This window comes from Rhodococcus sp. SB1D (assembly GCF_048573875.1).
Taxonomy (GTDB): domain Bacteria; phylum Actinomycetota; class Actinomycetes; order Mycobacteriales; family Mycobacteriaceae; genus Rhodococcus_F; species Rhodococcus_F qingshengii.
Window position 1 is genome coordinate 227,810 of the sequence record NZ_JBMAIQ010000007.1, and the last position, 56,298, is coordinate 284,107.

At 62.4% G+C, this 56,298-nt stretch carries 56 protein-coding genes and 1 pseudogene (1 of these 57 running past the window's edge); 32 read left to right on the plus strand and 25 right to left on the minus strand.

The window, feature by feature from the left end:
- Positions 1–14 precede the first annotated feature (14 nt).
- From ACN50D_RS17720 to ACN50D_RS17735, 4 genes are read right to left on the minus strand one after another with little or no spacing between them, the layout of a single operon-like run.
- On the minus strand, positions 15–1,658 hold the full coding sequence (locus ACN50D_RS17720) for a long-chain-fatty-acid--CoA ligase (protein ID WP_158170066.1): 1,644 nt from the start codon (positions 1,656–1,658) through the stop codon (positions 15–17).
- Positions 1,655–2,710: a dihydrodipicolinate reductase gene (locus tag ACN50D_RS17725; RefSeq protein WP_158170065.1), complete on the minus strand. Its 1,056-nt coding sequence runs from the start codon at positions 2,708–2,710 to the stop codon at positions 1,655–1,657. Before ACN50D_RS17725 ends, ACN50D_RS17720 begins: the two co-directional genes overlap by 4 nt.
- The gene (locus tag ACN50D_RS17730) at positions 2,707–3,477 is read right to left on the minus strand and encodes an SDR family oxidoreductase (protein ID WP_021345218.1); all 771 of its coding nucleotides are present in this window, start codon (positions 3,475–3,477) and stop codon (positions 2,707–2,709) included. The genes ACN50D_RS17725 and ACN50D_RS17730 overlap by 4 nt, the downstream gene beginning before the upstream one ends.
- Positions 3,474–4,061, minus strand: a complete 588-nt coding sequence (locus ACN50D_RS17735; RefSeq protein WP_042921371.1) for a nuclear transport factor 2 family protein — start codon at positions 4,059–4,061, stop codon at positions 3,474–3,476. Before ACN50D_RS17735 ends, ACN50D_RS17730 begins: the two co-directional genes overlap by 4 nt.
- Before the next feature lie 114 nt (positions 4,062–4,175).
- Here ACN50D_RS17735 and ACN50D_RS17740 point away from each other — a divergent pair, with 114 nt between their 5' ends.
- The 9 genes from ACN50D_RS17740 to ACN50D_RS17780 all read left to right on the plus strand — a co-directional run bounded on the left by ACN50D_RS17740 (position 4,176) and on the right by ACN50D_RS17780 (position 13,000).
- Positions 4,176–4,979 (plus strand): ABC transporter ATP-binding protein, encoded by an 804-nt coding sequence (locus tag ACN50D_RS17740; protein WP_021345217.1) that lies wholly within the window; start codon positions 4,176–4,178, stop codon positions 4,977–4,979.
- Positions 4,976–5,689: an ABC transporter ATP-binding protein gene (locus tag ACN50D_RS17745; RefSeq protein WP_003939931.1), complete on the plus strand. Its 714-nt coding sequence runs from the start codon at positions 4,976–4,978 to the stop codon at positions 5,687–5,689. Before ACN50D_RS17740 ends, ACN50D_RS17745 begins: the two co-directional genes overlap by 4 nt.
- Positions 5,690–5,692: 3 nt before the next feature.
- Positions 5,693–6,589, plus strand: a complete 897-nt coding sequence (locus tag ACN50D_RS17750) for a branched-chain amino acid ABC transporter permease (protein ID WP_003940241.1) — start codon at positions 5,693–5,695, stop codon at positions 6,587–6,589.
- Positions 6,586–7,674 (plus strand): branched-chain amino acid ABC transporter permease, encoded by a 1,089-nt coding sequence (locus ACN50D_RS17755; RefSeq protein ID WP_030534909.1) that lies wholly within the window; start codon positions 6,586–6,588, stop codon positions 7,672–7,674. Before ACN50D_RS17750 ends, ACN50D_RS17755 begins: the two co-directional genes overlap by 4 nt.
- Before the next feature lie 58 nt (positions 7,675–7,732).
- Positions 7,733–9,016, plus strand: a complete 1,284-nt coding sequence (locus tag ACN50D_RS17760) for an ABC transporter substrate-binding protein (RefSeq protein WP_003939841.1) — start codon at positions 7,733–7,735, stop codon at positions 9,014–9,016.
- Positions 9,017–9,029: 13 nt separating this feature from the next.
- On the plus strand, positions 9,030–10,751 hold the full coding sequence (locus tag ACN50D_RS17765) for a class I adenylate-forming enzyme family protein (protein ID WP_030534908.1): 1,722 nt from the start codon (positions 9,030–9,032) through the stop codon (positions 10,749–10,751).
- Positions 10,748–11,149 (plus strand): nuclear transport factor 2 family protein, encoded by a 402-nt coding sequence (locus ACN50D_RS17770; RefSeq protein WP_021345212.1) that lies wholly within the window; start codon positions 10,748–10,750, stop codon positions 11,147–11,149. Before ACN50D_RS17765 ends, ACN50D_RS17770 begins: the two co-directional genes overlap by 4 nt.
- Complete coding sequence (locus ACN50D_RS17775) at positions 11,130–12,134, plus strand: LLM class F420-dependent oxidoreductase (protein ID WP_249342789.1); 1,005 nt, start codon at positions 11,130–11,132, stop codon at positions 12,132–12,134. The genes ACN50D_RS17770 and ACN50D_RS17775 overlap by 20 nt, the downstream gene beginning before the upstream one ends.
- A gap of 65 nt (positions 12,135–12,199) precedes the next feature.
- Entirely contained in the window at positions 12,200–13,000 is an 801-nt protein-coding gene (locus tag ACN50D_RS17780; RefSeq protein WP_042451070.1) for a crotonase/enoyl-CoA hydratase family protein, read from the plus strand.
- 46 nt (positions 13,001–13,046) lie between these two features.
- Here ACN50D_RS17780 and ACN50D_RS17785 read toward each other — a convergent pair whose 3' ends face one another.
- Both ACN50D_RS17785 and ACN50D_RS17790 read right to left on the minus strand, forming a co-directional pair.
- Positions 13,047–14,348 (minus strand): MFS transporter, encoded by a 1,302-nt coding sequence (locus ACN50D_RS17785; protein WP_042451068.1) that lies wholly within the window; start codon positions 14,346–14,348, stop codon positions 13,047–13,049.
- A gap of 267 nt (positions 14,349–14,615) precedes the next feature.
- Complete coding sequence (locus ACN50D_RS17790; RefSeq protein ID WP_003946405.1) at positions 14,616–15,803, minus strand: ROK family transcriptional regulator; 1,188 nt, start codon at positions 15,801–15,803, stop codon at positions 14,616–14,618.
- A 194-nt stretch (positions 15,804–15,997) separates the two neighbouring features.
- Between ACN50D_RS17790 and ACN50D_RS17795 the strand changes: the two genes are divergently transcribed.
- The 3 genes from ACN50D_RS17795 (at position 15,998) to xylB (ending at position 18,037) form a co-directional block, all read left to right on the plus strand.
- A complete protein-coding gene (locus tag ACN50D_RS17795) occupies positions 15,998–16,228 on the plus strand; it encodes a DUF3263 domain-containing protein (RefSeq protein ID WP_030534904.1) in 231 nt (76 codons plus the stop codon).
- Positions 16,229–16,297: 69 nt separating this feature from the next.
- Entirely contained in the window at positions 16,298–16,615 is a 318-nt protein-coding gene (locus ACN50D_RS17800) for a WhiB family transcriptional regulator (protein WP_003946343.1), read from the plus strand.
- Positions 16,616–16,639: 24 nt separating this feature from the next.
- Positions 16,640–18,037 (plus strand): xylulokinase, encoded by a 1,398-nt coding sequence (gene xylB / locus ACN50D_RS17805; protein ID WP_064443887.1) that lies wholly within the window; start codon positions 16,640–16,642, stop codon positions 18,035–18,037.
- A 7-nt stretch (positions 18,038–18,044) separates the two neighbouring features.
- On the opposite strand, the gene ACN50D_RS17810 is transcribed toward xylB, so the two are convergent.
- Positions 18,045–18,761 carry an HAD family hydrolase gene (locus ACN50D_RS17810; protein ID WP_007727677.1) on the minus strand — a complete coding sequence of 239 codons (717 nt, stop codon included), beginning with the start codon at positions 18,759–18,761 and terminating at the stop codon, positions 18,045–18,047.
- Between the two features lie 142 nt (positions 18,762–18,903).
- Between ACN50D_RS17810 and cycA the strand changes: the two genes are divergently transcribed.
- The 7 genes from cycA to ACN50D_RS17845 all read left to right on the plus strand — a co-directional run bounded on the left by cycA (position 18,904) and on the right by ACN50D_RS17845 (position 27,110).
- The gene (cycA, locus tag ACN50D_RS17815) at positions 18,904–20,367 is read left to right on the plus strand and encodes a D-serine/D-alanine/glycine transporter (protein ID WP_211920723.1); all 1,464 of its coding nucleotides are present in this window, start codon (positions 18,904–18,906) and stop codon (positions 20,365–20,367) included.
- 122 nt (positions 20,368–20,489) lie between these two features.
- The gene (locus tag ACN50D_RS17820) at positions 20,490–21,260 is read left to right on the plus strand and encodes a M23 family metallopeptidase (RefSeq protein WP_003946431.1); all 771 of its coding nucleotides are present in this window, start codon (positions 20,490–20,492) and stop codon (positions 21,258–21,260) included.
- A gap of 125 nt (positions 21,261–21,385) precedes the next feature.
- Positions 21,386–22,891, plus strand: coding sequence for a glutamate-cysteine ligase family protein (locus tag ACN50D_RS17825; RefSeq protein ID WP_165639117.1), 1,506 nt, complete (start codon positions 21,386–21,388; stop codon positions 22,889–22,891).
- 141 nt (positions 22,892–23,032) lie between these two features.
- On the plus strand, positions 23,033–23,926 hold the full coding sequence (locus ACN50D_RS17830) for a universal stress protein (RefSeq protein WP_007727672.1): 894 nt from the start codon (positions 23,033–23,035) through the stop codon (positions 23,924–23,926).
- A 176-nt stretch (positions 23,927–24,102) separates the two neighbouring features.
- Positions 24,103–25,143 carry an LLM class F420-dependent oxidoreductase gene (locus ACN50D_RS17835; RefSeq protein WP_007727670.1) on the plus strand — a complete coding sequence of 347 codons (1,041 nt, stop codon included), beginning with the start codon at positions 24,103–24,105 and terminating at the stop codon, positions 25,141–25,143.
- Between the two features lie 358 nt (positions 25,144–25,501).
- A complete protein-coding gene (locus ACN50D_RS17840; RefSeq protein WP_003946389.1) occupies positions 25,502–26,395 on the plus strand; it encodes a universal stress protein in 894 nt (297 codons plus the stop codon).
- 76 nt (positions 26,396–26,471) lie between these two features.
- Positions 26,472–27,110 (plus strand): response regulator, encoded by a 639-nt coding sequence (locus ACN50D_RS17845; RefSeq protein WP_003946380.1) that lies wholly within the window; start codon positions 26,472–26,474, stop codon positions 27,108–27,110.
- A 3-nt stretch (positions 27,111–27,113) separates the two neighbouring features.
- Here ACN50D_RS17845 and ACN50D_RS17850 read toward each other — a convergent pair.
- The 5 genes and pseudogenes from ACN50D_RS17850 to ACN50D_RS17870 all read right to left on the minus strand — a co-directional run bounded on the left by ACN50D_RS17850 (position 27,114) and on the right by ACN50D_RS17870 (position 31,260).
- Positions 27,114–28,806: pseudogene (locus ACN50D_RS17850) on the minus strand (GAF domain-containing protein).
- A gap of 27 nt (positions 28,807–28,833) precedes the next feature.
- Positions 28,834–29,529 carry a hypothetical protein gene (locus ACN50D_RS17855; protein ID WP_047272584.1) on the minus strand — a complete coding sequence of 232 codons (696 nt, stop codon included), beginning with the start codon at positions 29,527–29,529 and terminating at the stop codon, positions 28,834–28,836.
- A gap of 19 nt (positions 29,530–29,548) precedes the next feature.
- A complete protein-coding gene (locus ACN50D_RS17860) occupies positions 29,549–29,881 on the minus strand; it encodes a cupin domain-containing protein (RefSeq protein WP_003946336.1) in 333 nt (110 codons plus the stop codon).
- An 84-nt stretch (positions 29,882–29,965) separates the two neighbouring features.
- Positions 29,966–30,457, minus strand: coding sequence for a dihydrofolate reductase (locus ACN50D_RS17865; protein WP_047272583.1), 492 nt, complete (start codon positions 30,455–30,457; stop codon positions 29,966–29,968).
- A 2-nt stretch (positions 30,458–30,459) separates the two neighbouring features.
- Positions 30,460–31,260, minus strand: coding sequence for a thymidylate synthase (locus ACN50D_RS17870; protein WP_003946427.1), 801 nt, complete (start codon positions 31,258–31,260; stop codon positions 30,460–30,462).
- A gap of 86 nt (positions 31,261–31,346) precedes the next feature.
- On the opposite strand from ACN50D_RS17870, the gene cobF reads away from it, so the two are divergent.
- The 4 genes from cobF to ACN50D_RS17890 all read left to right on the plus strand — a co-directional run bounded on the left by cobF (position 31,347) and on the right by ACN50D_RS17890 (position 35,456).
- Entirely contained in the window at positions 31,347–32,087 is a 741-nt protein-coding gene (gene cobF / locus ACN50D_RS17875; RefSeq protein WP_047272582.1) for a precorrin-6A synthase (deacetylating), read from the plus strand.
- A gap of 76 nt (positions 32,088–32,163) precedes the next feature.
- Positions 32,164–33,330: a GGDEF domain-containing protein gene (locus ACN50D_RS17880; protein ID WP_223304416.1), complete on the plus strand. Its 1,167-nt coding sequence runs from the start codon at positions 32,164–32,166 to the stop codon at positions 33,328–33,330.
- A gap of 43 nt (positions 33,331–33,373) precedes the next feature.
- Positions 33,374–34,549 carry a sensor domain-containing diguanylate cyclase gene (locus ACN50D_RS17885; RefSeq protein ID WP_054827286.1) on the plus strand — a complete coding sequence of 392 codons (1,176 nt, stop codon included), beginning with the start codon at positions 33,374–33,376 and terminating at the stop codon, positions 34,547–34,549.
- Between the two features lie 40 nt (positions 34,550–34,589).
- A complete protein-coding gene (locus ACN50D_RS17890; protein ID WP_007727653.1) occupies positions 34,590–35,456 on the plus strand; it encodes an Fpg/Nei family DNA glycosylase in 867 nt (288 codons plus the stop codon).
- Here the strand turns inward: ACN50D_RS17890 and ACN50D_RS17895 are convergent.
- Positions 35,449–36,324 carry a LysR family transcriptional regulator gene (locus ACN50D_RS17895; RefSeq protein WP_007727651.1) on the minus strand — a complete coding sequence of 292 codons (876 nt, stop codon included), beginning with the start codon at positions 36,322–36,324 and terminating at the stop codon, positions 35,449–35,451. The genes ACN50D_RS17890 and ACN50D_RS17895 overlap by 8 nt on opposite strands.
- Positions 36,325–36,396: 72 nt before the next feature.
- Here ACN50D_RS17895 and ACN50D_RS17900 point away from each other — a divergent pair, with 72 nt between their 5' ends.
- Complete coding sequence (locus ACN50D_RS17900) at positions 36,397–37,629, plus strand: MFS transporter (RefSeq protein ID WP_042921334.1); 1,233 nt, start codon at positions 36,397–36,399, stop codon at positions 37,627–37,629.
- A gap of 30 nt (positions 37,630–37,659) precedes the next feature.
- Here the strand turns inward: ACN50D_RS17900 and ACN50D_RS17905 are convergent, their stop codons facing one another.
- The 6 genes from ACN50D_RS17905 to ACN50D_RS17930 form a co-directional block, all read right to left on the minus strand.
- Positions 37,660–38,439: a DUF427 domain-containing protein gene (locus tag ACN50D_RS17905; RefSeq protein ID WP_050655572.1), complete on the minus strand. Its 780-nt coding sequence runs from the start codon at positions 38,437–38,439 to the stop codon at positions 37,660–37,662.
- A 57-nt stretch (positions 38,440–38,496) separates the two neighbouring features.
- A complete protein-coding gene (locus tag ACN50D_RS17910; RefSeq protein ID WP_003946395.1) occupies positions 38,497–38,973 on the minus strand; it encodes a nitroreductase/quinone reductase family protein in 477 nt (158 codons plus the stop codon).
- A gap of 199 nt (positions 38,974–39,172) precedes the next feature.
- On the minus strand, positions 39,173–40,966 hold the full coding sequence (locus ACN50D_RS17915; protein ID WP_050655573.1) for a DEAD/DEAH box helicase family protein: 1,794 nt from the start codon (positions 40,964–40,966) through the stop codon (positions 39,173–39,175).
- Positions 40,966–41,826: an SDR family oxidoreductase gene (locus ACN50D_RS17920; RefSeq protein ID WP_054188823.1), complete on the minus strand. Its 861-nt coding sequence runs from the start codon at positions 41,824–41,826 to the stop codon at positions 40,966–40,968. Before ACN50D_RS17920 ends, ACN50D_RS17915 begins: the two co-directional genes overlap by 1 nt.
- Before the next feature lie 59 nt (positions 41,827–41,885).
- Complete coding sequence (locus ACN50D_RS17925; protein ID WP_007727643.1) at positions 41,886–42,788, minus strand: dihydrodipicolinate synthase family protein; 903 nt, start codon at positions 42,786–42,788, stop codon at positions 41,886–41,888.
- Between the two features lie 33 nt (positions 42,789–42,821).
- Positions 42,822–43,607 carry an aldolase gene (locus ACN50D_RS17930; protein ID WP_030534888.1) on the minus strand — a complete coding sequence of 262 codons (786 nt, stop codon included), beginning with the start codon at positions 43,605–43,607 and terminating at the stop codon, positions 42,822–42,824.
- 166 nt (positions 43,608–43,773) lie between these two features.
- On the opposite strand from ACN50D_RS17930, the gene ACN50D_RS17935 reads away from it, so the two are divergent.
- Both ACN50D_RS17935 and ACN50D_RS17940 read left to right on the plus strand, forming a co-directional pair.
- On the plus strand, positions 43,774–44,364 hold the full coding sequence (locus ACN50D_RS17935) for a helix-turn-helix domain-containing protein (protein WP_003946400.1): 591 nt from the start codon (positions 43,774–43,776) through the stop codon (positions 44,362–44,364).
- A complete protein-coding gene (locus ACN50D_RS17940; RefSeq protein WP_054188822.1) occupies positions 44,361–44,786 on the plus strand; it encodes a hypothetical protein in 426 nt (141 codons plus the stop codon). The genes ACN50D_RS17935 and ACN50D_RS17940 overlap by 4 nt, the downstream gene beginning before the upstream one ends.
- A 7-nt stretch (positions 44,787–44,793) precedes the next feature.
- Here ACN50D_RS17940 and ACN50D_RS17945 read toward each other — a convergent pair whose 3' ends face one another.
- From ACN50D_RS17945 to ACN50D_RS17955, 3 genes are read right to left on the minus strand one after another with little or no spacing between them, the layout of a single operon-like run.
- Positions 44,794–46,266, minus strand: a complete 1,473-nt coding sequence (locus tag ACN50D_RS17945) for a carboxylesterase/lipase family protein (RefSeq protein WP_064443896.1) — start codon at positions 46,264–46,266, stop codon at positions 44,794–44,796.
- Positions 46,263–47,792, minus strand: coding sequence for a carboxylesterase/lipase family protein (locus ACN50D_RS17950; protein ID WP_003946388.1), 1,530 nt, complete (start codon positions 47,790–47,792; stop codon positions 46,263–46,265). Before ACN50D_RS17950 ends, ACN50D_RS17945 begins: the two co-directional genes overlap by 4 nt.
- A gap of 29 nt (positions 47,793–47,821) precedes the next feature.
- Positions 47,822–49,231 carry a dihydrolipoyl dehydrogenase family protein gene (locus ACN50D_RS17955; protein WP_042449247.1) on the minus strand — a complete coding sequence of 470 codons (1,410 nt, stop codon included), beginning with the start codon at positions 49,229–49,231 and terminating at the stop codon, positions 47,822–47,824.
- 82 nt (positions 49,232–49,313) lie between these two features.
- Between ACN50D_RS17955 and ACN50D_RS17960 the strand changes: the two genes are divergently transcribed.
- A complete protein-coding gene (locus ACN50D_RS17960) occupies positions 49,314–50,066 on the plus strand; it encodes an SDR family oxidoreductase (protein WP_019744767.1) in 753 nt (250 codons plus the stop codon).
- Positions 50,066–51,388 (plus strand): NAD(P)/FAD-dependent oxidoreductase, encoded by a 1,323-nt coding sequence (locus tag ACN50D_RS17965; protein ID WP_211920721.1) that lies wholly within the window; start codon positions 50,066–50,068, stop codon positions 51,386–51,388. Before ACN50D_RS17960 ends, ACN50D_RS17965 begins: the two co-directional genes overlap by 1 nt.
- Positions 51,389–51,391: 3 nt before the next feature.
- Here ACN50D_RS17965 and ACN50D_RS17970 read toward each other — a convergent pair whose 3' ends face one another.
- Entirely contained in the window at positions 51,392–51,895 is a 504-nt protein-coding gene (locus ACN50D_RS17970) for a hypothetical protein (RefSeq protein ID WP_019744765.1), read from the minus strand.
- A 124-nt stretch (positions 51,896–52,019) separates the two neighbouring features.
- Here ACN50D_RS17970 and ACN50D_RS17975 point away from each other — a divergent pair, with 124 nt between their 5' ends.
- The 3 genes from ACN50D_RS17975 to ACN50D_RS17985 are packed head-to-tail and all read left to right on the plus strand — an operon-like array spanning position 52,020 to position 54,127.
- Positions 52,020–52,496 (plus strand): MarR family winged helix-turn-helix transcriptional regulator, encoded by a 477-nt coding sequence (locus ACN50D_RS17975; protein ID WP_042449048.1) that lies wholly within the window; start codon positions 52,020–52,022, stop codon positions 52,494–52,496.
- Between the two features lie 37 nt (positions 52,497–52,533).
- Positions 52,534–53,349: an ABC transporter ATP-binding protein gene (locus ACN50D_RS17980; RefSeq protein WP_371698823.1), complete on the plus strand. Its 816-nt coding sequence runs from the start codon at positions 52,534–52,536 to the stop codon at positions 53,347–53,349.
- A complete protein-coding gene (locus tag ACN50D_RS17985; protein ID WP_007727621.1) occupies positions 53,309–54,127 on the plus strand; it encodes an ABC transporter permease in 819 nt (272 codons plus the stop codon). The genes ACN50D_RS17980 and ACN50D_RS17985 overlap by 41 nt, the downstream gene beginning before the upstream one ends.
- Before the next feature lie 26 nt (positions 54,128–54,153).
- Here the strand turns inward: ACN50D_RS17985 and ACN50D_RS17990 are convergent, their stop codons facing one another.
- On the minus strand, positions 54,154–54,597 hold the full coding sequence (locus tag ACN50D_RS17990; RefSeq protein WP_003946341.1) for a helix-turn-helix domain-containing protein: 444 nt from the start codon (positions 54,595–54,597) through the stop codon (positions 54,154–54,156).
- A 551-nt stretch (positions 54,598–55,148) separates the two neighbouring features.
- Positions 55,149–55,307: a hypothetical protein gene (locus ACN50D_RS17995; RefSeq protein ID WP_155277906.1), complete on the minus strand. Its 159-nt coding sequence runs from the start codon at positions 55,305–55,307 to the stop codon at positions 55,149–55,151.
- Between the two features lie 210 nt (positions 55,308–55,517).
- Between ACN50D_RS17995 and ACN50D_RS18000 the strand changes: the two genes are divergently transcribed.
- A protein-coding gene (locus ACN50D_RS18000) for an FAD:protein FMN transferase (protein ID WP_007727618.1) crosses the window boundary here: on the plus strand, positions 55,518–56,298 show its 5' portion. It continues 32 nt past the right edge of the window; only the first 781 of its 813 coding nucleotides appear in the window; the start codon lies at positions 55,518–55,520; its stop codon lies off the right edge, out of view.

Consider the following 56,298-nt stretch of genomic DNA (forward strand, 5'->3'; position numbering starts at 1 on the left):
TTCGTGTCATGGACTCAAGCGAAGTCCTGTCGCAAACGAGTCTTGAGCAGCTTCCCGCTAGCGTTGCGTGGCAGCTCCTCGATGAACCGAACCGCACTGGGGCACTTGAAGTGAGCCAGTCGTTCGCGTGACCACTCGATGATCTCCGCTTCGGTTGCATCCGAATCAGCAGCTCGAACGACCACGGCAAGGGGAGTCTCACCCCACCGATCGGAGTGAACGCCGACTACCGCGACCTCGCGGATGCCGGGGTGCCCGGAGAGAACACTCTCCACCTCGGCCGGATAGACGTTCTCACCGCCGGAGACGATCATGTCCTTGAGGCGGTCGTGGAGGTAGAGATAGCCGTCCTCGTCGAACGATCCGCCGTCTCCGGTGCGAAGCCAGTCGCCGTCCAACATGGTGGCCGCAGTGGCTGCTTCGTTACGCCAGTAACGCTTCATGACGTGAGCGCCGCCGATGACGACCTCTCCGCGGGTACCGACCGGGACGTCTTCGAGCGTCACGGGATCGACTATGCGGATGGGCACTCCGAACATCGGCTGCCCGACGGACTTCAACCGATGCGCGGTCGACTCGTCGGTCGCCCGATGATCTTCCGGGGTCAGCATGGTGACGCCGCCGGTCGACTCGGTGAGACCGTATGCCTGCAGGAAACTACACCCGAAGACCTCGGTCGCGTCTTGCAACAGGGGCAGTGGCATCGGCGCGGCTCCGTAGACCAGGAACTGCAGGGCACTCCAATCTGCCTCGCGCACAGCCGGAAGGGAGGTCAGGACGCTGATCACCGCGGGAACGGCGACCGCATGCGTGACTTTGTACTCCTGCATCAGCGCGACGAGTTCGAGAGGTCCGGCGATGGTCTCGAGCAGTAGAGCGCCACCGCCGAGCGTCGTGACCAGGGCGAGACCCAGTCCGGCCACATGGAAGAACGGAACCGGGCACATAGCCACGGAGTCGGTGTCGAGATCGAGCAGGTGATACATGGTGGCGAGGGCACGGCCGAGGTTGGCGCCGGTGAGTTCGATTCCCTTGGGGTGACCGGTGGTTCCCGACGAGTAGAAGATCAGCGCTGTGTCGTCGGGGCGGCGCGACGACCCCGGATCGTCGTCGCCGACACCGGAAAGCCAGTCGTTCCACGAGATCGAGTTTCCGGAACCGTCCACCGTGACGACGGTACGGACGCTACCGACCGCCGCGGCGACGTCGGAGAGGCCCTCATCGCCTGCTCCGAGTACGACGACGGTCGGCTCGCTGTTGCTCAGGATGTAGTCGACCTCGCCCGGTGCCAGCCGATTGTTGACGGCCGTCAGAATCGAGCCCATCTTCGAAGATCCGTACAGGACGGAGAGGAACGACGGTGCATTGGCCCCGATGTACGCCACCCGGTCGCCGGGTCGAACACCATCGCGCAGAAGTGCATTCGCGACACGATTTGTTTCGATGTCGAGTTCGCGGAAACTGGTACGCCCGTCATCGGAGATGACGGCGGTGCTCTCCGGACTGGCAATCGCCCGGCTGCGCAGCAAGTCTTCCAGATTCTGCACGGGGCGACCGTCGGGCAGGAGCGCGTTCACGGAAGGTTCACGGACGGCAGGTTCACGGGTGGCAGGTTCACGGGTGGCAGTCGAACCTACGGCCGTCGGCTGAGTTGTCATGCTGAATGCTCCAATCTGAAGGGGGCAAAGACAGGGGGTTCGAAAATGCCGGCGGGAGCAGCGAGTACATGCTCGACGGCGCGTAGTGCCGGGCCTGCAGTGATGAACTGACCGGCTGTCGTGCGACTGTTCGGATCTTGTGGTTCGACCAGGTTGACGGTCATCACGATCTCGGGTTTGCCGAAGAGGTGGACTTCCCATTGGTCCCGTCCCGCGTATTCGTCGCGATCAGGTTCCATGGTCCAGATGATGGCGAGGGTGAGGAACTGCTTTCCGTCGACCATTGCGTGCCAGCGCCATTCGGTGGTTCCGACGGTTCCCGCGGCGATGCGTCCGGCGGCGACGTCGAGATCCGTACGTGCCGGAACGACCCTGTGATCGGACACGACCTCGTCGTAGGTGACGCCCAGGCGCTCGCACATGAACGCGATGGTCTCGAGGTACAGCGACGCGTACAGCGAGGGCAACGGCCCGGTTCCGTCCAGTTCCTCCGGGGGCGAACCCATTCCCATGACGGTGAACGCGAAGTCGGGGTCAGGCATGCCGCGAGCGTCGAGCACCTCGTCGATCGTAATTCGGTCGAGTTCGATCGATGTTCCCGTCAGCGCCAACGCCAATCGCTCGCCGATGACACCTGGGCTCACGCCGACCCCGTAGAGCGTCGAATCGCCTTCCTTGCATGCTTGGGCGAACATGTGCTCGCGTTCGGTGCCGTGTGCGCGGGGGAAGTGCTGCCCGGCCGTCGTGATCACGTTGATCCCGGCGCGAAGCAGACGGCACAGATCGTCGTCGTGGCGTTCGTACGGAATCTGCAACCGCGGACTGTGGATGAGAACCTGTGGGCGCGAGCGGATGATCTCGTCCACGTCGCGTGTAGCGATCACCCCCGTCGGTGCTCGTCTGGCGATGTCACCGGCGTCTCGACCCGCCTTGGCGTCGCTGTACACGTAGAGGCCGACCAACTCGAGGTCGGGACGATCGATGATTCCGCGTAGCGCCGTCTTGCCGATGGCGCCGGTCGCCCACTGGGCAACACGAATCGGATCGCTCATGATCGGGTGGTCAGTTCGCCGGCGAAGAGGAGCTTGCCCAGTCCGCGTTCGTACCGAATCGGGTCGCGGGCCAGGCGCGCACGCGCGTCGATTGCCATGAAATCGGTGTCGCACGTCCACTCGCCGCGTTGCATGGCGGCGAGTCCGGTTGCCGCGATGTCGAGAGGGTTTTCCTTGTGGCCCTGCACATGTGACGCCATGCGGGTGTCGACGCTGCCGACGATCAACGACGTGACGGTGATGCCGTGCGGTTCGAGTTCGGCGCGAGCGATGCCGCCGAGCGACAGAGCAGCCGCCTTGGCCGGTGAATAGCCACCCATGAAGGCGGTCGGAGCGATTGCGGCCACCGACAGGACGTTGACTATCGATCCTCCGCCGCGGGCGGCGAGTACCGGCGCGAAGGCGCGGATCATCGTCAGAGGCCCGAAGTAGTTGACCTCCATCTCGGCTCGCGCAGCCGCTTGGTCGTAGGCCTCGATCAACCGATTCCCGGTGAACAGTCCGGCATTGTTGACGACCACTGTGGTGTCACCGCACTCCCTGGCCGCTGCATCGACGAGTCCTGGATCGGTCACGTCGAGTTCGACGATGTGTGCTCCGGTGGATCGCAGCTCGGCGGGCGCCTCGTCGGGATTTCTCACCCCTGCATAAATTTTGGCGGCACCCATCGACTTCGCCTGTTGGACGAAGGCCAAGCCGAGCCCTCGATTGGCGCCGGTGACGAGGACAGTCGCGCCCTCTATCGGCGTTCCGCGAAACCTTGTCATGAGTGCTCCTGTGTCTGCCGGGTGTAGATGAGGTCGTCGGGAAATTTCTTGCTCTTCTTCAAGGACGTTTCAGGCGCGAGCATCCCGAAGATCCAGCCTTCGGCTGTGGCCATGTCGTGGTTCCAGTCCCACCGCAGGGCGCGGTGGCGGATTCCCCACCTGCCGTCCTCGTAGCCGAAGCGGTCGATCAGGCGCGCCGAGGTGAGTGTGTCGGCTATGCCGTCCGAGTGCTTGATTCGTGCGAAGGCAAGCACGTAGGACTCGACGTGTGCTGTGTCCCCGTCGAGTTCGATCAGGACGTTGGTCATTGCGTGGGTGGTCAGTGACCGTGGGTGAGTGATGGCCCCGGCGATGTGGTCGATGTAGTCGTCGGCGGTGCCGGTGAAGACACCCCCGTGGTCTTCGGTTGCGCCGGGTAGATAACACCGCCTGGCGTCCTCGACGTCTCCGCGATCGGCAGCTCGGAGGAAACGAGCCAGAACCTCGTAGATTTCCTGCTTGGCGACGAGAGCGTCGACCGGGCTGTAGTCCCTGACGTCTGGGCCCCCGCCGCTGTCGACTGCGTGAATGTTGTTGGACCTCACGATGATGTCCCTTCTCGGCTCCGGATCGGGGGCCGCACGTTGACGGAGTGCCTCTGTTTACTGTAGTAATCTCTATCACACTGTTAATTGAAGTGTCACGAGGAGGTGAAACCAATGCTTGGAAACACACCACCCGCACAACCCGCGAATGACCCGGTCGTACTCACGCTCTCCGATGTATCGATCGAATTCGGCGGAGTCACGGCTCTCGACGACGTCGGCTTCGACGTCCACGCCGGCCAGATCTGCGGACTCATCGGGCCGAACGGCGCTGGTAAGACCACGCTGTTCAACTGCATCACAAGGATTTACGAACCGAGTCGCGGTGTCATCACCTGGCAAGGAACCGACCTCTTGGGATTGCGGCCCTATGCATTGGCATCTGCAGGGATCGCTCGGACCTTCCAGAATCTCGCACTGTTCAGCGGCATGAGCGTCTTCGACAACACCATGGTCGGCGGATCGTCTCGGGGCCGCTTCGGACTGGCGAGCGGGGTTCTCGGCTGGCCTCCAGCGCGCGCCCGAGTCCGAGAACTGCGAGAGAAGGCCTGGTACCTGCTCGAACGCCTCGAACTCGTCGACGTCGCGAACGCGCCGGCAGCAGGCCTTCCGTTCGGAACACTCAAGCGCGTCGAACTGGCACGAGCATTGATGTCCGAGCCTTCGCTGCTTCTGCTCGACGAGCCCGCCGGCGGGCTCACACACAGCGAAGTCAAGGAGCTGGGAGAACTGATCGTCTCGCTCCGCGACGACTTCGGCTTCGGAGCGCTTCTGGTCGAACACCACATGGGATTGGTGCTGGGTATCTCCGATCACGTTGTCGCACTGAACTTCGGCCACAAGATCGCTGAAGGTACTCCGGCGGAGATCCAGCAGAACGACGCCGTGATCAATGCTTATCTGGGGCGAGCGGCATGAGCCTGCTGAGCGTCGATGATCTGCATGCCGGTTACGGGCGAGGCAATGTACTGCACGGGGTTTCGCTCGACGTGGAACCCGGCGGGGTCGCTGTTGTTCTCGGCGCGAACGGTGCCGGCAAGACCACCATGATGCGTGCGCTTGCCGGATTGATTCCGCACCAGGGAACGATCACCTTCAACGGTTCGCCGCTCGGATCCAAACCTGAACGCGCCGTGGCCGCCGGCGTCAGCCTTGTCCCACAGGGCCGTGGAACTCTCGGTCAACTGTCGGTACGTGACAACCTGCTCGTCGGCGCTGCGCTTCGCAACGACAAGGCGGAGATCGAGGCCGACATCGAGCGGTGGTGTGAGACATTTCCGGTGCTCGCGAGGAGGTCCACACAGTTGGCAGGTTCGCTGTCAGGCGGTGAACAGCAGATGCTCGCGGTCGCGCGGGCATTGATGAGCCGTCCCACCCTGCTTTTGTGCGACGAACCGAGCCTGGGTCTGGCGCCCATCGTCATCGCCGAATTGTTCGACACGCTCGGTGCGATCAACCGGAGCGACGGAACTGCACTGCTGATCGTGGAACAGAATGCCGATCTCGCGATGAAACTCGCGTCGAAGGTCTTCCTGCTCGACGTAGGCACCATCGTCGCTGCCGGCACGCCCGAGGAATTTCGTTCGGACGACGTCGTGCGCAGCGCCTATCTCGGGTACCAGGAGTAAACGGTGACACTCTTTCTCGAACGACTCATCTCCGGATTGACCAACGGCTCGATCTACGCAATTCTCGCGCTGGCACTCGTGGTGGTGTTCCGTGCCACCGGCACGATCAACTTCGCTCAGGGCGAGTTGGCCCTGTTCACAACCTTCGTGGCGTGGTGGCTCACAACGATGTCCTGGCCGATCTGGGCCGCGATCGGAGCGGCTCTCGCTCTCGGCTTCCTGCTCGGGGCGTTGATGGAGCGTCTGCTCATCCGGCCGGTTCAACGTAGAAGTGACATGGCAGTGCTGATAGTGGCACTGGGATTGTTCACCGGGCTCAACTCGTTGGCCGGAATGCTGTGGGGGAGCGAAACGAAGATCATGCCGAGCCCGTTTCCCAACGGTCCCACCGACTACATCTCGGTGGGCGGCGCGCGCGTGTACGGCGACGCACTGGGCGTACTGGTTGCGCTCGTTGTCCTACTTGTGTTGATGTCCTTGCTCTTTCGCAAGACGAGAGTCGGTCTGCACATGCGTGCCGTCGCGGACAATGCCGAATCTGCCACTCTCGCCGGAGTTCCGACCAGCCGGATACTCGCAATCGGCTGGGGTGTTGCGGCAGCGATCGGCGCACTGGCCGGTGTCCTGGTCACTCCGCTCTCGCCGCAACAACTCGGCCTCACGACCATGTTCCCGATCTTCATCGCAGCATCTGCGGCAGCGCTGTTCGGCGGTCTGGACAGTCTTGTCGGCGCAGTTGTGGGTGGGTTGACGATCGGTGTTCTGGAATCGATGCTCAGCGGCTACATTTCGGTCATCGGCGGTTCGCTGCAGCAGACATCCGCGCTACTGATCATCGTGGTGATCCTCTTCGTCAGACCCAATGGACTGTTCGGTACCAAGAAACTGGAGCGGGTATGACGACGCTTGCCGAGAGAAATGAACCCGCGGTCGCCGAAAAGGCAGTCAGGCAGCCGCGCGTGGTGGTTGCCGGATCGACGTCGTACCGGATACTCCAACTGGTTCTGCTGGTGGCTGCCGTCTGTGCCCTGCTCCTCGTGTCGCAGAGCGCGCCGTTTCGCGTAGGGCAGTTCACGAGTGTCTTCATCATCGCGATTGCCATCGCCGGACTGAATATCGTCAGCGGGTACACCGGACTTCTGTCGATCGGCCATTCTGCCTTCTTCGGCCTCGGCGCGTACACGACCGGCGTTCTGATCGTCGATCGCGGATACTCGCCGTTGACCACAATCCCGATGGCAGTCGTATTGTGTTTCGTACTAGGACTTCTCGTCGGGCTTCCCTCCTTGCGGATCAAAGGGCTGTATCTGGCTCTCGTTACCCTCGCCGTCGCTGTGGCGTTTCCCGAAGTGATCCGCAAGACCGGGGATCTCACCGGTGGCGCGGCCGGCATGGTCGTTCGTGCGAATCTTCTGGTCCCGCCGAAATGGACGGGTTTGACCCGCGCGGACACCTATCTCTGGATCTTCTGGGTTTCGGTAGTGACGCTGGCAGTGGTCATGCTCCTGATCCGCAATCTCGTCAAGAGTCGATTCGGTCTGGCAATGGTTGCGGTGCGCGACAACGAGATTGCGGCGAGTGCAAACGGCATCAACGTCGCGCGGGTCAAGATTCTCGCTTTCGGACTTTCCGGCGCGATCACCGGTCTGGCAGGTTCGCTGTTCACGATGTACATCGGCGCGCTCTCACCCGAGTCCTTTTCGTTGATGAAGTCGATCGAGTTCATCACCGGACTGGTGTTGGGCGGAATCGCAACGCAATTCGGCCCGATCGTCGGGGCGACGGCAGTGGTGTTCCTGCCGTACTACACCGGAAGCGTCACCGACGGCCCCGTGTCGGGAGTGGTGTTCGGCGCGGTGCTGATCGCGATCGTGTTCTTGATGCCGGACGGAATCGTCGGCCGGATCAACAGCGTTCTCCGACGGTTTGTCCTCGTGGTTCCCGCAGATCATCCCAAGTATCGCGAAGGTGAACCCCGCACCTGAGCGCCGTCTCCCTCGCCCACTCTCGTTTCTCTCAACTCACAGCAAGGAACTGGACGATATGAAAAGGCAGACCACGATTCCCGCAGTCATCGCCGCTGCGGCACTACTCCTTTCGGCCTGCGGAGGTAACTCCGACGCAGAGAGCAACACGTCGACCTCGGCCGGAGCAGTATCGGTCGACGACTGCAGCGATCCCAGTGGTGCCGCGGCGCCGATCACCGACAAACTCACGGTGGGGTGGAGTGGGCCGACGTCCGGCCCGCTCGCCGACGCGGTCGGCAACGTGATCGAAGGAATGCGAGCACGGTTCGAGGTCGAGAACGCGGCCGGCGGCGTCGGCGGCGTCAAGCTCGACGTCGTGGTCAAGGACGATGCCTTCTCCCCGGAGCGCGCCAAAGCCAATGTCGGAGAGTTCATTCAGAAGGACAAGGTCGACGTTCTGGGCACGTTCGGAGCAGGCCAGTTGAACGCCATCGCGGACGACCAGACCACTGCCTGTGTTCCACTGCTCTTCGCGCAGGCAGGCATGCCCGAGTTCCGGGTGATCGAAGACTTTCCGTGGACCACGGAGTATCTACCGGATCCGGGCGTCGAGATGGAGGTAGTGGTCGAAAGCCTGAAGAAGAAGTATCCGAGCGGCGCCAAGGTTGCCTTGGCCACGAACCAGACCGAGTCCGGACAAGGGATCGCCAACGGCTTCAAGTCCGCGATCGAAGGAACGAACTTCGAGATCGCAGCCGAAGAGGCGCTGACCGACCCCAAGACGGCGGCATCGACCCTCAAAGCCAGTGGCGCCGAGGTATTGGTGGTGGCCGGTGTCACCACCGATTGCCTCGCGATCACCCAGGCGATCGGACGTGTCGGATGGAAGCCCGACACCGTGATTCAACCGTCGAACTGCGTCGACGGTGCGACGCTGTATGCGCCCGCAGGTGATGCTGCCGACGGGCAGCAGGTGATGGTGTGGCTCAAGGATCCCAACAACGCCCTCTACAAGGATGACGCGGCGGTACGTGACTACCTGGCCGGTGCGGCTGCTCACGGTGCCGATTCCCCGACCAACAGCTACACCGTGAACGGCTGGGCCATCGGTGACCTGTTGGTGGACAACTTCACTCGGGCCTCTGAGTCATCCGACGGACTCTCACGCGCCAGCATCATGAGTGCCGCACGAACGCAGGACTACCACCCGCCGATGTTCATCGACGGAATCAAATTCACGATGACCGCGGACCATGCATTGGGAATCCTGGCATTCCAGCCGTTCGAGTGGAACGCCGCTACCCAGGCGTTCGAGAAGCAAGGCGACGTGATCGACATTTCCGGCCGTTACGAGAACTGAAACGAGTACGCGAATGAACAAGGCACACAGGGGATTGCACCCTCGCGTCAAGGTGGACGAATACACCTCGAAGGGGTGGTGGTCCGACGAGACGATCGATCAGGTGTTCCGGGCGCAGGTGCGGGTACGCGGTGACGAACTTGCCGTGGTTGATCCGGCGAACCGGAGCGAGTTGTCCGGCGGAGATCCGCGACGCCTCAGTTGGAACCAACTGGAGAGCGAAGTCATCGCGCTCGCTGCCGGCTTCTCCGAGGTGGGTTTGGGCCGGGGAGATGTTCTGGGCGTGCAGATGCCCAATACCGTCGAATTGGTCGAGGTCTACCTTGCAGCGTGGTCTCTGGGGATCGTGGTCTCGCCATTGCCCATGCAGTACCGCGAACGTGAAGTGGAAGGAATGGCAAACCAGGCGGCGTTTGCAGCATTTGTCACCGTACCCAGTTTTGGTGACAGACTCCCTGCTACGGAGATCGCTGCAATCAGATCCCGGATTCCCTCTCTGAGATCGGTGTTCGCCTACGCTCCCGCATCCGAGCTTCCGGCCCAGTTGCCGGCCGGTGTCGTGGGGCTGAGTCCTCGGGCGGCCACCGAAACACAGCGCAGTGAATTGGATGTCCGAATCACCGAAGATCCCAACGACCCCAACGATGCGATGACGATCTGTTGGACCTCCGGGACCGAAAGCGAACCGAAGGGGGTCCCACGTTCGCACTACGAGTGGCTGGCCATCTGCTGGGCCACGATCGACGCTCCCGACATCGGCGTCGGCGACGTCCTGCTGAACCCGTTCCCGATGGTCAACATGGCCGGAATCAACGGAATGTTCCTGCCGTGGCTCCGCACGGGATGTGTACTGGTACAGCATCACCCGTTCGACCTTCGAGTATTCCTCGGGCAGATCGAGGCCGAGCGCGTGACGTACACGGTAGCGCCGCCTGCGCTGTTGTGGATGCTGCTCGCCGACGAGTCGATGCTCGCGGCGGTCGACCTGTCGAGCTTGACTCGGATCGGTTCGGGTTCGGTGCCACTGCAACCTCCGATGGTGCGGGGATGGCAGGAGCGATATGGAATCGGAGTCATCAACTTCTTCGGGTCCAACGAAGGCATCAGTCTGCTCTCCTCGCCTGCGGACATGCCGGATCCGGACGACCGCGCACGGTACTTCCCTCGTTTCGGTGTCGAGAACTTCCGCTGGAGCACCAGAATCTCGGACTGGATGGACGTTCGCTTGGTCGACGTGGTCACCGGCGAGGACATCACGGAAGTCGGGCACCCGGGTGAGTTGCGAATCAGCGGACCGACGGTCTTTGCCGGCTATCTCGGCGATCGGCCGTCTCCGTTCGACGAGCGCGGATTCCTCTGCACCGGAGACATCTTCGAGATTGCCGGGGATCACGGGCAGTTTCTCCGCTACCTGGACCGGGGGAAGGACCTCGTGATCCGCGGCGGAATGAACATCGCCCCAGCCGAACTGGAGGGATTGATCGCCGAGCATCCGGCCGTTGCGGATGTGGCCGTCATCGGCGACCCCGACGAAGTACTCGGTGAGCGCGTCGCAGCAGTGGTCACGCTGCGGCCCGAGACGGAACTCGAGCTGGACGCTCTGGTCGCGTTCCTGAAGGACAAGCGCATTGCGTCGTACAAACTTCCCGAGCGGCTGGAGATTCGGAAAGAACTGCCGCGCAATTCGACCGGAAAGATCCTCAAGCGTGAGCTTCGACAGAAGAGTGTGGCATGAGTGTGATGAACGACAGTGACAAGCTTGCGTTGGCGCGTGAGATGTTCCAGGCGTGGGACGTCATGGACTGGACACGCGTCGTCGACTTGTTCGCCGAGGACGGTGTGCTCCACAGCGTCATGCAGGAACCTCTTGTCGGCAAGGAGGCCGTTGCGGGCCGAATTGCGTTACTGGCAAGCAAGTGTGAACGGATCACACTGAAGATCGAGTCTCTCGGCGTGATCGACGGAAGGGTATTTGTGCAGCGAGTGGACGACTTCCACTTCGACGGTACCCATGGCGTCGTTCCTGTTGTCGGAATCCTCAGCATGGCAGACGGACGGATCACCGAGTGGCTCGAGTACTACGACCGTCCGACACTGTTGGAGGGAATGGGTCTTGTCTCCGACTTCGAGTAGAGGTTTGCCGACCATCGACATCTCCCTGGGGTTGTGGCAGGACCGTCCGCCGCGGGAGGTGACCACTACCGCGCGCCTCGCCGACAAACTGGGGTTCGGCCGAGTGTGGGTGGGGGAGATGGCGACGTACGACGCCTTTGCGCTGGCGACGTCGGTCGGCGTCGGCTTCGAGTACTCCGAACTGGTGGTCGGCCCACTCGCGGTGACGGTTCGTGATTCGGCGATGATCGCGATCGGGGCGGCGTCGGTGGCCGATCTCACCGGGCGCCACGTGTCGATCGCCTTGGGTACGTCCAGCACTGTCGTGGTCGAAAAATGGCATGGACGAAGCAGGTCCGGGGCAGCTCGGGCGCTCGCGGAGTCCGCCCGCGGTGTACGAGCGCTGATGGACGGTGAACGGGGCGAAGTCGCCGGAACGGTGATGCGGACCAGCGGATATCGGCTGCGACTTCAGCCGCCAGGTGGGCGGCTGATCGTTGCGGCATTCGGGGACAAGGCGCTTCGGGCCGCGGTGGAGTTGGGCGACGAACTGGTGCTCAATCTGGTCAGCCCGGAGCAAGCGGGGCGCCTGATCACACGGTGCAAGGAAATCGCTGCCGAGTTGGAAACCGGCATGCCTTTCGTGTCGGTGTGGGCACCGGCTGCCGTCGCCGAGAATGGACCGTCACAGGTGTCGATCGATCAACTTCGACGCGGGCTCGTACCGTATCTGGCTGCTCCGGGGTACTCGGACATGTTCGTCCGCGCGGGCTTCGCTGATGTGATCGAGGCAGCCAGGGCCGGGGCCGCGCCGCGCGAGCTCTTGAGCCAGGTCTCGGACGCGATGGTGGCAACGGTGGGAATCGTCGGGACTCCGGCCGATGCCCGCGAGCAACTCGAGGCGTACCGAGCGGCGGGAGTGGACTCCGTCGTGGCCGTGCCTTCATCCACTGATTCGGATCCTGCCGGCAAAGTGACCATGGAACTTCTTGCGGAGATGGCATGACGGACCCCCGACGAACTTACTCTCAGGTAAGTTCGTCGGGGGTATGTCTAACCGAAGGAGTAGCCGTGAGTGATCGCGTTCGTGTCGAGGTAGTGCAGTCGGTGGCGTACGTGACGCTCAGCCGACCGGAGAAACTCAACGGTCTCGATCTGGACATGCTCGACGCCCTGGTGGACGCCGCTCGAACTATCGAAGCTGATCGTTCGATCCGGGGCGTGATTCTTCAAGGCGCGGGTGACGCGTTCTCGGCCGGGTTGGACTTCGCCTCTGCGGGTAAGCAACCGAGGCGCATGGCGAAGGCCTTCGCGAAATTTCCCGGTCAGAAGACCAACCTCTTCCAACGCGCGTGCTGGGTGTGGCGCGAATTGCCCGTGCCGGTCATCGCGGTCGTTCACGGGCACTGCTTCGGCGGGGGACTGCAATTGGCGCTCGCCGCAGACTTTCGATTCACCACCCCCGATTGCACGTTCTCGGTGATGGAGGCGAAGTGGGGATTGATCCCCGACATGACCGGAACGGTCACGATGCGCGAACTCGCGGCAATGGACGTCGTGAAACGCCTCGCCATGACTGCTGAACTGTTCGACGGAAATCAGGCTCTCGAGTGGGGGTTCGTGAGCGGAGTCAGCGACAATCCGATCAAGCCGGCACAGGAACTGCTGTCGCAGATCGCGGTTCGCTCGCCGGACGCCGTCGCAGCGACGAAGACGTTGCTGCACAAGACCTGGAACCGCTCGCCTCGCGGCGCGTTCTGGATCGAATCGCGGATCCAACTGGCGCTGATGCGAGGCAAGAACCACAAGATCGTGCGTACAGCGAATGCTGCGAAGAAGTTGCCGGAGTTCGCCTTTCGAAAGTTCGGCTGACAAACTCCGGCATCGCGACGCCGTTGGGCGTCCACATTCAGGTCGATCACACCATCAGGTCTCGTCCTGATCGATCCTTGATGAGCATCGTGGCGACGAACGAGACCGCCGCCAGCAGGGCGAGGTAGATCGAGATGGCAAGGGTGCCACCGGTCTTGCCGAGGAGCCACTGTGCGACGGTGGGAGCAAAGGCGCCGCCGAAGATGGTGCCTACCGCGTAGGAGATCGACGCACCGCTGTAACGGATCGAAGCCGGGAACAGTTCGGCGAACAACGCGGGTTGAGGTCCGTACGACAGCCCGAGTCCGACCGAGAACAGGATCATCGCCACGTAGATCCAGCCGAGATTCCCGGTGTCGATGAGGAGGAAGAACGGCACCGCGAAGAGGACCATTGCGAGGTTGCCCACGTTCATCACCGTGGTGCGGCCGCGTCGATCCGACCAGTAGGCGCCGATCATGGTGAAAACGCCCCACGTGACGGCACTTGCGAGCGTGGCAATCAGTAGTTCGGTCTTACCCAGGCTATAGGTCTTGGTTGCGTACGCGACGATGAATCCGCCGATCACCATGTAGCCGTTGCCGTTTGTGCCGATGAAGGACAGCGCCGCGAGTACGACCTGCTTTGGGTGTTTCTTGAACAGAGTTCGGATAGGCGTGTTGCTCTCGGTGCGGCGTTCCTTGAGTTCGGCGAATACGGGTGACTCGCTGACCTTGCTTCGAATGTAGAAGCCGACGCCGATCAACACGACGCTGAGCAGGAACGGCACTCGCCATCCCCAGGTGGTGAACTGTTCGTCCGTGAGGGTGAATGTGCACAGTGCCAAAACGCCGGTGGCGAGCAACATTCCGAGCGGTACTCCCATCTGTACGAACGCTCCGAAGAACCCTCGACGCTTGGTGGGTGCGTGTTCGACGGCAAGAAGAGCGGCCCCGCCCCATTCGCCGCCCGTCGAGAATCCTTGGACGACGCGAAGCAGGATCAACAGGATCGGTGCCCAGATTCCGATCGATGCATACGTCGGCAGCACGCCGATGAGAACCGTCGCGGCACCCATCATCGCCAACGTCGCGACCAGGACACGTTTGCGGCCGAGCCTGTCGCCGAGATAGCCGGCCACGATGGCACCGAGAGGACGGAAGACAAAGCTGATGCCGACCGTGACGTAGGAGACGATCTGGCCGGCCGAGCCCATCGGCTTGAAGAACAGGTCGGCAAAGATCAGGGCTGCAGCTTGGGCGTAGATGAAGAAGTCGTACCACTCGACGGTGGTGCCGACCATCGACGCCATCGCGGCGCGGTCGTATTCCTTCGCGGCGGGCTTGGTGCCAGTTCTGGTTGTGGTCATCGAGCTACTTTCTGCCAGTCACGTGGTTCACCGACACGGTGAAACTGCGAAGTCGGAACAGGGGAGAAACGCTGTTCGATCTGCGACGTTGCCGGTGTGCTCGGTGCATGCTTTTGGCTGACTCGGAGCGTTCCTGCGCGATCTCATCGTCGATATCGACAACCGAATGATCGGTAGGTAATGAATTATGCAGAAGTGTGAGCGTCAACACAAGCGATGCCGGAAAAGTCTGATTGTTTGATGCGGAGCGTGCGAGAAGTCAGCGACTCACGTGTGGAGTGACGCCGCGATCCGCAGATCGATTTCCCTGGCGCTGAGCAGATGGTCGAGGACGAGAACCGCACAACCGAGGATGCCGGATTGTGCGCCGTGGCTGACCGAAGCGATCTGAAGCTTTCGGGTGGCAAGCGCCGTTGCGTTGCCGTAGACGGACTCCCGAAGCCCAGCGAGGAAGAGTTCGTCCGCCTCGGCCATGTCGCCGCCGATGATCAGGACCTCGGGATTGAGGAGATTGACCGCGCCGGAAATGACGTCGCCGATCAGTCGGCCGCTGCTTCTGATGAGCCGGCGGGCTTCGCTGTCGCCGTCCAGGGCGAGGCGGACGACATCACGCACGTGACCGACGCTTCGGCCCTGATCTCGGAGGGCGTGCACGAGAGCCCAACCGCTGGCGACAGTTTCGACGCAGCCGACGTCGCCGCAGCGACACTTCATGCCCCGCGCTGCAGCGGTTTTGGTATGCCCGATCTCGCCGGACGCTCCGAGTGAACCGCGTTGGAGGACTCCGCCCATGACGATTCCTGCGCCGAGGCCGGTTGACGCCTTGATCATCAGGAGGTTGGGCGCACTCTCGCGTCGCTCGCTCAATTCGGCCAGAGCCATCACGTTGGCATCGTTGTCCGCGAACAGCGGAGCCGTGGTCACCGATGCCAGATAGGGGGCAAGCGCGACTCCGTCCCACCCCGCCATCATCGGAGAGTCGAGGCTTGCTCCCGCGGCGACGTCGACCGTTCCGGGAATGCTCAGTCCGATTCCGATGACCTCGGTAGACGCGCGGTGGACCTGGGCCAGTAGTGACGAAAGATGCTCGGCAATTTCGGGCATCAGTTCGTCGGGGCCGACCCCGACCGACTTGTCGATGTCTTCTGCCGCGAGGATCGTGCCCGCCAGGTCGGTGACGGCAAGTTGTGCCCGCGATCGACCGATTGCCACGACGAGAACCACGCCGGACGAGTTCGCGAAGGTGAGAGTGGACGGCGGCCGGCCGCCCGTCGACGGGCCCTCGTCGTCATCGGCGATCAAACCAAGCGATTGAAGTGCTGCAACCCTGGCCGATACCGCCGTCCTGGACAGGCCGGTGAGCTTCCCGATCTCGCTGCGCGTGGTCGCGGAACCGCTGCGTATCAGCGTGAATACCTCTCCCGCGGTAGCCGGAGTCGTGGACGGTCGGGTCATTGTCCTATTCAAGCATTCCTCGTCGGTAACTTCAGCGTGCGAAAGTTCGCATACTTTGTCCACAAAAAGACGTAAGTAGGTCTTGTGAAAAAGCAGAAGTAGGCATAGTCTGTGTCTTGACTCACTGCCACGGGCGTCCGAGGAGACGAGTCGCAGTTTCTGTGAAGCAGGGCGCACAAACAGGGGAGAACCTGATGAGCCGCACCGATACACAAGAGATCGTCGAGTTCGCACGTAAGTGGCAGCAGTTCGACGGTGGACCTGACGAAGAGATCTTTGTAACCTTCGGCCTCGCCCCGGACGAGTATTTCCGCAGGCTGCAGGCAATTCTCGACGACGGCGTCGTAGCGCTGACTCCGCCGGTCACCGGCGAACTCGCAACGGTCTGTGCACATCGACTCGGCCAATCGGTCAGGCGTCGATAAGTCCGACCCGGCGTCAGCCCAGAGTCACCCGAATCCGTGTCACCCGAGTAAGGAATTGAGGTCGCCATCATGCACAAGCACCTTCCGATGCCGTACCCGACCGCCGAAGTGTGGGACTGGCAGCTGCAGGGAGCGTGCCGCGGGCACGATTCCGCGGTGTACTTCCATCCGGACGGCGAGCGTGGACACGCCCGCGAGAACCGTGAACGCAACGCCAAGAAGGTCTGCGCGACGTGCCCTGTACTCCAGCAGTGCCGCGAACACGCACTCTCCGTCCACGAGCCGTACGGCATCTGGGGTGGAATGACGGAGACCGAGCGCGCAGAATATGTGCGATCGCTGCGTAAGCGCAGCAACCGGATGCCCGCGGTCGCCAACGCGAGCTGACGGTCCTTCGGAAAGGACGCCAGTGTGGCCCTCGTAGCCGGTATCGATTCGTCTACCCAGTCGTGCAAAGTCATTGTCCGTGATGCCGATTCGGGAGAGCTGGTACGAGAAGGGCGGGCGGCGCATCCCGTCGGTACCGAGATAGATCCGGCATGCTGGCTCGAGGCGATGGACAGTGCAATCGCCGCAGCGGGTGGGCTCGGCGACGTCGCAGCCGTATCGGTCGGAGCTCAACAGCACGGCATGGTGTGTCTGGACAGTGGCGGCGAGGTCGTCAGACCGGCGTTGCTGTGGAACGACACTCGCTCGGCGAAGGCTGCGACCGATCTGGTCGAAGAGCTCGGCGGACCCAAGGCGTGGGCCGACGCAGTTGGTGTAGTTCCGGTTGCCGCGGTCACGGCAAGCAAGCTTCGATGGCTCGCAGATCACGAACCCGGCAACGCCGATCGCACTGCCGCGGTGTGTCTTCCGCATGACTGGTTGTCCTGGAAGTTGGGTGGGTCCGGCTCGATCGAGGAGCTTGCCACCGACGCGGGCGACGCCAGTGGAACCGGCTATTATGCTGCCTCGACGCGCGAATATCGTAAAGATTTGCTGGCGTTGGCATTTCGCGGTCGAACCCCGCATGTTCCCCGAGTTGCATCGCCGAACGAAAAGATCGGAAGTACACGTTCCGGAGGTATTGTCGGGCCTGGCACCGGTGACAATGCCGCAGCCGCACTGGGTTTGGGGGCAGTTCCCGGTGACGTGATCATCTCGATCGGAACATCCGGCGTCGTCTCGGCTGTATCGGCCACCCCCACGCATGATCCCGGCGGGAACGTGGCAGGATTCGCGGACGCAACCGGCCTGCACTTGCCGCTGGTGTGCACTCTCAACGGCGCGCGCATTCTTGATGCGACGGCGTCCATTCTCGGTGTCGATCACGCCGAACTGTCGCGGTTGGCGTCGACGGCGCCCCTCGGAAACGACGGGCTGGTCATGATTCCGTACTTCGAGGGTGAACGGACGCCCAACCGCCCTGACGCCACGGGGGCCATGCACGGATTCCGGCTGCAGAACTCGACGCCTGCGCACTTTGCACGAGCCGCAATCGAAGGGCTCCTGTGCGGCTTGGCCGACGGCGTCGACGACCTGGTTCGTCAAGGCGTCGAGGTGAAGCGAGTTCTCCTCGTGGGAGGCGGAGCGAAGTCGCGCGCTCTCTGTGAGATCGCGCCGGCAATTCTCGGAGTGCCGGTCGTGATCCCTGCTCCGGGTGAGTACGTCGCCGAAGGGGCATGCAGGCAAGCAGCATGGGCACTGTCCGGGGACACGCAGCCGCCGGTGTGGCCGAAACCGGAAGAGCGACGATTCGACGCCGAACCAGCTCCCCACGTGCGCGAGCGCTACGCGTCGTTGCGCGAACTCACCGAAGGTGTCTGAGCGCTCCCTACAGAAGCCCGAACTTCCGCACTGCGTCGAGTAGCGCGTGCGGGCGTTCGGTCGTCGGCAGGGGATCGACGAGTGCGAACTGGCAACCGACGTCTCGGGCAGCGCCGTCGGCGATGTCGCTGTCACCGACCATCAGGGTCTGCGCCGCATCCACATCGAGTTGTGCGAGGGCGTACTCGAAGATCGCCGGTTCGGGCTTGACTGCACCTACCTCGAACGAGAGAACGAACTCGTCGACCCAGACGTCCCAGCCGCGGTCGGCGAACGCCGGACGGATGTCGAAGGCGATGTTGCTCAAGACGGCAGTGCGTATGCCCTTCTCCGACAGTGACTTCAGTACCTCGCCGGTATCCGGGTACGGCGACCACTGATCCGGATCGACCAGCAGGGCGTAGAAAGCTTCGGCCCGAACCGGATCGGGCACCCCGGACTTACTCAACACGTCGAGGTAAGCCTGACGATGCAACTTCGGATCCCGGTCGCGGTTCTCCCACGCGTAGATCCCCGCTTCGTCCATCTCCACGGTTCTGCCCACCGGCGCGGTCATCCGACGCATCAGCTCGGCTTGAGCGTGCACGTCGAGCGGATCGCCTTGGTGATCGACGAGGTGCTCGGTCCAATCGTCGCTCTCCTCCAAACGGAAGAGGGTTCCGGAGAAATCGAACAGCGTCGCGGCGATATGTCCGTCTTGATGGGCCGTGCTGTCAGTGTTCACCTCGACAGGTTATCGGCGTCCGCTTTCCGATGCGTGATGTGAGCCAGTGCACGCGTACTTTGAGAGAGCACATTTTCCGAGGTTCCCCCGACGGGCACGATTTCGATGCCCCGGATGAACCGAACGACGAGGGGGATCCTCCGTGTCCGACCACGCGAATACACCAGACCTGACGAAGCCGTCCGGCGAAGACCCCCACCTCTCACGTCAGCTGTCCAACCGGCATATCCAGCTGATCGCCATCGGTGGTGCCATCGGCACCGGACTGTTCATGGGATCGGGCAAGACGATCTCGCTCGCCGGGCCTTCCGTGATCTTCGTGTACATGATCATCGGATTCATGCTCTTCTTCGTCATGCGGGCGATGGGGGAGCTGCTGCTCTCGAACATGGCGTACAAGTCGTTCTCCGACTTCGCCGCGGATCTGCTGGGCCCCTGGGCGGGATTCTTCACCGGCTGGACCTACTGGTTCTGCTGGATCGTCACCGGCATCGCGGACGTCATCGCGATTTCCGGGTACTTCAAGTACTGGTGGCCAGGGCTCGCGGCGTGGATTCCTGCTTTGCTGACGATCGCGGCGCTGTTGCTCCTCAATCTCCCGACCGTTCGCGCTTTCGGTGAAACCGAGTTCTGGTTCGCGCTGATCAAGATCATCGCCATCGTCAGCCTGATCGTCGTCGGCATCGTCATGGTCGTCTCCGGGTTCACGGCGCCGAACGGTGCCACCTCCGGTATCGACAACCTCTGGAACGACGGCGGGATGTTCCCGACCGGATTCATGGGCTTCGTCGCCGGCTTCCAGATCGCCGTGTTCGCATTCGTGGGTATCGAGCTCGTCGGTACGACGGCAGCCGAGGCGAAGGACCCGGAGAAGAACCTGCCGAAGGCCATCAACTCCATCCCCATTCGTGTCCTGCTGTTCTACGTCGTTGCACTGACCGTGATCATCGCGGTGACTCCGTGGCGTGAAATCAGCGCAGACAAGAGTCCGTTCGTCGCCATGTTCACACTCGCCGGCCTCGGCATCGCTGCTTCTGTCATCAACTTCGTCGTGCTGACCTCCGCTGCATCTTCGGCCAACTCGGGTATCTACTCCACCTCGCGCATGGTGTTCGGCCTTGCGCAGGAAGGCGACGCACCGAGGCCCCTCGGCAAGCTGAACTCACGCAAGGTCCCCGCGAACGCCCTGATGTTCTCGTGCATCTTCCTGCTGGCGTCGTTGATCCTGCTGTTCTCGGGCGATTCCGTGATCGAGGCCTTCACCGTCGTCACGACCATTTCGGCGCTGCTGTTCATGTTCGTGTGGACGATCATCCTGGCGAGCTACATGGTGTACCGGAAGCGTCGTCCGCACCTGCACGAGGCGTCGAAGTTCAAGATGCCCGGCGGCGTCGTGATGTGCTGGGTCGTGCTCGCGTTCTTCGTCTTCATTCTCTGGGCACTGACAACCAAGGACGACACCCTGCAGGCACTTCTCGTCACGCCGATCTGGTTCGTGGTTCTGGGCATCGCGTGGGCGATCATCCGGCGTCGACCCGCTCACCGGGCACGATACGACGCATTCAAGTCAGAACTGGACGCCAGCCGACAGAACGGCGAGAAATAGTTTTGGTCAAGATCGGGTAACGGTGGCGGCCGCCTTGATCAAACTGTTACATTCTTCGGCAGACAGAGGAGCGGGCTTCATCAGAAGGACGCTGCACGCCGACGACTGACGGAGTACACACTGTGGGAAACCACCACCGCACGGGCAATGACGATGTTGTCTTCGAGATCGATCCCGAGGCAGCAAGCGGCCGCCACCGCACCCCGTCGGCTGGCCCTGGTGCCGGTGTCAAGGCAGGTGTCGTAGCTGCGGCTACCGGTGCACTCCTCGTCGGTGCAGGCCAGATGGGCGCAGGAACCGCTGCTGCGGCGCCGGCAACACAGACCATCGCCGGCATCGAAATCCCGCAGGGTCTGCTCCCCGAGGGCGTTGTCGTTCCGGCTGAATTGGCGGCACTTCCGGCTCTCGACATCCCCGAGCTTCCCGATTTTGCTGCCGACCTCAACACGCAGGCACAGCAGTTCCTCGCTGGGATCAACCCCGGCACCTCAGCTCGTACCGTGCAGCCGGTGTCCGGAACGCTGACCTCAACCTTCGGTTCGCGCTGGGGAGCACACCACGGTGGCCTCGACATCGCGGCTCCGATCGGTACGCCGATTCTGGCTGCAGCCGACGGCCAGGTCATCGACGCCGGCCCGGCGTCAGGTTTCGGCCTCTGGGTCCGCGTCCAGCACGACGACGGCACGGTCACCACGTACGGCCACGTCAACGACTACCAGGTCAACGTCGGCCAGCGCGTCAACGCCGGCCAGCAGATCGCCACCGTGGGTAACCGTGGCCAGTCCACCGGCCCGCACCTGCACTTCGAGGTTGCCGAGAACGGCGCAAAGGTCGATCCCGCAGCGTGGCTGCAGGCTCGCGGCGTAGCTGTCACCTGGGTCGACAACTCGTAGAAGAAACTTTCGGAGAACTGCGGTGGCGTCGGGAAATTCTTCCCGGTGCCACCGCAGTTCTCGTTTGTCGGTGACACCGGACGGATAGCCTTCAGTGACGTTGATCGTCGAAGGGGGAATGCGCAATGGGTGCAGAGGTCACGGCGCGAGAATTCACCAGAGCCGACCGTAGGCTCTTTCGTAAGAAGGTGCGCTCGTGCGTCGACGCCATGAAGCAGATGCTCGACGGTGGTGACTTCCGAGACGCCGTCGACAAGCCCGCTCCGCTGTTGGGCATGGAGATCGAGTTCAACCTCGTGACCGGCGACATGACGCCCGCGATGTCCAACCGTGAAGTGCTCGAATCCATCGACGACTCTGCGGTTTTCCAAACCGAGCTCGGACAGTTCAACGTCGAGATGAACGTCGAGCCCGGCCCACTCACCGGTGATGCGACTTTCGAATTGGAGAAGAAACTGCGGGCGTCCCTCGACGTCGCAGACGCGCGAATCCACGCGCACGACGCCGAGATGGTGATGATCGGGATGCTGCCGACCCTGCAGCTCGAGCATCTCGATCGTGAGTGGATCACCGCCAACCAGCGCTACGAATTGCTCAACGAGCAAATTTTTGCCGCGCGAGGAGAGGACATCGAACTCGACGTCGAAGGTGTCGCGCTACCCGGTGGCGACGTGGAAATCCTTCGGGCCGACACCAATTCGGTGGTGCCGGAGGCGGCTTGTACGTCCATGCAGTTGCACCTGCGCGTCGCGCCGGAAGAATTCGCAGCGCACTGGAATGCCGCGCAGTGTCTGGCCGGAGTACAGGTGGCGCTTGCGGCCAATTCTCCTTTCCTGGCAGGGAAGGCGCTTTGGCACGAATCACGCATTCCGATCTTCGAACAGGCAACGGACACCCGAACTTTCGAGCTCAAGAACCAAGGTGTGCGACCGCGAGTGTGGTTCGGTGAGCGGTGGATCCATTCGGTTCTCGACCTGTTCGAGGAGAATTCACGGTACTTCCCGGCGCTGCTCCCTGATGTCTCGGACACCGATCCGCTGGAAGTGCTCGCGGCGGGCGGGGTTCCGGAGTTGAGCGAGCTTCAGATGCACAACGGCACGGTCTATCGCTGGAATCGGCCTGTCTACGACTGCTCGGATGGCAAGCCGCACTTGCGTATCGAGAATCGGGTGCTGCCGGCCGGGCCGACCGTCGTCGACATCATGGCCAATGCGGCCTTCTACTACGGAACCGTTCGCGCATTGGTGAACGCGGAGCGGCCACTGTGGTCGCACATGTCGTTCCATGCGGCAGAAGAGAACCTGCACATCGGCGCCAAGTACGGACTCGACGCCACCCTGTACTGGCCGGAGATCGGTTGGGTCGGTGCCGACGAGTTGGTCCTGCGAAGGCTGCTGCCGTTGGCGGACGAGGGTTTGGCCGACTTCGGATTGTCCGCCGCGGCCCGCGATCGGTACCTCGGCGTGATCGAAGGGCGGTGCATGAATCGGCAGACCGGTGCCGCCTGGCAACGCGAGCACGTGGCGCACGCGGAGGCCTCGGGCGCGGACCGCTCGACTGCGCTCACCGGAATGCTCCGCGGTTACGTGGAGAACATGCGGACGGGAGATCCTGTTCACACCTGGTCCTGATTGCTCTGCTAATTCTCCTATCCGTCAACAGTTTCGGGGACCTAAGTCCCCGAAATGAAGAGGGGGCGACCCCAAAAAAGCCGGACAAGTGGGATGGTTAGAGTGAAAGTGGCTCGGTTACTTCTTCAGGAAGGTGGGCACATGAGTTCACGCGAACATAACAGTGTTGTTGTCGGAGTCGAGGGTTCGGACACTGCGTCCACAGCGCTCCGCGAGGCCGCGAAAATCGCCGCCCAGCGCGAATTGCGACTCGACATCATCCACGCTCTCGACTTCGCGCCTTACGGTTTCGGCGGACCGTACGTCGACGCGGGTGGGGTGTACGAATGGGTCGAAGAGGCCGGAAAAGCGATCTTGGCGGAGGCGGAACAGTTCGCCCGTGAGATCGATCCGAAACTCGAAGTTCACACCGAAATCGCCATCGGCAGCGCAACTCAGTGGCTGATCGAGAGTTCGGCACAGGCCAGGCGGGTCGTTGTCGGAGCGTCGGCGTCAGGCAAGGCGGCGACAGCAGTCCTCGGCAATACCGCGGTCGGTGTGGCCAGTCACGGCAAGTGTCCGGTCATCGTCGTCCGAGACCGCGATGGTGCGGTGCCCTCGGAAGGACCCGTAGTGGTCGGCGTCGACGGCAGCGCGTTGAGCGCCCAGGCCGTCGGTGCGGCTTTCGAGGAAGCGTCGTTCCGCGGAGTCGAGTTGGTGGCGTTGCACGTGTGGAGTGACCTCGGCAGTGCGGCATTCGAAGACCCGAGGGCCGCTGCGCTTGCCCCGCAGTCTCTCGAAGAGGAAGAGCACGCGGTACTCAGCGAGAGCTTGGCTGGATGGTCCGAGCAATACCCGGACGTGAAGGTCCGGCGCGAGGTATACCTCGACAACCCACGCGGACGGCTGTTGGACTGGTCGGCAAAAGCGCAGCTCGTCGTAGTCGGAAGCCGTGGTCGCGGTGGATTCCGCGGCATGTTGCTCGGCTCGACCAGCAACACCCTGATCGCTTCGGCCAAGTGCCCCGTCATGGTGGTTCGCCCCGAAGAATCCTGACCCTCGACAGGCTCTCCCACTACCCCGTTCATTTCGGTCATCGAATATGAACGGGGTAGTCACATGAATGCGGACTCAGGTTCCGTAGTGTTCGATGTGAGTAAGTGTTCGATGGGAGTACCACTGCTCGTGTGCGCATCGCACACGGCAGCAATCGTCAGGATTGGGGTTACAACGTGCGTATCGGTATGGGTTTGAACTACAGCGGCGGGTTCGCCGAAACCGTCGAAGAGGTCGGTGACCTGGAGAAGGCGGGCCTCGACATCGCCTTCGTCCCGGAGGCGTATTCCTTCGACGCCGTCAGCCAGCTCGGTTACCTGGCGGCCAAGACGTCGACCATCGAACTCGCTTCGGGGATCTTTCAGATCTACACCCGTACCCCTTCGTTGACCGCCATGACGGCGGCGGGCCTGGACTTCGTCTCCAACGGTCGCTTCGTGATGGGACTGGGCGCTTCCGGACCGCAGGTGATCGAGGGGTTCCACGGCGTCAAGTACGACGCTCCGCTGGGACGCACACGTGAGGTCGTCGAGATCTGCCGTCAGGTATGGCGCCGCGAGAAGGTCGAGTACCAGGGCAAGTACTACCAGGTTCCCCTCCCCGCCGAGAAGGGCACCGGACTCGGAAAGCCGCTCAAGCTGATCAATCATCCTGTGCGTGAGCGCATCCCGATCCTGATCGCTTCGCTCGGACCCAAGAACGTCGAGCTGACGGCGGAAATCGCCGAAGGCTGGGAACCTATCTTCTTCCATCCGGAGAAGGCAGCAAGCGTGTGGGGTGAGCCGATCGCCAAGGGCAAGGCCAAGCGCGATCCGAGCCTCGGTGAGCTTCAGGTGTACGCGTCGCCGGCACTGGCCATCGGTGACGACGTCGACCACATGCTCGACTGGGTACGCCCGAGCCTTGCGCTCTACATCGGTGGCATGGGCGCCAAGGGCAAGAACTTCTACAACGATCTCGCGGTGCGCTACGGCTACGAAGAGGCCGCCGAGAAGATCCAGGATCTCTACCTCGCGGGCAAGAAGGACGAAGCCGCAGCAGCAGTGCCGGACGAACTGGTTCGCGCCGTGTCGTTGATCGGTCCCGAGAGCTACGTCAAGGAACGCGTCGCAGCCTTCGCCGAAGCCGGTGTCACGACGCTCAACGTCACGCCGTTGGCGGCCGACCGCAACGGCCGAGTGCAGCTGATCGAGAAGTTCCGCAAGATTTGTGACTGACCCTGCTGTGCGCCTTTATTAACCGCCGGCGGTTAACAAAGGCGCACAGCAGAGCAGGTGGTTCGGGATCTCCTGCGTACGAAACCCGATTTTGGGCGCTTGTTGACAGGACTTTTTTCACTTCTGACCGGTCGGGTTCTTCACCTAACGTGGATCGAGTAGCCAGGGTTTGCGTGCGAATCCGGCACCGGTGGCCTCGTTGACGCCCGAAAGGGATGTTGGCGGGGCCGTTGCCGCAGTCCACCCGAACACCCAATGTCCGATTCGGGACTCGCGTCGGCTGATGAATCCTTTTTGCCGTCATTGGGCAATAGTGTGAGGGCGAAGAGATTCTGTGGTCGATTGTGGAGGGACGAACATGAGTGCAACCAAACCCGTCGTCGTAGCGGTAGACGGTTCGGAATCGGCGTCGTCGGCTGTCGTCTGGGCGGCGAGGACCGCGGTGGCGCTCGGTCGACCACTCCACATCGCGACGGTGGTGCACATCCCAGCCTTCTACTACTCCGAGCCTTACCTCGCCGAGAGCTTCAAGGACGAACTGCGGCGCACTGCCACCGCTCGTCTGGACAGCGCACAGATTCTCGCGCGGCAAAGCATCGACGACGACCTCGAGATCGTCACCGAACTACTCGACGGCAGCGTCTCCGATCGCCTGATCGAATTGTCCAAGGGCGCGTACATCATTGCGCTCGGCCCTCGCGGGCACGGCGAATTCACCGGATTGGTCGTCGGTTCTGCGACGGTCTCGGTTGTCTCGCACGGCGAATCTCCGGTTGCAGTTGTCCGAGGACGGACGCTCGACGGTCGACCGCCGACCGAGGGCCCCGTCGTCGTCGGTGTCGATGGATCCGAAAGCAGCATCGAGGCAGTCGAGCACGCTTTCGAGCAGGCCTCCGCGCGGGGCGCCACCTTGATTGCCGTCAACGTGTGGAGCGACGTGAGTGTGCAGCCCTCGTTGGGTGCCACCCCCGACGACCCCCTGTGGAGCAGCATCCAGACGGGTGAGGAAGTTGTCCTCGCCGAGCAATTGGCCGGATTCACCGAGCGTTACCCGGACGTCGTCGTCGAAAGAGTCGTCGCGCGTGACCGTCCGGTCCGAGTCCTGAGCGAATACGCGGAGACGGCGCAGTTGATAGTCGTCGGCAGTCGCGGGCGCGGCGGATTCGCAGGAATGCTCCTCGGATCGACCAGTCGGGCGCTCCTGCACACCGCGGATTGCCCGGTTCTCATCGTCCGGCACGTCAACAAGTGAAGAGAATGCATTCCATGAGTTCTGAGTCCACCGTCTCCGGTACCGTTCGACGTGAGATGTCTTTTGGAGGGGTTCGATGACAACGCGGATATTCCTGGTCGACGATCACGAGATCGTCAGACGCGGATTGTTCGACCTACTCGGTGGGGTCGAGGACTTCGTGGTGGTGGGCGAGGCGGCGTCCGTGGGGGAAGCGCTGGCTGCGGTACCGCAGAGCAACGCCGACGTCGCTGTTCTGGACGTACGCCTGCCTGACGGCAACGGCGTCGAACTGTGCCGAGAACTCCGCTCGATGCTTCCCGACCTCCGCTGCCTGATGCTCACGTCGTACGCCGACGACGAGGCGTTGCTCGACGCGATCATGGCGGGGGCCTCGGGATTCGTCCTCAAGCAGATTCTCGGAACCGATCTGGTCGCTGCAGTCCGCACAGTCGGGCGCGGCGGTTCACTGCTCGACAGTCGTGCAACCGAGGCGCTGATGCAGCGGATCCGCAGCGACCGTACAGCTGATCCGTTGGCCGAACTTTCCGATCAGGAGCGAGCAGTCTTCGACCTCATCGGAGAGGGGCTCACCAACCGGGAGATCGGCGCGCGATTGTTCCTCGCGGAGAAGACGGTCAAGAACTACGTGACGCGTCTGCTCTCGAAGCTGGGCATGCAGCGTCGTACTCAGGCTGCGGTGCTGGCGACCGAAATCCGTAGCGGCAGTCGCTAGGATCTAACGACCGGATTTCGGTCGATTCGAGTTGGTGCGACCGAGCGGTACTCGCCAGAGCAGGCGTGCACCGCTCGGATCGTGATTGACGATCGTGCACGTACCGCCGCAATGTTCGGCGCGGCGCTCCAGATTGTGCAGTCCACTCTTGTGGAAGTCGGAGGGGAGTCCGACGCCGTCGTCCTCGATCGTGATCGCAAATTCGACGTCCGCGGTGACAGCGATGGTGATGTGGCGTGCGTGTGCATGCCGAAGGACGTTGCTCAACCCCTCACGCAGCACGGCTTCGGCGTGCTGGTGGATCCCGGGATTCACCAGAGTGTCGATGGCGCCGGAGAATTGGACGCTCGGGGTCACCGCGGACTGTGCGGTGGCGTCGCCGATGACATCGAGGAGGCGTCGGCGCAGGCTCGACGAATCGGTGGCTGTCGGAGTCTGCAGATCGAAGATGGTTGTCCGGATCTCGCGGACTGTCTTGTCGAGCTGTTCGAGAGATCGTTTGACAATCGCGCGCGCCGACTCCGGGAGGGTCTCGTCCGGAAGCGTGCTCTGCAGGCTCATTCCGCTCGCGAACAGTCGCTGGATGACGTTGTCGTGCAGGTCTCGTGCGATGCGGTCGCGGTCGGCGAGAACGGACAACAGGCGTTGCGCCTTTTGTTTCTCGTCGAACTCGATTGCAACGGAGCCGAGTTCGGCCATCGACTCGATCCGGGTCAGTTCGTCGTGATCCCAGTGTGTGTTGGTGGAATTCGACGCCACGATGACCGCGCCGACTACACCCGAGGCGACGCACATCGGTGCCACGACCGCACTCCCAGCCGACGGCACCAGTTCGGTGAGTGCGCCTAAAGTGGTGAGTACCTGTAGCTTTCGAGTGCTCCGCACCACGTCGAACGGATAAGTGGTCGCCGGGATTCTGACTCCACGTGACGTGGTCCGGGCGCTGGCCGCGGCGTGAACCTGTGCGTAGCCGTTCTCGCAGATCACCACGATCACGTCGTCGACGCCGGTCAGGTCCCGAACGCGACTGGCAAGAAGTTGCAGGCCGTCCTCGAGCGAGTCACCGGCCAGCAACCGCGAGCGGATGGCAGATGTTGCGGTGAGCCATCTTTCACGAGTTCGTGACTGCTCGAACAGTCGGGCGTTTTCCACAGCGATACCGGCTGCGATGGCGAGGGCTTCGAGAATGACCTCGTCTTCCTGGGTGAACTCGGCCTGTCCCCGTTTCTCGGTCAGGTAGATGCTTCCGAACACCTTTCCCCGCATCATGATCGGCGCTCCGAGGAAGCTCTCCATCGGTGGATGATTTGCGGGGAATCCCACCGATTCGGGATGGTCGCCGAGATGGGCCACACGCAAAGTCTGCGGGTGATTCATCAGAACACCCAGCACGCCATGACCTTCGGGGAAATGTCCCATGGTCGCGCGTTGGGACCCGGAGATTCCCTCGTACACGAATTCCGAGAGCCCGCCCCCCCGGCGCCGCGACCCCCAGGGCGCCGTAGCGGCAATCCAGAACCGTTGTCGCAGAGGTGATGATCCGTTGAAGCGTCAGGTCGAGGTCCAGGCCGGAGCCGACCACCAGGACCGCCTCGAGCAGGCGGTGGAGTGTCGGTATGTCGGCATTGGAATCGCCCAGGCGGTCGAGCAACTCGCCGAACGTACGTGCCGGACTGTGACCCGAAGCTTCGACCATGGTCGAAGCATATCGCCTCACCGAACGTCAGCTCTCCTGGCGGCGACCTTCCCACCACGACGACCAGTGATGCTTGATCTCGTCGAACTCGTCATCGCTCAGGTCGTAGGTGGTCAGCAGGATGGACATGCCTCCGTCGGGCCGCTGCGCCGTCACCGACTGGGTGGCGACAGACAGCAGGCCAGGGCCGAGATCCTCGACTGTCAGCCCGAATTGGTGGTCGGTGGCGTAGTCGACGACGCCTTCGAAATAGTCGCCGGGAGCGATTGTCACCGCGTACCGACTTCCCGCTTCCAATTCGATTTCGGTGAGCCCGAGGACGCTTGCCACGTTCTCACCGGGGAGCAGAAGGCCGTCGAGATAAATGGTTTTACGCTCGGCCAGTCCGTGGTGCTCCACTGCGAATCGGAGCAGCTGGAGGAATGTCGTCCAGCCCTCGGTGATGTCGTCGTACCAGTCGTCGTCGGCAGATTTGGCCGGCCGATCGATGCGGACGACCGTCTTGCCGTCCTGTTCGCGAAGTGAGAAACGGTCACCGTTTCCGAGTTTCAGCGTCAACGCTTCGGGGTCGGCCTCAGCGGTGGAGTAGATCTGGTTGATTTCGTCGTCGAGTCCGTCGTACTCCCAGCCGAACCAACGTCGAATCAGCGACGGGTCGCGCAGCGCGGGCCAGAGTACGGACGGGGCTGCGACGACGGACACTTCGATCACGGTTTCGCTCACGCGGAAGACGCTACCGATTTCAGCCCTTCATGGCGACGGTCAGTAGAAATGCAACGTCTTCGAGCGCTTCGACGCTGTGCCGGTCGGCCGGGACGGTCAGGAAATCACCCGTGGATCCTTTCCACTGGTCGCTCCCACACACAAGATTCAGCTTCCCGCTCAGGACCAACAACGTGGCTTCGCCCGGACTGTCGTGTTCGGCGAGGCTCTTGCCGGCGCTCAGCGCGATCACCGTCTGTCGCAGGCTGCGCTGGTGGCCACCGTAGACGGTTTGTGAACTGCGACCGCTGGTCGCCGAGCCCGCCAGTTTCAACTGTTGGCGAGCGAGAGCGGTCAGTGACTTCTTGTCCATCGAAGACCTCTCGGAAGCGGTGAATGTCCTTCTTGGAGTATGACCGACTCACTCGCGAGGTGCCTCGTTATCGGCGGAAGTCGGTCAGCGCGTGTACTCCAACCAGCGGAAGCGCAGGCCGCTCTTCTCCGAGGTCTGCCAGGGCTCGTCGGATTTCAGGTTCCATTCGGGGCCGATCTCGGGAGCAAAAGCATCACCGGCGATGTCGAGGTCGATCTCGGTCACCAGTAGATGCGTTGCGAATGGCAGTGCAGCCGAATAAATTTGCCCGCCGCCGACGACGAAGACGTCACCGTCCGGCAACGCCAGGGCGTCGTCCAGCCTGTGGACTACCTCGGCGCCTTCGGCGTGCCATTGCGGATCGCGTGTGACGACGATGTTCCGACGCCCGCTGAACGGACGGAACTTCGATGGAATGGAGTCCCAGGTGCGCCGCCCCATGATTACCGGATGGCCCATGGTGACGCGTTTGAAGTAAGCCATGTCCTCGGACACGCGCCACGGGATCGAGTTGTCGGCGCCGATGACGCCGCCGTGGGCCTGCGCCCAGATGAGGGTGACTGTGCGATCGGTCATCGTCAGACCGCTACCGGGGCTTTGATCGCGGGGTGGTGCTGGTAGTCGACGATCTCCACGTCCTCGAAGGTGTAGTCGAAGATGGAGTCGCGCTTGTTCAGCTTCAGGGTCGGCAACGGCAGCGGTTCGCGGCCGAGCTGCTCGGTCACCTGGTCGACGTGATTGTCGTAGATGTGGCAGTCGCCGCCGGTCCAGACGAACTCGCCGACGTCGAGTCCGGCCTGCTGGGCCATCATGTGGGTGAGCAGCGCGTAGCTGGCGATGTTGAACGGAACGCCGAGGAACATGTCGGCGCTGCGCTGGTACAGCTGGCAGGAGAGCTTGCCGTCGGCGACGTAGAACTGGAAGAAAGCGTGGCACGGCGCCAGGGCCATCTGCGGAATGTCGGCGACGTTCCACGCCGAAACGATGATCCGCCGCGAATCGGGGTTGGAGCGCAGGGTCTCGACGGTCTGCGTGATCTGGTCGATGTGCTCGCCCGAAGGGGTGGGCCAGCTACGCCACTGGACGCCGTAGACGGGGCCGAGTTCACCGTTCTCGTCGGCCCACTCGTCCCAGATGGAGACGCCGTGCTCGTGCAGCCACGCCACGTTGGAGTCGCCGCGCAGGAACCACAGGAGTTCGTTGACTATCGACTTGAGGTGGACCTTCTTGGTGGTGACGAGCGGAAAGCCGTCGGCAAGATCGAAACGCATCTGGTGACCGAAGATGCTGCGGGTGCCGGTTCCGGTTCGATCGGATTTGGCGGTACCCGTCTCCATGACGAGCCGGAGGAGGTCTTCGTAAGCAGTGGAGACAGTCACGGGAATCAGTCTAGGGCCTGCCCTGCTGTGCGCCTTTATTAACCTCCGGCGGTTAATAAAGGCGCACGGCAATATAGCCTCGGCACATGCGCGAACTCTTGGTGATCGGTATCGGTGCTGGTGATCCCGACCAGGTGACGGTTCAGGCGATCAAGGCTATGAACAGGGCCGATACCTTCTTCATCATCGGAAAGGGTGACGAGAAGCAGGCCCTGGTCGACTTGCGCACCGGCATCCTCGACGAGCACGTTCACCTCGACTACAAGGTGGTCGAGATCACGGACCCGCCGCGGGACCGAACCCCGACCGACTACGAGGGCGTCGTCGAGGACTGGCACGAGCGTCGGGCCGCGAAATTCGAAGCGGAATTCGCGGCCGAACCTGGCGTCGGCGCGATTCTCGTCTGGGGTGACCCTTCCCTCTACGACAGCACTCTGCGGATCGTCGAGCGCGTGCTCGCTCGCGGGAGAGTTTCGTTCGACTACTCCGTCATCCCGGGAATCACCAGCGTGCAGTCGCTGGCTGCACAACACCGGATCGTCCTGAACCGAATCGGCGAACCCATCCACATCACGACCGGCCGCAAACTGGCCGAGGGATTGCCCGACGGCGTGGACAATGCCGTCGTGATGCTCGACGCGCATTGCACCTTCACTCAGGTAAGCGAAAACGACGCCGAGATCTGGTGGGGCGCGTACCTCGGGACCCCGGACGAGGAGTTGATTTCCGGCAAACTGCGTGACGTCGAAGATCGGATCGTCGCTTGCCGGGCGGAGTTGCGTGAGAAGCACGGTTGGATCATGGATACGTACCTCGTTCGGCGCTGACAACCGACCCCGAATTTGCCGCCTTGATCCTGCACTCTTGATCCCGAACGACGGTCTGCGCACCTATGATCTGCGCATGACATCGTTCGGGCAGGACCGACTGCAGTCGATTTTGCCCGCGCCGCGTGGCCGTGAAAAATCAGCTGTGAAGTCGGCTTTCGACCTTCTGGTTCAGTGGTATCGGCGTCCTGATCAATTCGACAGTTTCAATCGATACCTCGCCACGAAGGGCCTGGAGCTAGCTGTCCGATTGCTGGTCATCGGCTCGCTGACGACGGTCATCATTGCGATGACTCTGCTGCGCTTCAGCGACGCGGGCGTGCACAACCACGTCACCAGCGTCGTCAACGCCGTTATCATCGCCGTCACGATTGCGGTGATCGTGCTCTTCTGCCTTCTGCCCGAAATCACGCGTCGGTGGTCGTACTTCTTTGTCGCCTACTGCGAGGTCGGCGTATTCGTCGGTGTGTTCTTGAACAACGACCCTTTCATCGGGTTGATCCAGTGTGTGCTCTTCGTACTGATCGGTGGTTACATCGCGTACTTTCACAACGCGAGACTCCAGGCGGTTCACATCGCGCTGTCCATCGTGGTTCTGGCAGTGGTCGGCCGAAAGGTTGCGGTCTACGCGGATCCTGCGTTGGCCACAGCACTGTGCCTGATCATCGCCACCGGGATCGTGGTCATCCCGTTCGCCTGCCAGTTCGTCCTCTCACTTCTCGGCTCCGACGCGGACAGTTCGGATGTGGATCCGTTGACAGGGCTTCTGAATCGGCGCGGGCTGCAGCGAGCTGTTGTCGAAATGGGGGCGACGGGGCATGCGTCGAGCAAGTCGTCGTATGTCGTCGCGATTGTCGATGTCGATTCGTTCAAGAGCGTCAACGACTCACAGGGGCACGAAGAAGGCGATCTCGTACTTCGCCAGATTGCTGATCGACTGCGGTGGTGCGGCGGCGAGAAGGCGCTCTTCGCCAGATTCGGTGGGGACGAGTTCGTGTTGGTAGACACGATAGACGTCGGCGCAGCGCCTGCGTTCGAAGACAATCTGCGAAGGCACTTGCGAATCGACGATCGTGATCCGGTAGTGACCACCAGCGTCGGAGTCGCGATCACCTCTGCCGAATGGTCGTCGATTATTTCCGACGAGGAGTTGACGGAATTGTTTCGAGTAGCCGATGCCTCGATGTACCGCGCGAAGGCCGCCGGCGGCGATCAGGTTGTGATGTGGGACGGCAAACAGTGAAAATTGTCTGATTGCGGGGAGTTGACTGGATTACCCTGACACTATGGAATCTGCCGAGAGTGTTGAGCGTTCGGACGCCGTGGCGTCTCGACGACCGCTCTCGGGTCCCGCGTTCCGGCTGATCTCTTCTCAACTTGTCGATTGGTATCGGCGTCCGGACCAATTCGACACCTTCAATCGCTATCTCGCGGACAAAGGGTTGACCGTCGCCTCGCGGTTTCTCGTCGTCTGCTCGTTGGTACTGGTCACCGTGATCATGTTCCTCACTCGCTTCAGTCCACAGGGACCGACCACTGCGCACGCGCGCTCCGCGAACGCAGTCATCATGGTCATAACCGTGATGATGGCCGTCGCCCTCTCGACGAGGCGAAATCTCTCCCGTTCCTGGTCTTACGCCTTTGTGCTCTACTCGGAAGTGGGAATAGCGGCCGCAATGCTGCTGTACTCCAATCCACTTGCAGCACTGGCACACGCCGTGATGTTCTCGGTGATCGGCGGATACATCGCGTTCTTCCACAATGCTCGAATACAGAGCCTTCACATGTTGTGGGTATTCGTCGTGGTCATCGGCATCGTGACACGTACGGCCGTGGTCGAAAACGATGTGGATGTTCCGGTTCTGGTCGCGTTGGTAGTACTGGTCGGCGCGGCAATCTACGTGATTCCCTTTGCCTGTCAGTTCATTTTCTCCATCCTCGGCACCGACGCGTTGAACTCGCAATTGGACCCACTGACGGGACTGCTCAACAGGAGGGGACTGGCCGACGAAGTACGACTGTTGCTGGAGCGGTCGTACACGCACTCGGCGCTCTTGGTAGTCGCCGCCGTCGACATCAATCGATTCAAGGCCATCAACGACGAGTACGGACATACCGTCGGTGACGCCGTGATCGAAAAAGTCGGATCGAGACTGGTCGAATGCGCCGGCCCGGCGGCCTTGATCGCACGGATAGGCGGCGACGAGTTCGTCATCGTCGATTCGGTCGATCAACGCTCGTTCCATCGACTCGAACATGAGCTACTCCGTTCGACGATCACCTCGCCCGATCATCCCGAGGTGGCGATGAGCGTCGGAATCGCGAAGATCGCAGGGCCTTTCGAATCAGCGGATGATGCGCTGGTCACCTACCCGACTCTGCTGCGGCGAGCGGATCGGGCGATGTACTCCGCGAAGGCACGCGGTGGGCATTCGGTGGTGCTGCAGACGGAAACGGACTGAGCGCGCTGTGAGTGTCCGTGGTCGGCGTTAGTCTGTTGCCATGCCTGAACTACCCGAGGTGGAAGCGCTGGCAGGGTTCCTTCGTCAGCACGCGGTCGGCGCAGTGGTGGGACGCGTCGACATCGCTGCATTGAGTGTGCTCAAGACCTTCGATCCGCCGATCACCGCTCTGCAGGGGCGTGACGTCACGGGCGCCGCCCGCTTCGGGAAGCATCTGGCTCTGGATTGCGACGGGTTGTGGTTGGTCACGCATCTCTCCCGTGCCGGCTGGATGCGCTGGCTGGACAATCCATCGGCGACGCCGCCGAAGCCGGGGAAGGGGCCGTTGGCGCTGCGCGTTCATTTCTTCACACCCGAAGGGTTGACGCCGGCATTCGATCTCACCGAAGCCGGCACCAAGAAACGCCTCGCCGTCTGGGTCGTGAACGATCCGCAGGAGGTTCCGGGCATCGCCCGGTTGGGGCCGGACGCGATGGCCGTGACCGAAGCCGAGTTCGCACAGATTCTGGGCGGAACGTCGGCGCGGATCAAGAACTCGATAGTCGAGCAGTCGTTGATCGCCGGTATCGGGAACGCCTACTCGGACGAGATCCTCCACACCGCGAAACTCTCGCCTTTCGCGACCTCGTCGCGGCTGACGCCGGATCAGATTTCGACGTTGTATGCCGTGATGCGATCTACGCTGGCCGACGCGATCGAGCGTTCGGAAGGTCAGGACGCGGCCCGGCTCAAAGGTGAGAAACGCTCGGGGATGCGAGTGCATGCTCGTACCGGACTTCCGTGCCCGGTGTGCGGTGACGTCGTACGCGAAGTGTCGTTCGCGGAGCGCTCTTTTCAATACTGCGCGACGTGCCAGACCGGCGGTAAACCGTTGGCGGACAGGCGAATGTCGAAACTGCTCAAGTAGCGAACTGCGCTGCGAGTAGTTCGACGAACTCGCGGGCGAGCGCCGACGAATGGGTGGGTTCGGTGATTGCGTGGACGATCCGATGCGGCGCATCGGTGATCGGAATACAGACCAATTCGGGGTGCAGGGCGCTCATGGACTGGGGGAGCAAACCTACGCCCAGGCCGTTGGCGGTCAGTGAACAGATCAGGTCTACCGAGTTGGCTTCAAGTGTTTTTCCCCGAGGGACCTGTGATTCGGCGAAGGCTTGGTCGGTTTGGACACGGGCCTCGCTGCCGGAGGCGAAGTCCACGAGAGTGTGATCGCGTAGGTCTTCGAGCCTGATCGACGAAGCCTGGGCGAAGGGATGGTCAGGAGCAACGAACGCTGCGGTGGGTTCACTCCACAGCGGTGCGGCGGCAAAGCTCTTGGGTAGGCGACCTGCGGCCAATCCGACAATGCCGACGTCGATTGCACCGGACCGGACTCCCTCGATAACTACTTCACTGCCGTACGGTCGCGCGGTGATGTTGATTGCAGGGTGGCGCCGTGTCAGATCTGCCAGCGCGCGTCCGACGTCGACGCGCCCCGCCGAGGTGATGGTGCCGACCGTCAACCGCACTTGCTCGTTGCTCCGTGCCGAGACATCACTGACGAGTCTCGACACGGCGCCGAGTACCTCGCGGGAGCGGGCGACAAAAACCTCGCCTGCAGCAGTCAGGCCGACGTTTCGGCTGTTCCGGTTGAACAATTCGACTCCCAGTTCCTTTTCGAGGTCTCTGATCTGGGCACTCAAGGCGGACTGGGAAACGTGCAACCGCGACGCTGCTCGGCTGAAGTGTCTGTCTTCCGCGACTGCCAGGGCGTAGCGGATGTGACGTAGTTCCATTGCACCAATCTATCGTTTCTGGAGATAGATCATGCATATCTATCTATTGGACGCGCGTCGGTGTAGGCGGTCATGCTTGACGACATGATTTCAAGCGACGCGCGTCCGAGGCTCGGACTACCGATAGTGCTACTGATGGCTGCGGCGACGGGCCTGTGCGCGGGCGGTAACTATTTCAACCAGCCACTCCTCGATTCCATCGCAGATCACCTGAATGTGTCGGCCTCCGCAGCGGCCGCGACGGTGACCATCGCGCAGGTCGCGTATGCACTCGGATTGATACTTCTGGTTCCGGTGGGCGACATGGTGGACCGACGCAAGCTGACGGTAGGGCTCATGCTGCTGGCGGCGACCGGTCAAGCGGTCAGCGGATTTGCGCCCAACTTTGCCACGCTGGCAGTGGGAATCGCTGTCGCTGGAGTCTTTTCGGTCGCCGCCCAGGTGCTCATTCCGTTTGCCGCCTCACTGGCCGAACCTGAGAGGTCCGGTCAGGTGGTCGGCACGATCATGAGCGGACTGCTGATCGGAATCCTGCTGGCGCGCAGCGTTGCCGGCGTCCTCTCCGGACTGGGAGGTTGGTCGACGGTATACAAGGTTGCGGCGGTGCTGATGGTGGTGATGGCCGTGGCATTGTGGCGATCTCTGCCTTCCGATTCCGCAGATCGCCCGAAGGCAAGCTACCGCGCAACGCTCGCTTCGGTAGGGAAGTTGGCTGCGACCTTGCCGCGCCTGAGAACCCGATCGGCCATGGGCGGACTGGCTTTTGCTGCTGTCAGCACCGTCTTCACGACGATGGCCTTTCTTCTGTCCGGCGAATTCGGCTACAGCGACACTCAAATCGGCTTGGTCGGACTACTCGGTGTGGCGGGAGCTTTGATGGCGACGGTGGCGGGCAGACTGGCCGATCGGGGATTGGGTCAGCTGGCGACCGGCGGCGCCATCGCGATTCTCTTGGTGTCATGGCTTCCCTTTGTCGCCGGTGCCACCCACGTGGTGTGGTTTCTCGTTGCCATCGTCCTTGCCGACCTCGCGCTGCAGGGAGTGCACGTCAGCAACCAGAACGTGATCTACGCCCTTGTCCCCGAAGCGCGTTCGCGTGTGAATTCCGTGTACATGACCACCTACTTCGTCGGTGCTGCCGTGGGCTCGGCGGTGGGGTCAGTGGTGTGGAAGTCGTACGGCTGGAACGGAGTATGCATCGCCGGGTTGGTCTTCTCCGTTGCAACGGCGATGGTGTGGGTGCATGATCGCCGACTGGAGACGGCTGAACTGCGAATCCCGGAATCCCCTGTTGCAGTGGGGTAGGCACCCACACCTTCTCGGCTCCAGCACCTTTCAGATTTCGGCACCGTCCACCAGGATCTTGCCGACGCGTTCGGGATAGAACGACACGTGGTCGTCGATCCCGGACGCTTCGGCGGTAGTGAACGGATAGAACCACGCCAGATCCTCGATCGGAGCGAGTTCGGTTGTGCCGGTGAACGACAGATACGACGCAGTGCCCTTGTAGGGGCAGGCCGTGGTGGTCGGGGACGGCGCAAAGTACTCGCTGTGAACGTCGATTCTCGGAATGTAGTACCGCGTGGGCAGTCCGGTTTCGAAGAGCAGTCTGGGTCGTCTCGTCTCGGCGACCAGTACGTCGCCGACAAAAACCCGGACGTGGCGGGACGAGGGGAGTGCGTCGATACGTACGTATGGATCGCGGGCGTGGACAAAGACCTGTTGATCCTCCTCGTACCAGGCGTCCATGCGATCCCAATAGAATGCGACGTACTCACTCAGATCCAGGGAACCGTCGAACTGTTCAGGGTAGGTCCAGACGGCGTCCTCGGCCCGGCGATCCCCGATCTCGATCGTCCAGTAGGTGGCGTCACCTTTCCATGGGCAATGGGTGGTCGTCGACGTCGGGACGAGGAATTCGGTACGAACGTCCGCGAGGGGGATGTAGTACATCGGCAGGCGGCCGCGTTCGAAAAGGTATACCGAACGAGTGGTGTCTGCGACGGCGTGACCAGCGAAGAAGGCTCGAATTCGGCGGGGGTTCGGCTCCAGTGCGATCCGCCCGTTGGAAGCTGTGATCTGTGTGTCTTCTGCGTGAGTCAGTGCTGTGGACATTCGCGAATGCTCCTGAGATCGGCAGGGTGGTCCTTCCCATCCTGCGCCCGGCAGCAGTTATTTGACAGGTTGGAGTCGAAATACGCGGATCTGGCGCCCGAATGCTCGATCGGCGTAGGTTTCGTACGGCGGCCACGTGGTGGTCGCGAGCTCCCACAGCTTCTTACGCGTGGCGCCCTCCGCCAGACTCGCACCGACCGGTATTTCGACGCCCTTCACTGTCACGATTGCGGTGGGGTTTGCCATCAAATTGAGTGTCCATGCTGGATGCGTATCCTGCCCCCAGTTGGAACCGACGACGACAAACGCATCACCGTCGGGTGCGTACAGGAGTGGCGTGGTGCGAGAACGGCCGGTCTTACGGCCCGTCGTGGTGAGCAGTAGCTGAGTCACGGTGTTCTCTCCGACCAGTGAGAGCTTGCCTCCCGACACTCTCTGCACTGCTCGATCGAGCGGAACCAGATCCTTGCCGAGATCCGAGAACCATTGTGTATGGCCGACATTGCGCATCAATGACCGGTAGATATTGCGCATCGGACCCCTCGCATTCTCGGCACTGTTTCGAGGCTGGTGCACCTCGACTCGAAAGAGTCTGCCACGTCTGGTCACAGATACCTGAGTCCCAAGGTCCCGAAAGGAATGAAGCGGTCAGCCGAATTCGGTTTTGGTGGAGTAGAATTGGGGCATACCGCCGAAACCGTTCGTTTGTGCGCGTTGGACGGTCGTTGGAAGATCAACCCTCCGAGGTCAAGACATCAGGCTCTAGCCACTCGACGCCGAGCAGTTCGGACAGCGACCGCAGACCGGATCGATCACCACCTTTCAGACCTGTGACCGAATTGAGATTGCGCAACATGACCGTGGCGACGTCCTCTTCCTTGGTGCCCACGCCGAAGGGTATGACCCACGGGCACGTCTGGTAGTCGCGATGCGACCGACCGAACGTCTGTTCTGCCGCGATCCCTGAGTATCGCGGTTGATGAAAGATTCCCGTCCGTGGCAACGGGGACGCGTGAGTGCCGTCCGGGAGTGCTTCGTTGGCATGGAGCGAGATCGAGGTCGTGACATTGAAGACGATGACCGGTGCGTCCCCGCGTTGAAACCGCAGACGTTGACCCTCCTTGTCCGGCACCGCACCGAACAGTTTTGCCACCGAGATCCCGGCGTCTTCGATCATCTCGACCAGTGGATCACCTGCCGTGGAGACGAATTCGACGGCCACCAACACCTGCTTGCCTGCCTTGACCTGCGCCTGCGCCCACTGGGCCGTCGACTCGGCGCGGATCATGCCCGCTTTCTGTCGGTAGCGCAGAACCAGCGCACGGCCGCGCGCGATGTTGCGACTCTTGCGGGCCAATCCCATTTCGTAGGCGTACTCGGCCCACTCCGTCTCGTACTCGGCGCGCTGGGCATGGGTGAGGTCGATCGGCATACCGTCGAGCGGAACAGGTCCCCACGGAGTCGGTCGATGAATCATCAAGGGCGGTTTGCTGTTCGACATCCACCCACGCACGGTCTCGAGCGCTCGAGATTGCAGAGTAGGTGATTCCTTCGCCTCTGCGCTCCACGTCCACTTCCCGTAGGACTTGTCCAGCGGAAGGCCGGACTCGACCAGCCTGGCGCCCAGGTCGGACCAGTACTCCGAAGGTTCTGAATGCAGCTGCGCGAAAAGCGGTGCCAGGTAACGCTGGTCGGCCGGCGTGTGTCCCGGTGTTGCCGTCACGGACAGGACGAACGGCGCTTGCTCGTGAGCATTCGAAAAGCGCGCGACCTTCTCGAATGCCGCCGTGCGCTGTGTGTCGTTGCTGTACAGCTGGGCCTCGTCGGCAATCACCACACCGAACGTGTACTTGGGGCGGCCGTTTCGCGCGATCAGCTTCTTCAATTGGTCAGGCGACATGATCAACCAGCGGAATCCACCGTCGCCCACCGAGGCGATGGAATAGCGCCAATGCGGAATGGTGATCTGTGCGGGTCGATCGACGAGGACGAGGATGTTGGTTTCGCCGCGCTCCTCGGCAATCGTCTTGGCAGACATCACTGCGATCAGCGTCTTACCCAGGCCTGCATTGTCTGCCAACAGAAATCCGCGTTTGCCGGCGCGAGCGGCATCGACGACGGCTGCAGCCCCCGAAACCTGCTCGGGCCGAGGAATTTTGGGTGCAGCAACGGGACGTTCACCGGTGCTGTCATTGATGTCGTCCTCTACCCACTGCTGATAAGAGAAGGGGAGTGCCTTGAATGGAGCGAGTTCTACGGGCAACTCCGTACCGACCCACGCGTAGCTCTTCCATTTCTTGACGAACTGCGCACCAGGCGCCGGCGTCCGAAAGGGAACGTCGAGGAGCCAGACTCTCTCACCAGGGCCGGCAGTCGGCACATCCGGCATCGTCGCGCGTGAGCTCTTCTTTGCGACAGTCTTCTTCGGGGCGGTCTTTCTGGTCGTGTTCCTCTTGGGTGCAGCCTTCTTCGGTGCAGCCTTCTTTGCGGCAGCCTTGCGTGCCGTGGTTGCTTTGCGTGGTGGCATCAGGCGGTTTCTGCTGTGAGGAATTCACGCAGCGTGAGCGCAGGCCGGCCGACAAGGTCCTCCACGGTGCCCGTGATCAGCGCCAATTCACCCTGCGCGATTGCGGTGTACGTCGACACCCATGCGTCGAGTTCCCAAGCGGGTGCGTTGTACGACGCCCGCGATTCGTAAGCTTCCTCGAGCGTTTCCTCGACGTACGTGGTTCGCTTGCCGGTGACTTCGGTGATGATGCTCGCGGCCTCGGAGAGCGTCAGTGCCTCCCGTCCGGTCAGGTTGTACGTCTGTCCGACATGAGAATCCAGATCCTGCAGAACCGACACAGCGACGGCAGCAATGTCGGAGCGCGCTACCGCGCCGACGAGACCGTCCCCTGCGGGTCCGCGGATCACACCGTCTTCACCGGCGAGAGCGGGTAGGAAATCGAGGTAGAAGCTGTCGCGCAGGAAGGTGAATGCGAGCCCGGAAGCGCGGATATGTTCTTCGGTGACCCAGTGATCGCGAGCGAGCGTGAACGTCGCGTCCGGAGCAGCGCCGAGGAAAGACGTGTACACGATGTGCCTGACCCCGGCCTCCGCTGCGGCGTCGATGAAGGTGCGGTGCTGATCCAGACGATCTGCGCTTTCGGCCGCCGAGACCATGAAGAGGGTGTCGATTCCGGCCAGAGCCGCGAGAGCGCGCTTCTGATCCCCGTACGTGGTCTCGGCCGAATCGGCACCGGGGAGCTGCGGTAATCGGTTGACCGACCGTGCGATCAGCCGCTGTGGGACACCGGCGTCGGCCAACGACCGGGCCACCAGTCCGCCGATATGACCGGTCGCGCCGGTGACGGCGATCCTCGCAGACCGTGAATCTACGGACATGGTGCCCCTCCTTCGGTCGGTGTGCATCCCATCTTGCCGGAACCCACTCCCACGTCAGGTCACGACGCGACGATTACACCGCGAGCCACCGACAGAGCGTCGGACAAAGCTGTCCTGGTGTTGTCGTCGAGGGACAGCAGGGGCCGGCGGGGAAGGCCGGCGTCGATGCCGAGAGATTCCAACCCGGCTTTGACCGTCGACGGCAGTCCGCGACTGACGAGGACCTTCAGTAGCGGCTCGATCTGTTCGAACACAGCGGCGGCACCCGACCGATCACCGGATTCGAGTAGACGCCAGAAGTGCACCACCTGTTCGGGGGCCAGACACGGGGCTGCCGTGCACCATCCGCTTGCACCGGCAGAGAAAGATTGCAGTGCAAGAGGATTGCTGCCGTTGAAGAAGGGGATCGTGCCACCGCTCAGTTCGTTGATGCGGTTCATCCGGGTGATGTCGCCGGTGGATTCCTTGATCATCGTGACGCCGTCGACGGTGGAGACGAGATCGACGAGAAATTCCGGCGACATGTCGATCCCGGTGGTGGCCGGATTGTTGTAGATCATCGTGGGAATGTCGACGGAATCGGCCACCGCGGTGACGTGTTCACGAATCTCCTGCTCACCCAGATGCCAGTACGACGTGGGGAGGATCATCATTGCGTCGGCTCCGGCGTCTGCCGCGATCGATGCTCGGCGGAGTGCTCCCGCCGTCGTCAGATCCGACACTCCGACGACGGTGGGGACTCGGCGGTCGACGTAGTCGACAGTCTCCCGAGCGACCGTCTCCCACTCTGCATCGTCGAGATAGGCGCTCTCGCCGGTACTGCCGAGTGGGGCTATCGCGTCGACACCACTGCTGATCATGCTGTCGAGGAGCGTGTGTAGCGGCTTGGGGTCGAATGCTCCGGTGTCCCGGTCGAACGGGGTGATGGGATAGGCGACGATTCCCTTGATGGTGCTGCTCATGAGGCTCTCAGTTCTGTTGGTGGGAAACAAAAGTCAGTTGGTCAGTGTGTCGGGATGATTGCGGAGAGCGCGACGGGCGTAGTAAGCGAAGTTCGCCTCGCTGCGCCGAGGAGTCAGTGTCCAATCGTGTGCCTCCTTCGCCAGGCGAGGCGGTAGCGGCTTGATGTCTCCGGCAGCCATCGCCAGCAACTGCAGTCTGGCCGCTCGCTCGATCAGATGCCCGAGAGAGCATGCCTCTTCGACCGTGTTGCCGACGACGAGTTGGCCGTGGTGGGCGAGCAGAATTGCCCGCTTGTCGCCGAGTGCAGCCGAAATGATCTCGCCCTCCTCGTTTCCCACGGGAACCCCGGGCCAGTCGGCGAGAAATGCGCAGTCGTCGTAGAGCGGCGCGATGTCCATTTGGGAGACGACGAGGGGAATCTCGAGCATCGACAGCGCCGTCGCATGTAGTGGGTGTGTGTGGACGATGCAGTTGACGTCGGGTCGTGCGCGGTAGATCCAACTGTGGAACCTGTTGGCGGGGTTCGGCATGCCCTCCCCGTCGAGGACTTCGAGATCCTCGTTGACGAGCAGGAGGTTGTCCTCGGTGATCTCGTCGAACCCGAGGCCGAGTCGCTGTGTGACAAACGTTCCTGGCTGCCCACCGCGGGCGGAGATCTGTCCGGCAAGGCCGGAGTCGTGGCCGGCGTCCGACAGTGCCCGGCAGGTCAGTGCGATCTTCTGTCGAAGAGTCCAACTACCTGTCGTTACTTCGGTGAGCATCTTCGTCTCGGCGGTGGCCATGAGTTCCTGCTTGCTCGCATGCATCGTGTCGGTCATGGGGTGTGCCTTTCTCGGGACCCGGAAATCAATGACATTCAGTCACCTATAAGACACAAAGTGTCATATAGGACGGAAATGCGCAACCCTCGATTCCTGCATCGCTGATCGCCGCAGGTCAATGTATTGGTAGGGTGATGACACAAAGTCTCGTGAGGGGAACCGAATGGCAGCGTTTTTGCGAACACATCGGCGTCGCGCCGGTCTGACGCTCGAGGGCCTGGCCGAGCAGACCGGTCTGACGAAGAGCTATCTCTCCAAGGTCGAGCGGGGTATCAGTACCCCGTCGATCGCGGTGGCACTCAAGATTGCGCGTGTGCTCGACGCCGATGTGGGGCAACTGTTCTCGGACAGTATGGAGGGAAATGCCATGACGATCGTGCGCGCGAAGGACCGCGTGATCGACCCGGCCAACTCCGTGCAGTCTTCCGTCTACGATCCGATCGCGCCCTCACTGGTCGGAAAGGCCATGCAGCCGTTCGTGGTTCATCCGGCCTCGGTGATGGGTCCCAAGTTCATGGACCACACGGGAGAGGAGTTCGTGTTCGTGCACTCCGGATCCGTAGAATTCGAAATCCCCGGGCAGACGATGCACCTCGACGCCGGCGACAGCTTGTACTTCGACGCGAATACGCCGCACCGGATGCGGTCGGTGTCGGCGGATCGTGCGGTGGTGCTGGTTGTCGTCTACGACAAGCCTTCGGCTGGATCACCCAGCGGTGACTCGCTGGAAACGCACTGCGGGGTGGGCAGATGACGCTGGGGATCGACACGACACTGACGCTTCTCGCGGCCGGTCTGATCTTCCTTCTCTCCCTGTGCCTGGGAATCTGGAAATACCGACAGATGGCCACTTCGGACAATCACCTCGCCCATCCGTATGTCGACATCGCACACCGCGCTGCCCTGATGTACTCGTTTGCGACGCTGCTGATCGCGGTGTTCGTCGAAATCAGTGCGTGGCCGACGTGGATCAACCTGACCAGTGCCGCAGTGGTCGTGTTCTTCTTTCTCGCAGCGATATTCAGCTACATCGCTCACGGTGCGATGAAGGACACCGACAATCAGTTCGAGTCCGCCGGTCCGCCCCTGCACCTCGGGATGTTTCTGCTGATTCTCGGCGAGGTGGGCGGATTTGCCGTCCTACTCGCAGGTTTCGTGAAAGGCCAGTTCTTCTGATCGGGCTTCAGCGCCTGTGCTCGTAGCCGATCCAAGCCCGTCGACGCTCACCCATCGGGTCGTTCTCCACTCGGGACGTCTCGTCGAAGATCATTGTTTGCCGCTCCGGTACGGAGTAGGCGGGCCAATCCCGGTCCGGCACTCCGTGGCGGGCGAAATGGATCCAGTGGCGCTGCATGGTGGAGGTCACCGCAGTCAGTCCGCGGCGCCCACCGACCGCTGTCAAGGCCGCGGTGAGTGCATCCGAACGCCCGAAGACCGCAAGCAATTCGGTGGCGTGGGTAGCGCCCATGCCGATGAGTCTGAGCAGGCGAGGCGCAAAATCGTAGCGGTAACTGTAGGTAGGAGCTACCTGGCAATGACCCTGTGCGCAGAGTATCGCGGGCTCCCAGAACGTGATGTCGCCGCCGAGATCTGCGGCAGCAAACCGGTGCGGATACGTGGGATACGCCGCGAGCGCACGTGCTTTCACTTCAGGGGTGGTGTGGGAGAACATCTTCTCGATCCGAACCGGGTCGGTAGGCAAGATGTCGAGAACGCGCGGGAAGATTCTTCCCTCGTGGAGATTCGAACCGACGAGCAGCGGAACGGGGTGGGCGCGTCCGGCGGCGAACACGTCGAGCGGGTGTTCGGGAAGGACGTCGTCACCCACCACGGGGGCAAATGCCCGCGTTCCGGGTTCTTCGTCCGCGCCGCGGCGCGCAAGTTCTTCGCCGGCATCGACCAGGTCCTTCACCGAAGCGGAGCGCAGCCACGATGCCGGATCGGCATCCGGAGCCTGTGCGATCTCGAGGAACTCGCGTGCCCAACGGTGCGCTCGCTCTTTTCCGTATGCCGAAGCAGCCGGCGGACTTTGAGCGATGGCCCGGGCGAACAGCCCTCGTGCCGCCGGCGTTGCCATCAGAGTGGTGACCGCGTTGGCGCCGGACGATTCACCGAAGACGGTGACGGCGTTCGGGTCGCCACCGAAAGCGGCGATGTTGCGTTGGACCCACGTCAGCGCGGCGATCTGATCGCGCAATCCGAGGTTCGTCTCGAATGATTGTTCCGCAGTGGAATATTCACTGAAATCGAGGTAGCCCAACGCGCCGAGACGATATTGGATCGAGACGTAGACGATGTCGCCACGTTCGACCAGGCTCGTTCCGCGGTACATGGGCGTCGACGGATTCCCGCCGTTGTACGCGCCGCCGTGAATGAAGACCATGACCGGTCGCAACGAATCCGACGGTACCTGCGGGGCCACGACATTGACGAAGAGTGAGTTCTCGTCGAAGTTGCTCTTGCGCTGCGGAGACGGAGAGCCGAATGCTTCCGCCGGGCGGACACCATGCCAAGCCTCGACCGGCTGCGGTGCGCGAAATCTCCAAGGACCGGTCGGGGCCGTTGCGTAGGGGATTGCTCGCCAGGTGCGCAGTCCTCGATCGAGGCGCCCGCGTACGACCCCGGAATCGAGAGTGATCTCGAGGGGGCTCGTCACGGTAGGGAGATGTCGGTGCCGTGGCTACGGTAACCGCTGTATCCCGCCCAGGCCAAGCGTTGTTCACGTCTGGGATCGTTCTCGACGCGGACGATCTCGTCGAAGATCATGGTCCGACGCTCCTGCCCCTCGTAGCGCGGCCACGATCCGCGCGGCGAGCCGTGCTCGGCGAAGTGAAGCCAGTGTCCCTGAACAGATTCGGTGACTGCGCGCAGTCCGCGTCGACCGCCGGGAAGGGTGAGGCCGCGCCCGACAAGGGTGTCACCGATGCCGAAGACTGCAAACATCTCGAATCCGTGTGTGGCGTCGAGGCCGAGCCAGCGCATCATCGTCGGCGCGAAGTCGAATCGGTAGGCGTATGTCGGCGCTGATTGTGCGTGCGCTTGCATCAACTCCACGGACGGGTGCCAGAACGTGACGTCTCCGCCGACGTCGATCGCGGACTGCTCGTCCGGGTAGCCGGGATAGGTTGCGAGGATGCGCTTCCCGGCCTCGGGATCGGTGAGGGCAAACATGGTGTCGATGCGCGACGGGTTGGTCGGAAGTGCGTCGAGCACCTTCGGGAACAGCGTCCCCTCCCGTCTGTTGGTGCCGATGATCATCGGCACCTGGTGTGCCGATCCTTCTTTGAATGCGTCCAAGGGGGAGCGCGGCAGGAAGTCGCCGTCGACGACCGGTCCGAAGGGATGTAGTCCAGGTGTGTTCGCGAGTACCTCGGCGCCCAGTCTGCTTCCGGCTCTGCCCAATTCGACGGCTGTCGCCGAGGTCAGGGCCTTCGCGGGTGGTAGGCCGGAATTGAGGATCTCGACGAAACGCGCGCCCCAGGCATGCGATCGCTGCGTGCTCGAGACCAGATCCGGAGCCGAACTCTCGGCGATAGCGCCGGCAAAGAGTCCCTTGGCGGCCGGAGTCGCCATCAGGGTGGTGACGGCGGTGGCTCCGGCGGATTCACCGAAAATCGTGACTTTTTCAGGATCCCCACCGAAGGCGGCGATGTTGCGTTGCACCCACTGCAGGGCCGCGACCTGATCGCGCAGTCCGAGGTTGGAGTCGAATACGCGCTCGGATGTGGAGAACGGGGTGAAATCGAGGTAGCCCAGAGCGCCGAGTCGGTAGTTGATCGAGACGTAGACGACGTCGCCGCGTTCGACGAGGGACACGCCCGAGTACAAGCCGGTGGCCGAGGTCCCGATGGTGTTTGCCCCACCGTGGATGAAAACCATGACGGGACGCGGAGTATTGCCGGTGTTCGCGGGGGCGAGCACGTTGAGCGTCAGGCAGTCCTCGCTGCTCGGCTGGTACTTCCCGGGCGCGAGCAACAGCCCCTTCTTGTGTTGGACAGACGCGTCGCCGAACCTGGTCGCGTCGCGTTCTCCGGTCCACGGCGTGACCGGCTGGGGTCGCGTCAGACGCAGTGTTCCGACCGGCGGCCGGGCGTAGGGAATTCCGCGCCAGGCACGAAGTTTTCCCACCCGGCGGCCGCGCAGGGTGCCGTCGGCCGTGGTCACAAGTATGTCGGACGCCATGTCGCGACTATACGTACTTCGGGAGCGCGTCAGCGGCGAGCCTCCAGCAATCGAAGCCAGACTTCACTGACCGTCGGATACGAGGGCACCGCATGCCAGAGAGTTTCCAGTGGTACGGCGCCGACGACCGCGATTGTCGCCGCATGCACCAGCTCGGATACTTCGGGCCCGGCGAAGGTAGCGCCGAGGATCACGTCGGTGGCCTTGTCGATCACCAACTTCGCGCGCCCCGAGTAGTCGTCGCGCAGCAGCGAAGATCCCGCGACGGCGAGTTCGATCTCCACGACTTCGACGTCGTAGCCGTCGTCGCGAGCTTTCTTCTCGGTGCGTCCCACCCAGGCGATTTCGGGTGAGGTGAACACCACCTGGGGGACCTGTCCGTTGTCCGCCGACGCCGTGTACCGAGGTCCCCTGAGTCCGCGGCTCTCGGCCCGCGCGGCGATGACGTCTCCGCAGACTCTCGCCTGATACTTGCCCATGTGGGTGAGGGGAGAACGACCGTTGATGTCGCCGACGGCGTAGAGCCACTCACCTTGGGCACAGAGGTGATCGTCAGTGGTGACGTACTTGCCGTCCTCGAGGCCGATGACGGACAAGCCGAGATCGGCAGATGTCGGCCCGCGGCCCGCCGCGACGATGACCTCGTCGACTTCGATCACGCCGGACGATGTCTCGATGCTGACGGGTCCACCGTGGATGTGACCTTCGCCGGTGTCCTTGGCATCGGGGCGTGAGACCGAGTTGACGGCAGTGCTCAGTCGAACGTCCACACCGCGGGCGCCGAGTGCTTCGGCCACCATCGTTCCGGCAAACGGTTCTGCTGATTTCAACAGAGCATCGCCCCTCACGAGCAACGTCACGTGAGCGCCGAACGACGACAACCACGTTGCGCACTCAGTTGCGACCACTCCGCCGCCGATGACCGCCACTCGCGACGGAACCTCGTGCAGGTTGGTGGCGTCGCGCGAGGTCCACGGGAGTGCCTCGCGCAATCCCGGTGTCTTCGGGACGGTGGCGGTCGTTCCCGTGGCGAGTACGACGGCCTGGCGGGCACGGAGCTTACGGGTCCCGTCGACGGTCACTGCTCGCTCGCCGTCGATGACCCCGTGGCCTTTGATCACGGTGATGCCCGCGGAGGTTGCCCAGTCGACCTGGGACGAATCGTCGTGGTTGTGGGTGAACGAGTCGCGCCGTTTCAGAATGGCATCGACGTCCAGCGGTCCGGCCGGGATCCCGGGCAAGGCGTCGGCCGCCTCGAGGACCTGCCCCGGGCGCAGTAGTGCCTTGCTGGGCATACAGGCCCAATACGAGCATTCACCACCGACCAGTTCGTGTTCCACGATTGCGGCGGTGCGATTACTTCCGGCGATGGCGTATGCGGCGGCGTTCTCGCCGGCGGGCCCACCGCCGATCACGATGACATCGAATTCGTCGGTCATTGCTCCACGGTATGCCGGATCGGTCCGAGTTCGCTCGGTTACTGCCGGGTACGAGAGCTCGATGGTGGCTACAGTTGCACCCATGACGCGGCAGAAGATTTTGATCACCGGTGCCAGTTCGGGTCTGGGGGAGGAGATGGCCAGGAGATTCGCCGCGGCCGGTCGCGACCTCGCGCTGTGTGCCCGGCGGACGGATCGTCTCGACACGCTGCGAGGGGAGTTGGTGGCGCAGTACCCGTCGATCAGCGTCGCAGTGCGCGAACTCGATGTGACCGAACACGATTCCGTCGTCCGGGTTTTCGGTGAGCTGCGCGACGAGTTGGGTGGCCTGGACCGGGTGATCGTGAACGCCGGGCTCGGCAAGGGCGCCAAGATCGGAACCGGAAAAGCGCACGCGAATCTTGCAACAGCGCAGACGAATTTTGTCGGCGCGCTGTCGCAGTGTGAAGCTGCGCTCGAGATCTTCCGCGCGCAGGACGCCGGACACCTGGTTCTCGTGTCCTCGATAAGCGCGGATCGGGGGCTACCCGGGCCAAAAGCGGCCTATTCGGCAAGCAAGGCCGGGGTAGCGGCTCTGGGTGAGGCGCTCAGTATCGAGTTGGCGCGCACACCTATTCGGGTCACCACCCTGCTGCCGGGCTTCATCAAGACCGACATGTCCGCCGGCGCCGGCGACGACGCAGCGCTCATGGCCAGTCTGGACGAAGGCGTCAGTGCCATGGTCGACGCCATCGAGAAGGAAACCACACGAGCGGCGCTACCAGGCCTGAAGTGGCAAGGGATAGATGCGGCCCTACGATTCCTGCCCAACTCCGTGACAGCGAGGTTTGTCTGATGAGCATCCACATCTCGAACGGTAAGCCCCGCGTAGTGATCGTCGGTGGCGGCTTCGGTGGACTGTACGCAGCGAGACGGCTCAAGAAGGCCGACGTCGAGGTGGTTCTGATCGACCGAGGGACCAGCCACGTCTTCCAGCCCCTGCTCTACCAGTGCGCCACGGGTCTGCTCTCCGAAGGGCAGATCGCAAGTCCGCTGCGACATCTGCTCGAGGACAACAAGAACACGAACGTCGTTCTGGGCGAGGCCAAGTCGGTGGACGCCGACGCCGGGATACTGACTGCCAGTCGCTTCGACGGGTCGACCTTCGAATTGCCGTACGACTACCTGATCGTGGCGGCTGGAATGCGCCTGTCGTACCACGGCCAGGACGAGTTCATCAAATGGGCGCCTGGCATGAAAACCCTCGACGACGCTTTGGCGATCAGGCGCAGTCTCATTGCTGCGTTCGAGATGGCCGAATCGCTCCCGACGGCGGAAGAACGTCGGCCGTGGCTGACCTTCGCCGTGGCGGGCGGTGGACCCACGGGAGTCGAATTAGCCGGGCAGATCCGCGAATTGGCAATGCACGCGCTGACCAACGAGTTCCGGTCCATAGACCCGGACGAGGCAAGGGTGCTGCTCTTCCACGGCGACGATCGGGTGCTCCCTTCGTTCAGTCGCAAGCTCTCGGCCGCCGCCAAACGTACTCTCGACGGGATCGGCGTCGAGACGCACCTCGGAGTACACGTTACCGACGTGTGCGAGACCAGCATCGAGACGACGGACAAGAAGACAAAAGAGAAGCGGCAGTACGAGACCCGCACGATTTTGTGGACCGCGGGCGTCGAAGCGGTGCCGTTCGCCGAGGCACTGGCCACGGCGCTGGGTGTGAAGCAGGTCGGCGGTGGCCGCATCGAGGTGGAAGCCGATCTGACCGTTCCCGGCCACCCGAACGTCTACGTGGTGGGCGACCTCATGTCCCGGGACAAACTTGCCGGGGTGGCCGAGGTTGCGATGCAGGGTGGTCGGCACGCCGGTGCCCGGATCGCGGCAACCGTCGAAAACGGCGTGCCCAGCCGAAAACCATTCAAGTACCGCGATCTTGGAACCGCGGCCTACATTTCGCGACGCCACGCGTTGCTTCAGGCAGGGCCGGTCCAGTTGTCCGGGTTCATCGGGTGGGTGTCCTGGGGAATCATCCACATCGCATTCCTCGCCGGTTTCCGCAACCGCGCCAGCACGGTGCTCAACTGGGGCGCAACCTTGGCGTCGAAAACGCGTCGGGAACGGGCAATCACGTACGGCGACCCCGAAACCGCTCGGCAGCCGTACAACTGAGGGCTACTCGGTCTTGAACACAGGGTTGCCGGCGGCGTCGATCATCCACCACAGGCTGCCGACGCTCTGTCCGAGCATGTCGCCGGGAACCTTGTCGTCGAGGTACCGATAGACGGGCTTGCCGTTGACGGTGATCTGGAAAGATCCTTCAGGCCCGTCGACAGTGTCGATGACGGCGTCGATTCCTTCGACGATGGGTGAATCGGTCACCGAGGTGACCGCCGGCCAGTAACGCAGGCACGCTTCGTCGCACGACCCGGCTTGTGAGTTCTCCTCGTCCGGGTTGTAGACGTAGACGGTCATGCCTTCGCCGTCGACGGCGATCGTCCCGAGTGGGGAGTCGGCGGTCTTCAGCAGGGGTGCATCAGCGGCGGCGGGTGGCGACAGCGACGTCGCAATGGCAGTGACGTTGTCTGCGCTGTCCCCGGAATCGAGGGCGTCGGGCGAGCAACCGGTGAGGATCAGGGCGCTACTCGCAACCGTCGCGAACAACCACTGTCTGCGCATGACGTCTCCGTTCTGGGCGGGAGTGCTCGGGACAAGCAATCGGGGATACCCGTTGCGGACGAGCTGAAAACGCCGGGCGTCCGGATTCCTCGACAATAGCTCTGTTACAGAGCTATTGTGAGGTATGGATGAAATCGGAGCAGATCACAGGCTTTCGGATGACGTCCTGGAGACGCTCGGACAATTGCGCCGGGGCACGAGGAAGGCGTCGGGGCGGCCGTTTGCGGAACGACCGCTCGCCGGCGCCCAGATCGAACTCGTCAGGCTGCTACGGCGCAACCCGGGTCTGTCGGTGGCCGAGGCCGCCGGGCGATTGGGTGTCGCGGCAAACACGGTGTCCACCTTGGTGCGGCAGCTCGTCGACGAGGGAGTGATCGAACGCGTTGCCGACGAGGCCGACCGCCGCGTCGCGCGATTGGTGCTCGCGGACGAGGCGCGCGCCCGCGTCGAGGTGTGGCGTGATCGCCGGAGTGTGATTGTCGGTCAGGCATTGTCGACTCTGACCGCAGAGGACAGGGCAAGTATCGAGGCTGCTCTACCGGCCCTGTCTCGATTGGCGAGCGCTCTGGCAGCAGCCGGATCGGAAGGCGGGGGGCAGTGAGATGCTGACGCAGTGGTGGAGGAGCCGAGCAGTACACATGCCTGACCCCGACGCACCCGCGGTCGAGATCGACTCGGTCACATACAAGTTCGGCGGTCATCGGGCGGTGGACAACCTGAGTCTGGTCGTCAACGCGGGGGAATGCTTCGGCCTGCTCGGTCCCAACGGTGCAGGAAAGACGACGACGATCAGGTTGCTCAACACGTTACTTCCTCTGCAAGAGGGTGACATTCGAATTCTCGGTCGCTCCGTTCGCAGCGAAGCGATGACCATTCGGCGCTACCTCGGGTACGTGCCACAACAGCTCTCGATCGAAAGCGCATTGACCGCACGCGAGAACGTGACCTGGTTCGCGCGACTGTACGACGTTCCGCGGTCCGAACGACGCGAGCGCGTCGACCAAGCGCTCGAGATGGTGGATCTGCTCGATTCAGGTGAGCGTCTCGCGTCGAGCTTCTCCGGCGGTATGGTGCGACGGCTCGAACTTGCGCAGGCACTGGTGAACCGACCGTCGCTGCTGGTGCTCGACGAACCGACGGTGGGGTTGGATCCCATTGCCCGCGAATCCGTCTGGAAGCGAGTGGCGGAGATGCAGAAGCGATACGGCATGACCGTCCTGCTCACGACGCACTACATGGAAGAAGCCGAGGAGTTGTGTGATCGTGTTGCGTTGATGCATCACGGTGAACTTCGTGCAGTGGGCGAGCCGAGCGCGTTGGCCGCCGAACTGGGGCCGGAGGCCACTCTCGAAGACGTATTCCGTCACTACACCGGCGACGACCTCACCGGCGGCAAGTCAGGAGGTCTCCACGATGTCCGCAGTGCCCGTCGCACAGCGCGCCGCTTGGGCTGATCCCACTACCAACAGTCTTGCTCGATTGCTCTCGAGAATTTACACATTCTGCCTCGTGGAAGTTCAGAAGTTGCGGCACGACCGATCTGAATTGGTCACGCGCGCAATCCAGCCGATCCTCTGGTTGGTGATCTTCGGTCAGACGTTCAGTCATATCCGAGCGATCCCGACTGGCGACGTACCGTATCTCGACTTTCTCGCGCCGGGCATCATTGCGCAGTCCGCGCTTTTTGTTGCGATCTTCTACGGAATCCAGATCATCTGGGAGCGTGACGCGGGAGTCCTCACCAAACTCATGGTGACGCCGACGCCACGAGCCGCGCTGGTCACCGGAAAGGCATTTGCAGCCGGTATCCGTGCGGTCGCCCAGGCCGTGGTCGTAGTCGTTGTAGCGGCGCTGCTGGGCGTGAGCATGACGTGGAACCCGATCAAGCTGCTCGGCGTCGTGGCTGTCGTTGTCCTCGGCTCGGCGTTCTTCGCCTGTCTGTCGGTTGCGATCGCGGGGATCGTGCTCAAACGAGATCGATTGATGGGCATCGGCCAGGCGATCACCATGCCGTTGTTCTTCGCGTCCAACGCTCTGTACCCGGTCGAACTCATGCCGACGTGGGTTCAGTGGCTCAGTCGCATCAATCCGCTGAGTTACGAGGTGTCAGCGCTGCGCGGTCTGCTGATCGGAATGCCGACCGACTACCTCGTCGACTTCGGCGTGCTGATCGGGGCCGCGCTGCTCGGAATCATCACAGCTTCGGCACTATTGGGCCGCTTGACTCGCTGATCTGACTCGCTGAACTTCGCTCCGGACTAGTCGCGAGTGAACGGTGGGGTGTAGGTGCTGCAATCCGGAGGGACGGCCGGGAGTCCTTCGGACGAGCGAAGTTTCTCCGCAATCGATGAGAGCAAGTCCTGCGATTCAGGGGAGAGATCGACCGCTTTTATGGCCAGAGAACGTAATTCGCTGTCGTGGAACTCCTCGACAACCGAACGGTCTTCTTCCGGAATCAGTTCGGGATCTTGGCGAGGTGTCGGGCCGAAGAAGTACTCTGCTGCTACGCCGAAGTAATCGGCCAATGCCAAAACGACTTGCTCCGATGGATTCGTGCGCACACCGCTCCGGAGTTGCGAGAGGTACGGTGTCGAAATCTTGCATCCACGTTGCGAAAGGGCTTCCACAACTTGTGCGTTGGTGAGTCTCGGTGCTGTGGCCGGGTACAAGGCGTTCAAACGGTCCTTGAATGAATCGGTCACAATTCCTCCCTCGAGCGTGACCCAGCGTCACAGCTACTTCGCAGTTTTCACATAGTAGACGACACGGTTATTCTGGACTCTGGTCGAAAGTCCTTTCACCTGCGGATATTTGGCGCAGAAAAATTCCAAAGACTTTGTAAAGTATGTGATTTTCGCCGCGTACTGACCGTTCGTTTTGCCAAGGTGTACGGCGGTAGCGTATAAGCCGAACGGTGGTGGTTACGCCATTGTGCTGCAGGTTCTTTCAGCCGGTCCTATCCATTTTGTGTCGATGCATTCCTGCTCGGTCTGTAACGTGCGAAGCGCTGCCGCCGGGCACCGGGCGTCGTCGTGCCGGCGGTTGGCGCGCCGCGTGTTCGGGACTTCTTCTCGGTGCTCTGCTCGACGCTCGCGCGCAGTGGTGGGCCCGTATTTTGCTGCACTCGAGAGTGAGCGCTCAGGTGTGTCCACCTGCGAAAGTGACGCGCATTGAAGCGGCCGATTGGTATGTCATCGACGTTGGAACACAGTGCTTCTCGTCGGTCCCCATTTTTCATGCGGTGACATAAGGTTCATGCGGTGACATCAGCGCCGCCCGGGCGTGTTGCTGCGGCGGACCGGGCTCGAAGCGCAGCCGGTCGGCCGGACATGTCGAGCGTCGACTCTGCGTCTTTCGGATCGGAATTGCCCGCTGCGCCAGTAGTAGTCGACGTCGTCGCAGTCAGGTGCATGTCAGAACCAACTGGAGGATTACACGTCTTACACACGGAGGGCGACAGTCCGGGCGGCAATTCTGTCGCACAGATCTACCATCCAGTCCCCGCCGTGCGCTGCTCAACCTGCGGCATGTGTGCCTCGGCCTCGGAAGCGCTTTATGGCACGGGGGTTGCTGACCGGCGCATACTGGTTACAACACAGTGTGTTCGAAGGGCAGGACTGACATGGTCAGTGTCGAGAAGTGGGCGATGTGGGATTCCGCCGTGGAGGTGGACGTCACCGAGGGCGCTGCGCTGCCTACTGCGCACGCGTTGATCGCAGCTGCCATCGACGAAACCGAAGCGGTCTGCGACCTTCGCCGGGGAGACGCCGAGATTCACGCCGTCAACCTCGCTCAGGGAACTCCGGTCAAAGTGACACGACGTATGTCGGCTCTGCTGCGGTCGGCGCTGTGGGCTGCCCGTATGACCGGCGGTGCAGTCAATCCGCTTGCCGACAACTACTCCGAGGACGAATCCATCCCTCCGGTGCACCCGACCCCGACGTTCGAGGACGTACAGCTCGACGGAGACGTGGTGTACGCGCCCTGGGGTGCGTCGTTCGACATCACCGGAGTTGCCAAGGCCGACACCGTCGATCGCGCCGCGCAGATCGTCGCCGCCGAATTACAATGCGGCGTTGCTGTGCGGATCGGCGACGTGATCGCCACGGCCGGCCATGCACCGGCTGGTGGCTGGCAGATTCCGGTGCCGGACAGCGAAGAAGTCGAACTGATCAACGGAACCGCGATGGCGACGGCGCGGGCGCTGGAGCTGCCCTCCTGGGAGCCGAACCAGGAGCGGCCCTCCACGGAATGGGCACAGGTCTCGGTGATTGCTGACGACGCGGTGTGGGCGTACGCCGCGAGCGAAGCTGCGTTGATCCGGGGGATAAGCGCCATCAAATGGGTTGAACAGCAAGAGCTTCGGGCTCGGCTCGTCGACCGATCCGGACGCGTGTACACAA

Coding starts and splice junctions, on each gene's coding strand:
- ACN50D_RS17915 (WP_050655573.1), bottom strand. CDS start 40,966: ATGCCACCACGCAAAGCAACCACGGCACGCAAGGCTGCCGCAAAGAAG.
- ACN50D_RS17955 (WP_042449247.1), bottom strand. CDS start 49,231: ATGACCGACGAATTCGATGTCATCGTGATCGGCGGTGGGCCCGCCGGC.
- ACN50D_RS17825 (WP_165639117.1), top strand. CDS start 21,386: ATGGGTGCAGAGGTCACGGCGCGAGAATTCACCAGAGCCGACCGTAGG.
- ACN50D_RS17890 (WP_007727653.1), top strand. CDS start 34,590: ATGCCTGAACTACCCGAGGTGGAAGCGCTGGCAGGGTTCCTTCGTCAG.
- ACN50D_RS17725 (WP_158170065.1), bottom strand. CDS start 2,710: ATGAGCGATCCGATTCGTGTTGCCCAGTGGGCGACCGGCGCCATCGGC.
- ACN50D_RS17935 (WP_003946400.1), top strand. CDS start 43,774: ATGGCAGCGTTTTTGCGAACACATCGGCGTCGCGCCGGTCTGACGCTC.
- ACN50D_RS17795 (WP_030534904.1), top strand. CDS start 15,998: ATGAGCCGCACCGATACACAAGAGATCGTCGAGTTCGCACGTAAGTGG.
- ACN50D_RS17940 (WP_054188822.1), top strand. CDS start 44,361: ATGACGCTGGGGATCGACACGACACTGACGCTTCTCGCGGCCGGTCTG.
- ACN50D_RS17800 (WP_003946343.1), top strand. CDS start 16,298: ATGCACAAGCACCTTCCGATGCCGTACCCGACCGCCGAAGTGTGGGAC.
- ACN50D_RS17730 (WP_021345218.1), bottom strand. CDS start 3,477: ATGACAAGGTTTCGCGGAACGCCGATAGAGGGCGCGACTGTCCTCGTC.
- ACN50D_RS17845 (WP_003946380.1), top strand. CDS start 26,472: ATGACAACGCGGATATTCCTGGTCGACGATCACGAGATCGTCAGACGC.
- ACN50D_RS17745 (WP_003939931.1), top strand. CDS start 4,976: ATGAGCCTGCTGAGCGTCGATGATCTGCATGCCGGTTACGGGCGAGGC.
- ACN50D_RS17755 (WP_030534909.1), top strand. CDS start 6,586: ATGACGACGCTTGCCGAGAGAAATGAACCCGCGGTCGCCGAAAAGGCA.
- ACN50D_RS17720 (WP_158170066.1), bottom strand. CDS start 1,658: ATGACAACTCAGCCGACGGCCGTAGGTTCGACTGCCACCCGTGAACCT.
- ACN50D_RS17885 (WP_054827286.1), top strand. CDS start 33,374: ATGGAATCTGCCGAGAGTGTTGAGCGTTCGGACGCCGTGGCGTCTCGA.
- ACN50D_RS17770 (WP_021345212.1), top strand. CDS start 10,748: ATGAGTGTGATGAACGACAGTGACAAGCTTGCGTTGGCGCGTGAGATG.
- ACN50D_RS17760 (WP_003939841.1), top strand. CDS start 7,733: ATGAAAAGGCAGACCACGATTCCCGCAGTCATCGCCGCTGCGGCACTA.
- ACN50D_RS17840 (WP_003946389.1), top strand. CDS start 25,502: ATGAGTGCAACCAAACCCGTCGTCGTAGCGGTAGACGGTTCGGAATCG.
- ACN50D_RS17970 (WP_019744765.1), bottom strand. CDS start 51,895: ATGCGCAGACAGTGGTTGTTCGCGACGGTTGCGAGTAGCGCCCTGATC.
- ACN50D_RS17895 (WP_007727651.1), bottom strand. CDS start 36,324: ATGGAACTACGTCACATCCGCTACGCCCTGGCAGTCGCGGAAGACAGA.
- ACN50D_RS17960 (WP_019744767.1), top strand. CDS start 49,314: ATGACGCGGCAGAAGATTTTGATCACCGGTGCCAGTTCGGGTCTGGGG.
- ACN50D_RS17830 (WP_007727672.1), top strand. CDS start 23,033: ATGAGTTCACGCGAACATAACAGTGTTGTTGTCGGAGTCGAGGGTTCG.
- ACN50D_RS17985 (WP_007727621.1), top strand. CDS start 53,309: ATGTCCGCAGTGCCCGTCGCACAGCGCGCCGCTTGGGCTGATCCCACT.
- ACN50D_RS17860 (WP_003946336.1), bottom strand. CDS start 29,881: ATGGACAAGAAGTCACTGACCGCTCTCGCTCGCCAACAGTTGAAACTG.
- ACN50D_RS17765 (WP_030534908.1), top strand. CDS start 9,030: ATGAACAAGGCACACAGGGGATTGCACCCTCGCGTCAAGGTGGACGAA.
- ACN50D_RS17930 (WP_030534888.1), bottom strand. CDS start 43,607: ATGACCGACACGATGCATGCGAGCAAGCAGGAACTCATGGCCACCGCC.
- ACN50D_RS17900 (WP_042921334.1), top strand. CDS start 36,397: ATGCTTGACGACATGATTTCAAGCGACGCGCGTCCGAGGCTCGGACTA.
- ACN50D_RS17865 (WP_047272583.1), bottom strand. CDS start 30,457: ATGACCGATCGCACAGTCACCCTCATCTGGGCGCAGGCCCACGGCGGC.
- ACN50D_RS17790 (WP_003946405.1), bottom strand. CDS start 15,803: ATGACCCGACCGTCCACGACTCCGGCTACCGCGGGAGAGGTATTCACG.
- ACN50D_RS17740 (WP_021345217.1), top strand. CDS start 4,176: ATGCTTGGAAACACACCACCCGCACAACCCGCGAATGACCCGGTCGTA.
- ACN50D_RS17905 (WP_050655572.1), bottom strand. CDS start 38,439: ATGTCCACAGCACTGACTCACGCAGAAGACACACAGATCACAGCTTCC.
- ACN50D_RS17880 (WP_223304416.1), top strand. CDS start 32,164: ATGACATCGTTCGGGCAGGACCGACTGCAGTCGATTTTGCCCGCGCCG.
- ACN50D_RS17920 (WP_054188823.1), bottom strand. CDS start 41,826: ATGTCCGTAGATTCACGGTCTGCGAGGATCGCCGTCACCGGCGCGACC.
- ACN50D_RS17925 (WP_007727643.1), bottom strand. CDS start 42,788: ATGAGCAGCACCATCAAGGGAATCGTCGCCTATCCCATCACCCCGTTC.
- ACN50D_RS17910 (WP_003946395.1), bottom strand. CDS start 38,973: ATGCGCAATATCTACCGGTCATTGATGCGCAATGTCGGCCATACACAA.
- ACN50D_RS17975 (WP_042449048.1), top strand. CDS start 52,020: ATGGATGAAATCGGAGCAGATCACAGGCTTTCGGATGACGTCCTGGAG.
- ACN50D_RS17785 (WP_042451068.1), bottom strand. CDS start 14,348: ATGACCACAACCAGAACTGGCACCAAGCCCGCCGCGAAGGAATACGAC.
- ACN50D_RS17950 (WP_003946388.1), bottom strand. CDS start 47,792: ATGGCGTCCGACATACTTGTGACCACGGCCGACGGCACCCTGCGCGGC.
- ACN50D_RS17980 (WP_371698823.1), top strand. CDS start 52,534: ATGCCTGACCCCGACGCACCCGCGGTCGAGATCGACTCGGTCACATAC.
- ACN50D_RS17965 (WP_211920721.1), top strand. CDS start 50,066: ATGAGCATCCACATCTCGAACGGTAAGCCCCGCGTAGTGATCGTCGGT.
- cobF (WP_047272582.1), top strand. CDS start 31,347: ATGCGCGAACTCTTGGTGATCGGTATCGGTGCTGGTGATCCCGACCAG.
- ACN50D_RS17995 (WP_155277906.1), bottom strand. CDS start 55,307: ATGCACCTGACTGCGACGACGTCGACTACTACTGGCGCAGCGGGCAAT.